Genomic DNA, 57671 nt, shown 5'->3' on the forward strand with positions numbered 1-57671 from the left:
GCCTCGGGGGGGGCGGGATCGGGGTCGGGGTCGGGATCGGGTGGGTCTGGATCGTCGCCGTCGCCGGGGGCCGGGGGGGCGGGTTCTTCACCGAGGGAGAAGTCGGCGGGATCCCCCGGTGGGGGCGGGGATGGAGGGGCGTCGGGGTCTGGCTCCTCGACCACCGCCTCGTCGGGCGGGGGAGGTGGTGCCGCCGTGGATGGGGTGGGGGCGAGCGCGATCCATAGCAGCAGCGCCAGCAGGCAGGTGAGGCTGGGGTGGTCGATCGAACAGGCTATTCTTGGCGGCCCCTTCGGGAGCGTCGCCTGGCGGCGCCGCAGGGCCTTGCCGGCAGGCTGCGCCTGCCTACGGTTAGCGCAAGCTCGGAATCTCGAAGTCAACGCGAAACTCGACGGTGGTCTGCTGCAGCGGGTCGAAGATGATGCGGTTGTTCAGGTAGGACCGAATGTCGCGCGAGACCTCGAAGATGAGCATGTCGATCGCCTCGAGCTCGAAGGTGAGCTCTCGGCTCTGCTGCAGCAGGAAGCCCGGGTAGCCCCGAGTGTAGTCGAGCCCGGCGGTTCCGTGGGCCCAGTCGAAGTCCAGCCACTCCTGGGGGGTGGTGACCTCCAGCTCGGGCCCGATCTGCCCCAGGCGAAGCTTGATGTCGGGCACGTAGGGGGACAGCCGGGGCGCGGCCTCTTCGATCCGCTTGCCAAAGTCGAACTCGGTCACGTGGCCGACCACCTGCAGCGGCTTGCGGGCGTTGGCCAGACCCCCGCCGCCCGTGCGCTGCACGGCCAGGGTCGAGCTCTGGACGTCGCCCGCACCCAGCACCAGGTAGTCCAGGCAGCCGCGCTGCGTCTCGACCGCACCGCTGGTGTCGCCCTCGGCGATGCACTGCCAGGTGATCGCCTCGGCCGTGCCCCCCAGCAGCAGGTACACCTGGCGCGGCTGGTCGTCGATGTAGACCAGCTCGCGGCGCAGCGCCAGCACGTCGACCTCGGCGTCGGCCAGCTCGCGCAGCAGCGTGACCCGACCACGCTGGATCTCGTAGGTGCCGGTCAAGAACGGAATGTCCACCGTCCCGCCGGGCTCCACGTCGACGCGACCGGTGAACTCGGGCGTGTCGTAGGTGCCGGTCACCTCCACCACGGCATCGGCCTCGACTCCGTGAGCCACGTTGTTCTCGACCCGCAGCGGAGAGCGCGTCTGCACCCGCAGATCGAATTGGAGGTCGCGGATCATCTCGGGCGGCGGCGCCGAGGGCAGCTCCACGTCGTCGGTGAAGCGCAGCATCTCCACCCCCTGCACCGCATCCTGGACGTAGCGCGCTCGATCGACGTCGACCGCCCCCGAGACCACCAGCGGGGTGCCACCCTGGAACGAGATCGCGGGGCTGGTCAGCTCGGCCTCGTACACCGGGCGTCCGCGCTGATCGTAGCCGCGATAGGGGACGTCCTCGAGCTCGAGGAACACGCGGGTCTCCTCCAGGTGGGAGAAATCCGGGGCGAGGTAGGCGGTGCCCCACGCAAAGGCGGTGCCGCGCGGGCCGATCTTGGCGCGCAGCGCATCGCCCTGGCGCTGCTCGGAGCGCGCGCCCTGGATCCCGCCCACGTAGAGGGCCAGCGAGCCGTCGGGCACGGCCGAGGGGCAGTTGCCGCCCCGGCAGCGCGCGACGTCGAGGTGCCCCGCCGTGAGCTCGACGGTGGGCAGCCCGTCGTCGAGCTCGAGCTCCAGCGACGTGCGACCAAAGCGAATCGAGCCCTCGGCGTACTCGAGCGGATCCTCGGCGTCGATCTGCCCGCGAGCCACCACCCGCGACAGCTCCACCCCGCCTCGCTGCGCGATGGTCTCGCCGACCAGCTCGTTGAGGATGCTCGACCCCAGCGTGCCGTCGACGGCCACGCCCCAGTGGCCCTCGCAGGCGCCCCCAAAGGCAAATCCCGTGTGATCGCTGCCCACCGTGCCAAAGCGCAGCGGCTCGCCCATCACCTGGATCTGGCCGTTGGCCAGCAGCCAGTAGTCGTCGATGCGAAGATCGAGATCGCTGACCTCCACGGGAATGCCCCGATCGCCCAGGTCGAGCACCAGACCCTCGCTGCCGCCGCTGCCGTCGTCGGGCAGCGTGACGCGGCCCGACAGGGTGGCCTGAGCCGCCGGGCCCAGCAGGGTGAGATCGACGTCGATCCGCCCCCGAGCGCGGCGCAGCGCATCGGCACCGAGCAGCTCGGCGAGCACCGCCAGATCCACGGCCCCATGGACCTGAGCGCGCGCGGCATCGGGATCCCCGTGTGGATGTCGGGGCCCGTCGGGTCGGGGCCCGTCGGGTCGGGGCCCGTCGGGTCGGGGCCCCACGCGAGGCCCTCGCGGGGCTGGCGGAGGCGTGCAGTCGTTGCGGGCGGTCCGGGTCGGGGCCGGCTCGGAGGGCGACGACAGATCGAGCTGACCGCTGAGCTCGAGCTGAGCGGGATCGGGTCCACCCGTCTGCCAGCGCCATGGGCGATCGAGCACGATGCGGGGCCAGTCGATGGTGGCCTGCAGGCGGTTGTCGAGGTCCCCGATCCGCTCGGGCGCGCACAGGATGGTGGCATCCTGGCAAGGGTCGGTCGTGGTCGGCTCGCGTCCGCCAACCCACGCACGGCCCATCTGCAGCGAGATCTCGAGGCTCTGCTCGTCGCGCGACCCGGGCCGGCAGGCCGAGATCATCGAAGCGTGGGGGTCGCAGGTGATCACGTGGGCACGGAGCTGATCGAGCCGTCCCGTGATCGTGGGCGTGTCGCCGGTCCCGCGCGTGAGCCCCCGCAGCAGGGTCGTCAGCGAGATCCGGTTGAAGCGCACCTCGACCTCGGCGTCGAACGGCGGCACCGAGGCGGACCTGCCCCGGACCCGCGGCACCTCGCCCAGCGCAACCACGGCGTCCACGGTCCACGCGATTCCGCCATCGCCGGTCTCGGGCGTGGCCAGCTCGCCGCCCACGCGTAGCTCGCGGTGGGCAGCCAGGGGACCCTCGGCCGGCATGTCCTCGCTGGTCACCTCGAGCTGTCCGCTGCCGAGCGCAATGCCCTCGGCCGACAGCCCCTGGAGCTGGACCGTACCCGCCACGCTGGGACGGCGCAGCGATCCACGGACGGAGAGCTGGGTGCCGTCGTCGATCCGTCCGCGCACGGGAACGTCGGCGTCGAGCAGGCGTGCCACCAGCCGCAGCGGCACCCCGCGCGCCTCCACGTCGAGATCCAGCTCTGGATCGTCTTGCAGGCCCACCGAGCCGCGCGCCACGATCTCGCCGATCTGCATGGTCTCGTTCGGGGCATGGAACGGGCTCAACGAGCGGTGCACGGGCAGCACCAGCTCGTCGATCACGACCGCCTCGGGTCCCAGCGAGAACTTCACGGTGGCGTTGCGGTAGCGCGTGCCCCCAAAGCGCAGGTCGGGAACGGTGGCCTGCCCTCGGACCTGCAAGCGCGACAGCGGCGTCGCCTCCCCGTCGGCGGTGCCCAGCGAGATCGTGGCGTGGGCCTTGCCGGAGAGACCCTCGCCCACCAAGCTGGCCAGCTCCACCCCATGCAGCTCGATCGTGGCCCGCAGGCGCGGATCGTCGGTCGGACGACCACCCTCGAACAGGGCCACGTCGGCGTCGATCGAGCCGGTGCCCCCGAACAGGTTGGCCGAGGGGGCGTGCACGTGCAGCACGCCGCGGCTCATCGACATCGTGGCGTGGGTGGGCTTGCCCCCCTGCGCACCCACCCCGGCCACGGTGAGGTCGCCCCCCGTGCCGTTGGGCGCCCCGGTCGAGCCCTGCACCGTCATCGCGGCGGTCAGCGAGTCGAAGTAGGGCGGAAGATCGAAGGCGCGAGCGAACGCCTTGCCGTCGTCGACGTGAAGGCGCAGCTGGGTCGAAGCGAGCACCCGCAGCTCGCCGTCGATGCCGCCGGTGACGTCGAGCTCGGTGCCGTCGGTGCGTAGCTCGAGGTCGTCGAGGTCGATGGCGCCGTCGGGCCCGATCGTCACCGTGCCGTCGGCGCGCAGCCGGCGGGGGTAGCCATCGACCGCGGGCCCGCGATCGCGAACCACCCGCACGTCGGCCAGACGCAGCTCGGCCAGCAACAGCGACGTCTCGTCCTCGGTCGGCGCGACCGGTGCATCGGCGGTGGGCTCGGGCCGCAGCTCGGGGGGCAGGGGACCGAGCACCAGCTGGTGCAGATCGACGCGCCCGGTGGCCTGCCCCGCGAGCGTGGCCGCCAGCTCCGGATCGTCGGGGCTGAGCTGCGCGGGGTCGATGCCATCGAGGGCCAGCGGCGCGGCGATGAGGAAGGGCTCGCCCTCCTCGGGGAACACGACCAGGGCGCCATCGTCGTCTCCACCGGGCCCTTGGTTGTCGAGCGCAAAGTCGCCGTCGAGGGCCGCGCCGCGAAAGGTATCGAAGTGCGCCACCAGCCGGCGGCTGTCGTCGGGGAAGCGATCGATCCAGCGCTCGGGCACCGGGCCGTTCTCGATCGTCACCGAGAGCTGCACGTCGTCGAACGTCCATGCGGGCTCGCCCAGCAGATCGAGCGAGAGCCCCTCGGCGGCGAGGTGGTAGCGCGGCTCGGACATCGGCCCCTCCACGCGGGCCCACACCACGCCGTCCTCGGCCGCGATCGTCCCCGATGCCAGCCCCAGCTGCAGCTCGAGGTGCCCGGCCAGCTCGTGCGGCTCGGTGGATCCGGCCTGCAGCTGGACGGTGGCGGCCTCGCCCCAGGTCACACTGGCATCGAGCGGCAGCGGCTCGATCGCGCCGGGCAGCCGGGTGAACGCGTCGGCCAACACGCCCTGGAGCTGCAGCGGCGAGCCCGCGGCGATGCCCTCGCCCGCGAACCGCACGTCGCCCAGCGGGGCGTCGTCGGTGCCGCAGGCGAGCTGGGTCAGCTGCATGTCCGTGAACGGCACCTCGATGTCGTCGAGCGTGAAGGACCCGTGGGACGCCAGCGCGTCCATGTCGAAGCGCAGCGGCAGCTTCAGCCCCTGCCCCTGCGCCGGGGTGGGGGCGTCGAAGCGCAGCGTGAAAGTGAGATCGCGAAGCTCGGTGGCCACCCGCCAGCCCTCGATGCCGTGCAGGAAGTCCACGTCGAGGGTGCTGCGCGCGAGGTGGGCCTGGTCGATGCGAAAGCTGATCCCACGCTGATCGGGATCGGAGGGCTCGACGGGTACGAAGGCATCGAGCAGGCTCATCAGGGTCTTGGTGGTGCCGTCGTCGTTGGTGTCGTCGTACTCGCGCACCACGAACCACGAGTCGTCGTCCGAGCGCACGTCGGTGAAGTGCAGCACCCAGGGGATCTCGATGGGCTCGGGCACCCCCAGACGATTCCAGGGGATCACCTCGTGCAGCACGAGCTCGGCCTCGAGGTGGCGCGCCCACGCCGTGCGCCGCTTGGGCTCGCCTCCGTAGCTCTTGTAGGCCTCCCACACCGAGACGTCCTCGACCACCACGTGGGTGGGCTGCCCCGTCACCAGATCGAGGATGAGCGGCAGCTCCCAGTGGATCTTGGCCATCCGCAGGTCGCCCTCGACCAGGCCGCTGACGTTGTCGCTGACGAACTCGCCGAGGCGCTCGTCGTTGAAGAACAGGTACGCGCCCAAGTAGGTGGCGCACAGCAGGGTGACCACCATGGAGAGCAAGCGCAGCGGCAGCTTGACCAGGAAGAAGGTGGCCAGCGGATAGCGCCGCACCTGGGGCAGCGCCGAGGCGGCGAACAGCAGGAACTGCGGGTGCAGGGCGGTGAGCAGCCGCGGGTGAGCGAGCGCCTCGTTGACGAGGGCCTCGCGGAATTGATCGAGGCCTCGCTGCTCCTTGATCGCCTCGCCGACCAGCGACGATCCCGGATCGGGCAGCGCCCAGTCGCCGTCGAGGCGAGCCTGGACCAGGCGGCGGGCGTCGGGATCCACCCGCGACAACGCGCGCTGGACCAGCACCGGGCGCACGTGCGGCGGTCGGACGCGCGGCGGAGGATAGCGCCACCGCAGGCGACGGTCGCGGGCCAGCGCATCGCGCTGGGCCAGGGTTCGGACCAGGCGTCGCAGCGCCCGACGCAGCACCCGCGGCCGCTCGCGCACGCGACCGAGCACGCGCTTGCGATCGAGCTCCTGGTAGGCCTCGAACACGATCGCGAGGTTGGGCCCCTCCGGATAGAGGAAGCGGTGCCGCGGCGATGCGCACCACCGCTCGACCACGTCGCGCCCATCGGCGAGGAGATCGAGCTCGAGCTGGGCGTCGCCGACGCCGGTGGGGGCGCGTTCGGGCACGTTTCACCGCGAGGGTAGCAGGGGCCGGTCGACCGGCCCACGCATTCCAGGGCGGGCCAGGGCCCGCTGGTCACAAGGTGGCACGCGTGCCGATGCAGCCCTGGTCCCCCCACTGGATCGTCACCGCGCCCGCCTGGTCGCGCGCGGTGGCCAGGGCCTGCGCCGACTCGGCAAGCCCACCCTCGCAATCGATCACGGTGGCCTCGAGGGGCTTCGGGCCGTGGATCTCGAGGTCGAGGATCCACCCGTGCGCGGGCAGCCCGAACACCATCACGCGGCCCATGGGGCCGCTGGCGGTGGCGAGCGGTCGTCCCTCGACCCATACCCCCGCCAGCCGCTCGGGAGGCAGGAGCACCACCGCTTGGTCGGCCCCTCGGGACGACCGCAGGCGCGCGCGGACCCGCCGGATCTCGCCCGCGGCTCCGCCCTCGATCCCACGATCCACCAAGTCGAGACGAGGGGGCGGTGCGGTGCCCGGAGCTGCGGGTCCCGCATGCACGCGTCGGCCGGTCCAGGGCAGCGCGGCCGTGGGCTCCTCGGCCAATGATCCTGCCTCGCGGATGGCGGTGGGCAGCCCGTCCAGGGCCAGCGCGGCCACCATGGCCGAGCCGGTGGCGCGGTCGTCGTAGTGGACCAGGGCGATGCGTCGGGGGTGATCCTCGTCGTGGATCGGAACCAGGCATGCGACGACGGTGGCGATCGCTGCGGTAGCGAAGGCCGCACGCGCCCATCCCCGGGCCTCGCGGGCGGGCACCAGCGCCGGGAGCAGGGCGGTGGTGCTCACTGCGATCGGAGCGGCCACCACCGCGGCCACGCCCAGGCCGAACACGTCCTCGAGCGCCAGCGCCAGCGTGGCCCACATCGCCGTCATGAGGACGCCGGCCAGCTGCAGCCCGGTCGGCTCGTGGCGCGGCCCTCCGAGCACGGCAACCGCCATGCCGGCCACCGCGGGCACGAGCGGCAGGCAGAGCACCACCGACGCACCCGGCACCTGCACGGCCAGTCCGATCGCGGCCAGAGCCCACGTCAGCCAGACTCCGAATCCGAGCTCGAGGGCGCTGGCCCAGCGCGACAGTCCCTTGGCCAGCCAGAGCGCCACCCCCACCGCGATCGACCAGAGCGCCACGCGAAGGGCCAAGGGAGACGCGTAGGCGGGCACGGGCTCGCCCACGATCCCGCTCACCAACCGCGCCAGCCCGAACGCGAGCGCCACCGTCAGCACCACCGTGCCGAGCACCGCCACCATCCCCAGGACCGCGCGCCGCGGCGCGAGGCGACCGCGCTGCCTCGCGACCACGCCGAGCCCCAGCAGCAGCACCACGGGGAGCACCGCCATGGGGATCGCCCCCCCCTCGGGCCAGCGCACCACGCAAAGGCCCAGCACGTCGGCATAGATCGCATCGCTCGCCGCGGGACGGGGCAGGGGAGCGCTGGCCAGCGCTCGCGTGGCCGCGAGCACGTTGTCGCCCTGGTGCTGCACGCTGCCCGGGTTCAGGTGCGCGAGATCGTCGAGCGGCGTGTGGTAGTGCGCCACGCCGCCCACGAAGCCGAAGTTCAGCCCGCCGTGGCCCGCCGCCTTGAACACCGTCAGGTCGGTGTCGTTGGGCATGCGGCGATAGACCTCGTAGGCCAGCGAGGTCGCCTGGGGACGGGGGGCGTGCGAGAGGTAGGCGCCCACCAGCTCGGCATTGCCCTCGCTGGTCTCGAACATCGACGAGAGCCCCGAGCTACCGCGGGCCTCGATGTTGATCACGACCGCGACGTCGTGCACCGCGGGGTGCTGCTCCACGAACGCGGTCGCGCCCAGCAGCCCGACCTCCTCACCCTCGTCGAACAACAGCCACACCGGGTGCTCGAGCGCGGCGCTCGCTCCGAGCGCGCGCGCCACCTCGAGCATCACCGCGGCGCCATGGAGGTCGTCGCCGACCCCGGGCCCGGCGTGCACCGAGTCGTAGTGGCTGACCAGCAGCACCGCCGGCCCTCCCTCGTGAGCACCGGGAACCCGGGCGAGGAGGTTGACCACCGGCGCGCACACGATCCTTCGGCACGAGATCGCGGTCTGTCGCTCCACCGGAAGGCCCAGCGCGCGCAGCTCGGTCTCGATGCGATCTCGCACCGCGGCGTTGGCCGTGGTCCCCACCCCGTGCGGGGCACCATCGCCCACGATCCGCTCGAGCATCGCGTGGGCGCGCATCGCCGAGAACTCGGTGGCCGGGGCATCGGTGGGGGCGGGGTCGGGAGGCCGCTGGCGCAGCGCCGCGAAGCCGACCACGAGCACCAGCAGCAGCAGGGTCCACCCGGGCGAGCCCGCGCGAGCGGGGGGAGCAGAGGCGTCCATCGCCACGCCACGGTACACCCGCGGTGCGGGATCGGCGAATGTCGAAAGCCTCGTGATTCCAATGGGTTGATCGGGGCCGATCGAAAACGTCAACCCAAGCCCGATCGAGCGGGATAGTAGGCCCTCGGAAGAGAGCCACCCCCGTGTCCGAGCCCACGACCCATGCCGATGCCACGGCCCCCAACGGGTGGCCCTGGGCCTTGCTTCGCGGGTTTCGCGAGGGGCGCCGCGAGGCGCTCTCGGAGGTCTACCACCGGCATGCCGACGAGGTCACCAAGCAGCTGCGCTACGGCTTTGCGTTCCAGGCGGCGGGCCGGCACCACCGGTTCGTGGGCTGCCGCTCCGCGTTCGAGCTGCACGACGCCTTGCACGAGACCTTCCGCCGCGCATTCGAGCCGGTGGCGCGCGAGCGCTACGACGGGCTGCGCCCCTATGGACCCTACCTTCGGGCCATCGCGCGCAACGTGGTGCTGCGCGGCTTTCGGGCGCGCGAGGTGCAATTCCCCGAGGTTCGGGCCGACGGGGAGAGCACGGCCGGTCCCATCGAGATCGTCGACGAGGGCAGCGCGACCCCCGAGCAGCACGTGGGCCGGGCGGAGGTCCGCGCGGTGGTCGGGCGCTTCTTGCAGACCCTGCCCCCCGACGATCGCCGCCTGCTCGAGGTGCGCTTCGTCGAGGGCAAGTCGCAGCGCGACGCGGCCGAGGTCCTGGGCCTGGGTCGCCAGCAGATCCGCGGACGCGAGGCCAAGCTGCGCCAGCAGATGCTCCGATTCCTGCGGGCCGAGGGCGAGGAAGGGCTGGTCGCCGCGGGGCTGTCGCTGCCGCTGCCGTTGCTGGGACCCTCGTTGCTCGAGCTGCTCGGGGAGGTGATGCGATGAAGTGGAGCGATGCCCGCCTCGATCGCCTCATCGAGCGCGAGCTGTGCGAGGGGCTGCCGCCTCGCACGCGGGCGCGGCTGCACGAGCGGCTGCGCCGCGATGCTCGGGCGCGTGCGCGCTACGATCGCGCCGTCGATGCGGTGCGGGTGTTCGAGGGCGACGTGGACGTGGCGCCGACCGAGCTGGCCGTGGTGCAGCGGTGGCTCGACGACGGATGGATGCAGGGCGACGCGACCGCCGAGCGGACCCTTGCGCGGCGTGCCTGGCCCGCGCTCATGACCGCGCTCGCGGCCGCGCTGGTGGTGCTGCTCGTGCGACCGCTGGGTGACTCGGCCGCGCTGCGTCCCTGGACCGACGACGACGGCTGGCAGGCGCGTGGCCCCGGAGCCCGTCGCGGGCTCGCGCTCGAGGTGCTGTGCACGGCCGACGACGCCGCGGCCGACGCGGCCCCGGTACGCGCGCGCGCGTGCGAGCTGTCCGACCTGATGGGGCTGGCGTATCGCATGCCCGAGGGGATGCCCGGCGAGCTGTCCGTGTTCGGCATCGATGCCCAGGGCGACGTGATGTTCTACCTGCCCACGCCCGTCGACCCGTCGGGGATCACCGTCGATCCCGGTCGCTGGCGTGCGTCGTCGGTGAGCGTGCGGCTGGCCGTCAACCACGCCGCCGGCCCGCTGCGGATCTACGGGGTGGTCGCTCCCCGTGTTGCCACGGTCGACGAGATCCGGGCCTTCGCCGCAGCGCTCGCGTCTCGAGCTCCGGCGGAGCCTGGCGATCCGTCCTGGATCGATCGCGTCTCGTCTGGATCCGGACCCGGATCCGGACCCGAGGCCCTCGCCGGGCTCTGCCCCGAGCCCTCGTCCTGCCACGCCGCCGAGCTGGTGCTCACCCTTCGTTCATCCCGAGGCACGCCATGACCCCGCGTCACCGTCGTCGTTCCCGACTCGCTCGAGCCCTTGCCGCGTGTTCGCTCCTCGTGGGGCTCGGTGGGGCTGCGGCTGCACCGTTGGCCCATGCGGCCCCGCCGTCCTCCTCTGCATCGCCGGCGGCCGAGGCCAGGGCCGAGCCGCAGCGCTTCGGCCTGGTCGTGGGCAGCAACCACTCCCTCGATCCCAGCCAGGCCGCGCTGCGCTTTGCCGACGACGACGCCGCGCGCATGGCCGAGCTGCTCACCGAGGTGGGCGTGGACGTGGAGCTCGTCACGCACCTCGATCGCGACAGCCAGGCGATGTTCCCCACGCTGGTCGGCCGTGCCCACCGCCCCGACGGCGCCGGCCTCGACGACGCCTACGCCGATCTGCTCGAGCGCATGCGCAAGGCCAAGCAGGCCGGACGGCGGGTGGAGCTGCTCATCTACTACTCGGGCCACGGCGACGTGGGGCCCGACGGGCAGGGCTACCTCACCCTCGACGGAGACAAGCTCACGCGCGCGCGGCTGTTCGGCGATCTGCTGTCGCGATCGCCGGCCGACCACAACCACGTGGTGATCGACGCCTGCCGCAGCGAGCAGTTCGTGCTCTCGCGTGGGGGCGAGACCAAAGCCGGCTCCGAGGCGTCGGCGAGCAAGGAGTGGAAGCCCGATCGCGCCGAGGTGGATCTCGGCCGCTCGGTCCAGGAGTACCTCGACCGGCACCACCTCGGCGGGTTCCCCAACACCGGGGTCGTGCTCGCGCACTCGGCCGATCAGCAGACCCACGAGTGGGATCGCTATCGCGGTGGGATCTTCACCCACGAGCTGCTCAGCGGCTTGCGTGGCGGTGCCGATCTGAACGGCGACGGTCACATCGAGTACAGCGAGCTCGGGGCGTTCGTGTCGGCGGCCAACCATGGCGTCGAGGATCCGCGGGCGCGGCTCGAGGTGGTGGTGCGACCTCCGGCCGACGACGAGCGCCACCCCGTGCTGTCCCACGGGGATCTCGACGATCAGCGCGTGCTGCTGTTCGGGCCCGGCGATCGGCACCACTACACGGTGGAGGACGCTCGCGGCGTTCGCCTGGCCGACGTCCGCCGCAGCGGCGAGCAGCCCGGCTACCTGCGCCTGCCGCCCGGCGACGTGTTCGTGGGCCGCAGCACCTCGCCGCAGGATCGTCAGGAGGCCCAGATCCCCGCGGGCCAGCAAGGCGTGATGGTGGCCTATGGGCTGTCCTACGTCGACGCGCCGTCGGCTGCTCGCGGCTCGCTCGATCAGGCGTTTCGGCGCGGGCTGTTCTCCACGCCGTTCGGGCCCGGCTACTACCACGGCTACACCTCGCGCAATGGGCTGCTGGCGGTGGCCGATGCCTCGTGGCAGGGACCGGCCGAGGGCACGGCCACCACGCCCGTGGCCAGGCCGCTCGAAGGGCCCGAGGGCACCGCGCCGGGAACGACCGATGGCAAGTCGCGCGTGGTGATCGACGAGGCCACCGGGACCATCACCACCGACGATGGGACGGTCGTGATCGCGCGGTCCGAGGACGACGAGGATGACGAGGACGACGACGGGCCCGGGCGGTGGAGGGGCTCGCGTCCGTGGGGTGGCGTGTTCCTCGGGGTGCCGATCACCCCGTTCTCGCCGCGCGGTGGCTTCTCTCCCAGCAAGGAACGGCTCACCGCCAACGACATGGAGGCCTGCCTGGTGCCGCGGTCGGGGGAGGCGTGCCAGCAGGTGCGGGGCCTGGATCTGCGCTGGCAGTTGTTCGACGTGCGTCACAAGGCCCGGTTCCCTCGCACGCTCGGGTTCTTCCGCAGCGGCTACGAAGCGGGGCGGACCACGTTCGAGCGCAGCGATGGGTTCACGTCTGGCGATGCGACTCGGCTGACCTACGTGGCGGTGCCATTGTGGGTGGGCGGCAACCTCTATCTGTTCGACTCGTTCCCGCTGCGGCCGTACGCGGGGCTGGGCTTCGGGCTCGATGTGATCCGGCTCGACTATGATCGCTTCGATGCATCGCGCCTGGTCGACACCGTGGTGCGCCCGGGGTTCGAACTCCACGCCGGCCTCGAGCTGCGGATCACCAACTACGTGTCGCTGACCGGGGAGATCAAGCAGCAGTGGAGCGCGCGCAAGAAGATCGCCGGCGTGCCCGACCTGGCGAACGAAGGGGTGACGATCATCACCGGCGTGGCGATCGGGTTTCCGCTGCGGCCGGGAGATCGGTGAGGGGGGCGGGGGCTCGCAGGGTGGGGGGACTCGCCAACCCCGTGCTCAGTCGCATGGGGTTGGATCTTCGCCCTCGCAGTAGTCGATCTCGACGGTCCATACGGGCTCGCAGCGGTTGACCCAGCAGGCGCGGCCGGGGCGGAAGGTCTCGTAGGTCGAGAGGTGGCCATCGACCTCGAACTTCAGATCGCAGTCGTCGACGGTGGTCAGCCGGAGCGACTCGAGATCGTCCCATGCCTTGAAGCGCAGGGATTCCTCGCCCGGACCCGGCGAGAATTCGAGCCACGGGCCGGGCTGTGCTTCCCACCGCCACTCGACCTCGAAGGTTCCAAGCAGTTCGTTACAGGTTTCCATGGTCATGCTCGCGGTACCATCAGCAGAGATCTCGATGTTCACGAGCAGTGGGTCCCCAGGGTTGTCCACTTCCTCTCCGAGCGGAACGAAGCCATTCTCGTTGTGGAAGACGCCGATGAAGCGAGATACGTCCACGGGCTCCTCGGACGTGGACGTCGTCGATGCCTCGACCCCAATGGCGGTCACGCCGTCGCTTGCGCCCGTCTCGAGCCCAGTGCTGCTCGTGTCCCTGACCTCCGCGAGGACTGGACGGTCGGCGCACTCGCAGCCGCTGATGACCGAGCCGGCCGTGAGGAGGAGCACGGCAAGCGTGGATCCATGGTTCGTCGTCATCAGGAGCTCCTGCGTCGGCGCCGCCCGATGCATGCGAGGGGCATGAGCAGCCAGAGGGGATCGATGCGTCGATGTGCAGCCTGACACGCGCAGCCGTCGTCGCCACTGGCGCCAGGCCAAGCGCCCTCGGTCTCGGTTGCTGCAGGGGCGGTGGTCGTCGCGCTCGGGTCGTGACCGGTGCCCGCGGTCGAGTCGAGGCCCTCGGGCTGCTCGGGGTTGGTGCAGAGGCTGGCTTCGAGCTGGCAGGTGTTGGCGTCGCACTGAAGCTCGCCGCCCATGTAGTCGCCCCAGTCGCTGCACGAGGCCGCCGCCCAGTCGAGGCCGTCGCAGGTCTCGGTGCCCTCGCGGACGCCGTTGCCACAGGTCTGGCACAGGACCGGCGGATCCTCCGTGCAGTCGCGTAGGTCGTGGGCGCATGCGATCGCGTTGAAGTGGTCGTAGGCATCGGTGCCGTGGTTGCAGGCCACGTGGGTCGCCATGCCATCGACGAGCTGCTCGTAGCTCAGGGGGTTCAGGCGCAGCGAGTAGAGGAAGGCGGGGATGACGACATCGGCGGGGTCGACGTCGGAGACCCACTCGAACGACTGACAGTCGAACGGGGCGGTGGGCTCGCAGTACTGGCCATTGAGCATCTGCCAGAACGCCTGCATCACACTGTGGGTGTCGTAGCCTGGAGAGGTGTTGCACACGCCCGTGGGCACGGCACGCTGGAAGCCCGAGTCACAGTCCGTCATGGCAGCAGGGATGATGCAATCGGGCTCGACGCCCGGCTCGCAGCAGTGGAGGTTCACCTTGGGCTCGTCGGGCTTGTCGCAGTAGGGCGCCGTCTTGTCGCACGAGCCAGGACCAGGGCGCTGCAGCAGGCTGATGTCCTCCCCGACCGGGATGCAGGGGCCAGGGCCGAATGCCTTGACGTTGTGGCGGGAGAGCACGCTGATGATGTTGCAGTACTCGAAGTCGACGAGTTCGAAGGCATCGTGCAGGAGGAGCAGAGCGAACATCTGGGCGATGGTCTCGCCGAGCGGCGGGGCTTCCTGGCTGGTGTCCTCGAGGCACTCGAGCGTGCAGGGTCCGTTGCACTCGGGGGCGAGGTGCTTGGTGATGCCAGGGCCGAGGAAGAGGTCGGCGACGTGACCGAATTCGTGGGCGAGGGTGAAGACGTCGTCGCCGTTTCCGCCGGGGGGGTGGGTGGTGATGCGGCCAGTGAACTCGAACTCATCCGGAGCGGCGCTTGGTGGGTGGTGTACGATTTCGGGAAAGGCCATCGCTGCTGGGGACCCGCTCCCATAGCCAATCCAGTTCGCACAGGCAACCGCTGTCGTGGGGCAATCGCTGGACGCAGAGTTGATGAACGCCAGCATGCGAGGCATGAACGTACCCGGCGGTGTCGGGCTCTGAGCCCCGGGCTGGTACACCGGCACCGCCGAGTCCCACTGCTTGGTCCCACTGACCGGATCGGTCAGGTACTCGTCGATCAGTGCATACCAACTGTGCATCAGGTGATGGGTCAGTTGTCCGCTGAATGCAGAGCCATTCGTGGCCAGGAAGTCACCATCCGGATCCAGGATGCGCGACGCCACGATCTCCAGTTGTTGTCGCGAGCCGCCGTTGAGATCCAGCACCACCACCGCATCGGTCGCCAGTTGTACCTCTCCGCTGACGTCATCGATCGACCCGAGCAACGCACCTCCTCCCGCCAGCGTCGTCTCGACACTCGTCCCGAAGGCGGCAGGATCCGTGCTCGGGTCCGCCGTCCGTACCTGGATCGGCGCGGTCGTAACCAGGTCCTCCACCTCCAGCGTTCGGTAGCTCAGCAGTTCCAGGACCGGCCCCGGCGCATCGACATCGGCACCGACGATCACCCGCGCCAGCATCGACCCCGCGTACCTGGCGTGACCCACCCAGGCGATCCGTTGCGATTCCGGCACCGCGACCAACGCCAGGCCGTCGACCTCGATCTCTCCGATCGGATACCCGGTCCGCTCGTGCACGTGTTGCCGGATCGACCCGAGTGCAAGCCGCTCGTGGGCTTGCGCCGCCTCGTCCTCATAGTCGACCCGTCCATCCACGATCCGCCCGGTCAGCTGCACTGCGCGCGTGCCCGCGACCACCACTTGCACGAGGTCATGGGGCGGTAGTAGCGGCCACGAGCGGTGGCGTTGCACGAACCGCAGGATCGTCAGCCCGCCCATGCGCTGCACGAACCCATCCGCTGGAATCAGCTCCACGTGCGAGTCATCGAGGCCGGGTGGCAAACCGAGGTCTTGCTCGTGCTCGGTGATCCAGGTGACGAGTTCCGCCGCGATGACCTCGGCCGAGTCCTCGGGCGTAGCCAGCGACGCACTCTCGAAGAGCTGCGCCCCGATCGCAGCCAAGCCGTACACGGAGCCGTCGCCATGGCAGTAGAGTTCGAAACTGCATGTGGGCGAGCCCTCGGCACAAGGCAGCGTGCACGAGGGGCCCGTGGTCCCTGCCGCACACGGCTCGAGCGGTGAGCCGTCACAGTGCGCCGTGGTTTCGGCGGCCTGCTGCGGCGTACGAGGCGACGACTCGATCTCGCTCGCTACGACGGCGTCATGACCACTGCCTTCTTCAACGCCGATCGGTGGAGATCGATCGCATGCGCTCCCGAGCAGCCACGACGACCCAAGCACCAACCGGCCCACCAGACGAAGGAATCGAATCGAACGGTCCATCCATCGGGTGGCCTAGCCACCCGAATCGCACGCACCACAAGAACCCGTCGATTGATCGAAGAAGAATTCGTTGGTCGAAGAGGTCGGCCGGCCGTCTCGAGGAGACATCAGGCCCGCCGACTCGTGTGAGGCCGATGCATCCTTCTGCTCCGACACTCAGTCGCACGGCGTCGAGTCTTCGCCTTCGCAGTAGTCGATCTCGACCACCCACGTGGGTTCGCAGCGGTTCACCCAGCAGGCGCGGCCAGGGCGGAAGGTCTCGTAGGGCACGAAATCACCATCGACCTCGAACTGGAGATCGCAGTCGTTCACGGGAGTTAGTCGGAGCGACTCGAGGTCGTCACGAGCCATGAAGCGCAGCGACTCCTCACCGGGACCGGGTGAGAACACGAGCCAGGGGCCTGGCTGTGCCTCCCATCGCCAAGCATATTCGCGTGTGCCAAGGAGTTGACTGCAAGTCTCTAGCGTCATGCTTGCGGTGCCGTCGGCACGGATCTCGAGGTTCATCAGGGTCGGCTCCCCAGGGTTGTCCACCTCCTCCCCAAGCGGGACGAAGCCATTCTCGTTGTGGAAGACGCCGATGAAGCGAGAGACGTCCACGGGCTCCTCGGCCGCGTCGGCCGTCGAGGAATCTCCCGCCGTGGCGGTCACGCCGTCGCTCGCGCTCGTCTCGAGCCCGGTGCTGCTCGTACCTTCGCCTTGCTCGAACACTGGCCGGTCGGCGCACTGGCAGCCGCTGGCGGACGAACTGCCGATCGAGACGAGCACGGCGAACGTGGATCTACGGATCATCGTCATCATGATCTCCAGCGCCGGCGTTCCCACCGCCCGGCGCGGGCGGCATCGGCCGCGACGTGAGAGCCGCGAGCGAGGCCCAGCCTGACACGTGCTTGCATCGTCGCCAGCGACGCCCGAGGATCATCGAGACCGGTGCTCACGCGCACGGCGTCGGGTCTTCGCCTTCGCAGTAGTCGATCTCGACCACCCACTTGGGCTCGCACCGGTTCACCCAGCAGGCGCGACCGGGGCGGAAGGTCTCGTAGGGCACGAAGTTTCCGTCGACCTCGAACTGGAGATCACAATCATCGACGGTGGTCAGCCGAAGGGACTCGAGATCGTCGTAGGCCATGAAGCGCAGCGACTCCTCACCGGGACCGGGTGAGAACACGAGCCAGGGGCCTGGCTGTGCCTCCCATTGCCAAGCATATTGGCGAGTCCCAAGGAGTTGGCTGCAGGTCTCCAGCGTCATGCTTGCGGTGCCGTCGGCGCGGATCTCGAGGTTCATCAGGGTCGGCTCCCCGATACTGTCCACTTCCTCCCCGAGCGGGACGAGACCATTCTCGTTGTGGAACACGCCGATGAAGCGAGAGACGTCCACGGGCTCCTCGGCCGCGTCGGCCGTCGATGCCTCGACCCCAGTGGCGGTCACGCCGTCGCTCGCGCTCGCCTCGAGCCCGGTGCTGCTCGTACCCTCGTCTTGCTCGAACACTGGCCGGTCGGCGCACTGGCAGCCGCTGGCAGACGAACTGCCGAGCAGAACGAGCGCGGCGAACGTGGATCCATGGCTCGTCGTCATCATGAGCTCCAGCACCGGCGTTCCCACCGCCCGGCGCGGGCGGCAGAGGCCGCGACGTGAGAGTCGCGAGCGAGGCCCAGCCTGACACGTGCTTGCATCGTCGCCAGCGACGCCCGAGGATCATCGAGACCGGTGCTCAGTCGCACGGCGTCGGGTCTTCGCCTTCGCAGTAGTCGATCTCGACCACCCACGTGGGCTCGCAGCGGTTCACCCAGCAAGCGCGGCCGGGGCGGGGCGGATGGGCTCGTACGACTGCTGATGGTCCGAACCGGGTCGCGGGGTCGCACCGAGCCGAGTTGGACTGGTCGATCGCGGTCGATCGGAAATGGCGAGCGTTTGCAGCTCGTTCGGCGCGGTCTAGGACGTGGGCTCGGATGGTGCGTTTCATCGAGTGGGCCGCGGTGCTCGCCGTGGGAGCGGTGCTGGGCGGGTGTGTCGACCCGGACACGGGCGTTGGCCAGGGCAGCTCGACGGGGTGGACCGGCACGGCCTCCTCTGGCGGAGGGGACGGGCTCGAGGGCTCGCTGGACGGCGTCGGGGTGGACGAGACCGGGGTGGATCCGCCCGCGGAGCGCTCGTTCTTCATCGCCGAGTCGATGGACTTTACCAATAACGGCTGCATCGGAACCGACGTCAATGACGTGACGAGCACGTTCCGCGACGCTCTCATCGACGACGGCTGGGTGGGAACGCACGCGGTCGAAGGGCAGACCGCGCCGTCGCACTTCATCGATCCGATGAAGAAGCCCTTCGGCCTCGACGCGTGGGCGGGAGACTCGACGCCGCTGGCGGTCTACGCCGGGCATGGGTGGATGGACTTCATTCATTGGGGAACGGCCGACGACAGCCCAGGGGTGCCCCGAAACAAGCGATGCAAGGTGAAGTTCTCCGATGACGTGCGCCTGGGAGCCATGGCAGGTGGCTGGGCCAAGGCCGTGGTGTTGATGACGAGCTGTACGGGCCGCCTGGCCTGCTACGAGAGCTCGCTGGCCACCAGCGACACCACCCAGACCTTCGCCTTCAACAACAGCCCGAGGATTTGGGGCAACGCCGCCCGGTGGTTCTATCGCAAGAGCAAGCACATGGCGAATCGCTACGCTTGGCTCGAGGCGATGGATGATCGTCCCGGGCTCGGCAAGAACTCCCCGGTCGTCTATACACGGGCCATGAACCGCCCAGACGCTCTCGCCATCCACCGCGCGGCGCGTCTGGCCGATATCGAGCTGATTCCCAGCGCAAACGGCACCACGTGGTACGCGTACACGTGGGTAGACCACGGCCTTCGCGGCAAGTGTTCGCCTGTTCCAGAGGAGTGCGAGGGGGTCGATGACTAGGACTAGCAAGATGATGGAGGCCGCGTTGCGGCCGACGGCTCTGCTGCTCGCAATGAGCTGGCCCCCGAGTGGGTGCTCCGTTCCGGATCGAGCAGACCCCAGGGACCTGGATCTCGAGGGCATCGACACCAGCCCCACGCTCGTGCCCCGAGACTCGCTGACGCAGTTGGCTCGTGAGAGCTACGACGGTGCCGCCTTGGCGGCTCCACTCCCGCCCGTCGGTCGGACCGCTCCGCTCTTGCGGCTCTCGAGACCTCAACGGTCGGCCGACGAGCTCGCGCATCGTCTAGTCGTCGTGCTCCCGACCATGGGGCTTTCTCTCTCGACGCACGACGCGCTAGATTGGGCCGAGACGGTCGCGGGCGCGGCAGACACCGAACAGCCCCATATCTCCGAGCCATTGCCTGGCATCGTGGTCGTCTACGACGCAGGGCTCGATGATCTGAGGATCACGAACACGACTCTTCTCGACATGCGCACGCGTGTCGACTCCGATGAGGTGCCCTGGGATGACGCACGGCGCGTCGCTCGCACGCTGGTGGCTCGAGGCATCGTCGACGTGAGCCCGACGCTCGAAGGGGCAGAGGTCGCGTTCGTCAGGAGCGGGGTCAAAGGACCCAACGGTTCGGAGGAGCGATGGGTTGACGAGATCCTGTTCGAGACCACCCCGCGCGTGGACGGGCTCGCAGTGGTCGACGCTGGGCTTCGCATCGGTGTGACACCGACGCGCGAGGTTTCGTCGGTGCGGCTGACCGGAATCGTGACCGAGCCCGTGGGCACGGTCACCCTCGACGCCACCGCCGAGGCGCTTCGAGCCGCGTTCGCCGCATACCTCGTGGAGTCGTCTCCGCCGTTCGAGTCCATACAGGTGGAGATGCGACGACCCGTGTACATGCTGGACCCGGGCGCGAACTCGCAGCTCGTGGCCCCGCGCTACCTGATTTCGTACTCGATCATCCTACGTGACGGTGACACGCTCGTCTCGTCTCGTAACGAGGCGACGCTATGGAGCATGACGTCGTCCGAGCCGATGGTCGAGGTCGTTCTCCCACCCGGATGAGCAGCACGTAGCAATCGAGGAACTCCATGATGAGGCAACTACTCGTGGTCTTCGGCCTCTTCGTCTCTGTGGGGGTCGTTGCCTGCAATCGTGGCGGCCACTGTGAGGAGGCATCGCGCAGATTGGTCACCAACCCGCACGAGCCGCTGTTCATCGGCGGCACGCTGGCCGACGTGCGCGCCACCGTCGAGGGTACGCGCTCGGGGCCGATGCAGTGGCACGAGAATGAGCATCATGTGAGAGGGTTTCCGCGGCCAGGGCCGACGGAGATCACAGTGACGATCGTCGGGCCGCAGAGCGGTTGGGACTTGGACTACGAGGCAGTGAACCAAGCACGGAACGAGCGATTCATCTGCCCCCAATATTTCGAGACCGAACTCGAGATTCATCTACAGAGCGCGGATGGGGTGCTCGACGCGAGCATTCTCGCGCCCGTGACGTTCGGGGATCCGGACGGGGTGACGATCGTCGCCGACCTCAGCGACGAGGACCTCGGGGCGCTGCCATGGGATCCGGTCGACGAGGGCGCGGAGCTGTCGCTCTGGCTGACCTACGGGAGCCTCGACGGCCCATATGGATCGCTGCGGTATCGGCGGTTGGAGCGGGATGACTCCGGGCAGAGCGGCGTCGGCATGTCGGTGGACCTCGCGACATGGGTGTTGGAGTAGCGTTGGCGAGACGCGACCTGGCCAGTCGCGGGCGAGGCTCCGGCCGGTGGGAGATCGCCGCGGTGACCGCTACCTACGCGTCGAGGCCGTCGGCGGGCTCGCTCGCGTCCGCGTCGTCGGTTTCGCTCGTACCACCGCCCCCGGAGGCTGCGCGGGCGCGGAAGTTGTCGATGGGTTGCAGCAGCATGCGCGTCCGCTCCACGCTGGCCGAGTCGTCGTCGTCGAGCTCGCCGAGCACGCGACTGGCGTGCTGCACGATGGTGGTCTGCATCTCGATCACCACCGAGCGTTGGTCCACGGCTTGCTCGACCGTGCGGCCCATGGCCTTGACCATCTCGGCGTAGTCCTTGGCCGCCTTCTTGAATGCCTTGATGAAGCTCGGACCGACCAGCTCGTCGAGCGAGGCGGCGAGCTCGGGGTCCTTCAGCTCGCCCACGATGCGTCGCATCTCCGCGTCCTGAATGGCGAAGGAGGCCTGGGTGAAGCGCAAGCCCTTGGGGAAGAGCAGTCGCAGGTGCGCGCTGGCACGCTGGGCCGGCTCGCCGTCGTCGTGCAGCGGCCAGGCCTCGAGGCGGAGCTTGATGGCCTTGCTGCAGCGATCGGCACGGCGGTCGAGCTCGAGGTCTCCTGCTGCGGTCGAGGCCGCATTGGCCCGTGCTCCGGCTGCGTCGACGCTGCGTGCCTTGGCGAGGACCTTGCGCAGCTTCTTGAGGCTCGCGGCGATCGCCGTGGAGTCGTCGCCCTTGGCGACGTCGACGAGCTGCTCGAGCAAGGTGGCACCATTGCCGATGCCGATGCGAGGGGCGACGGCATAGACCGCACGATCGATGGTGAGGGGCATTGGGGCGGGTATGAGGGGATGGATCGGAGGTGGCAACACCGAAATCGAGAGGATCGTGACGATGGCAGTGCAAGGATGATTGGCGGCAGGATCGGGAGGCAGTGATCGGAAGACGAGGAGCAGTCCGTAGGTCGCGCATCATGGCCGGCCTGGAACGAGTGGACCAAATACGGACGCAGCGGAGGTGATGGCATGCCCGAGATCGGGATCGGGTGGGAGTGGGGGAGGAGGCGACCTTGGGCGATGCGATGGATGGTGGGTGGCGATGTGGCGACGACCTGCGCGCGATCGGGTCCGGGTGTGTCGAGGCGAGGCGATGACCTGCACGCGATCGGGTCCGGGTGTGTCGCGGCGAGGCGATGACCTGCGCGTGGCTGGGTCGAGGTATGTTGTGGTGAGGCAATGACCTGCCTGCGAGCGGGCGCAGGTGGGTTGGGGCAAGGCGATGACCGGCGGGGGAGTGAGTCCAGGTGGGTTGCACCGAGGGCGGTCCATCCCCGCGTGCGCGGGGGAGCCAGCGTCGCCCACGGCTCATGCAGGGTGGTCACCGGTCCATCCCCGCGTGCGCGGGGGAGCCCCTCGCAGCTGCCCTCGGCCGTGCGAGCGCTGGGGTCCATCCCCCGCGTGCGCGGGGGAGCCGGGCGACTCCGGCGGCTGCGGATAGAGCAGCGGGGTCCATCCCCGCGTGCGCGGGGGAGCCTCTACGGAGCGGCGCGGGCTATCGGGGTGCCGGGGTCCATCCCCGCGTGCGCGGGGGAGCCCCGACCTCGAGGTGAACGCCAATGATCCGGATGGGTCCATCCCCGCGTGCGCGGGGGAGCCGCCACCCGCTGCTGCAGTGGGGCCGGGTAGACCGGTCCATCCCCGCGTGCGCGGGGGAGCCAGCTTCTGCTTCGCCGCTGCGTCGCCGAACATCGGTCCATCCCCGCGTGCGCGGGGGAGCCTGGGTGCGACCGTCGAGAGTGCGCCCGGCGATCGGTCCATCCCCGCGTGCGCGGGGGAGCCTAGCGCTGCTCGTACGCCTCGGCGCCCGCTTCGGGTCCATCCCCGCGTGCGCGGGGGAGCCGTCGGCTCGGCTCACCATTCCACCCACCTCCCCGGTCCATCCCCGCGTGCGCGGGGGAGCCCGGAACATCACTCGCATGGTGCCCGCGGTCGCGGGTCCATCCCCGCGTGCGCGGGGGAGCCCCGATCTCGTCGGTCTTGACGACGCCGGCTCGGGGTCCATCCCCGCGTGCGCGGGGGAGCCTTTGGGCTTGACCATGGCTATGCCTCGGCCTCTGGTCCATCCCCGCGTGCGCGGGGGAGCCGCGTAGCCCGGGAGGCGCTCCTCCATGCGCCGGGGTCCATCCCCGCGTGCGCGGGGGAGCCCTGACCTCCCACCCCGCGCGGTACTCGAGCTCCGGTCCATCCCCGCGTGCGCGGGGGAGCCGCTCGCGCATGCGGTGCAGGCCTCGATCGGGCGGGTCCATCCCCGCGTGCGCGGGGGAGCCGCCCGGAGCTCGGCCTCCTCGGCCACGAGGGCGGGTCCATCCCCGCGTGCGCGGGGGAGCCGCGTAGCCCGGGAGGCGCTCCTCCATGCGCCGGGGTCCATCCCCGCGTGCGCGGGGGAGCCCTGACCTCCCACCCCGCGCGGTACTCGAGCTCCGGTCCATCCCCGCGTGCGCGGGGGAGCCGCTCGCGCATGCGGTGCAGGCCTCGATCGGGCGGGTCCATCCCCGCGTGCGCGGGGGAGCCTGCTTGGCGAGCACGGATCACCGACTCCCAGACGGTCCATCCCCGCGTGCGCGGGGGAGCCACCCCATGAAGGGCGTGGGCGTGGGAGGGCGAGGGTCCATCCCCGCGTGCGCGGGGGAGCCCGCTCCATCTCCGCCTCGATGCGGTCCGCTTCAGGTCCATCCCCGCGTGCGCGGGGGAGCCGCTCGGGCGGACGGGCGCAACGTGGTGCAGAACGGTCCATCCCCGCGTGCGCGGGGGAGCCCCGACCTCGTCAGCCCTCGGGTGACCGAGGAGCGGTCCATCCCCGCGTGCGCGGGGGAGCCTCCTCGCGACGCCACTCGGCCACCTCTCGATCGGGTCCATCCCCGCGTGCGCGGGGGAGCCTCTGCGTGGTGGCCGCAACCTACCACGCAAACCCATGTTCCTCACCCAAATTATCAGGAATCTCCCCAGCCCGCCCTTCACGCCCTGCGCCCGCGCCCCCCAACCATCCGCTCCACCTTCCTCCGCCCGAGCTCCGTCCCCCATGCCGCCAGTACGATCCGCGCACACGCCAGCGCATCGGACCCTGGTTCATGGTGCTGCAGTGGGATCCCCAGCCTCCGGCACACATCGGGCAGTCTCGTCGGTCGTAGCTCCCAGACCGCCCGCGCCAGAGCCATCGTGCACACGAATGGCAGCCGTGGGGTTGGCCGCTCGGCCTTCTCGCAGCATGCCATCAGCACCTCGCGGTCGAACTCGGCGTTGTGAGCCGCGATGAACCTGGCTCCATCGACCCACCGACCGATCCTGCTCCACACCTCACCAAATTCATCCGCGTCAATGACATCGAGCGGTCCGATGCCATGCACGCTCGTGTTCTCGAACCGCTTGGTCGTCGGCCGGATGAACTCCACGACCTCCGCTGCCACCTCGCCGCGATCCACCCGCACCAGACCCACCGCCACGGCCGAGCGCGGCGACCGGTTGGCCGTCTCGAAGTCGATCGCCACGAAGCTCGGCGGCCCTTCGCTCATGGTGGATTCCGCACCAGCACGAGCCCGTCGTGCGCCACCAGCTCTCGCTTGGGTAGCCCCAACGTCAGCAATCCCTGGCCTCCTGGCTCGTGCTTGCTCGGCCACGTCATCACGATCGAGCCGCTCTCGAAGTGCAGGAACCACTCCGACAGCACGCTCCACACCCGCCTTCGCACGGCCTCGTTCATGTTGGGCGAGGTGAACACTCCCGGTGCCACCTCGCACATGCACGACGACAAGAACCCACGAAAGCGATCAGGAAGCGCCGTGGTCACCACCACCGTCATCGGCATCGAACAGCTCCTTGATCTTGTCGAGCATCTGCACGACCAGCTTGTCCTGTCGAAAGCGCTTGCCACATGCTCGCCGAACCGTGCGCTCGAGCGGCTCGTCGCGGACCCCGCTCCGCAGGCGCTCCTTGACCGCCGCGAACGCCACGGGGACCGTCGCGCCGTCGCGGAACAGATCCGCCACGTCCAGCGCGAATGCGAAGCCCGAGTCCTCGTGGATGAAGCCGAGCTGCGGGATCGCCCCGCTGATCGCCACCGCCAGCTCGGCCATGGCCAGCACCGCCGTCGATGCATGGTTGATCGCCTGGTTGGCCTCGTCCGCAGCCTCTGGCGCGGCCCGATCGTAGCGCCGCCCGTGCCAGGGGATCCCGTGCTGCGACGCGAGCAGCTTGTAGAGCGCCTTGACCCGTGCCCCCTCGATGCCTCGCAGCACCGTGATGTCGTCTTCGGGCAGCACCTCGCCCAGCCGCCACGCATACATCCGCCGCGCCACCGCGATCCGTCGCTGGGGATCCGCCCACGCCCGTGCCTGCGCCCGCGCGCGTGCCGACTGGTCGGGCTGCGGGGGTAGGCTGGCGTAGAGCCGCACCCCGCCGTGCCCGATCATGGCCAGCCCCGTCTGATGGCGCGCGAGGATCCGCGCGGCGTCGTGGCTGAGCATGCTGCCCGGCCCCAGCAGGATGAACGAGACCGTCTGGTGCGGGATCCCATAGGTTCCCGCCGGCAGATCGTCGAAGCCGGCGGTCTTGAAGCACACCGTACCGTCGTCGGCCACGAGGTGACCACGCTCGAGCCACACGAGCCCGTGCCGATCCACCTGAGGGATCCGGGCCGTCTCGAGCCCCAGGCGACCCTTCAGCACGGTGCACCTCGGTGCGGTCGCAGGAGCAGCATGCCGAAGCCGAACGCCCGATGCCGCCCGACTCCACGCCGAAGCAGCATGCCGAACGCCTCGGGCTCCACGACCTCGAGCACGCCCCGGAAGGTCACGTCGGGCTTGCGCAGCCGCTGCTTCGCCCGGCGCTCGGGGCCTTGCGTCCGGCGCAGCAGCGTCTGGAGTTCGAAACGATCGACCACCGCCTCCTGCACGCGTGCGCCTTCGGTGCGCGCGAGCGCGGACGACAGCCAACCGCGGTAGACGGCCTCCCGGTCGGGCTTGGGGCCTTCGGGCTCCTTCCATGCCGCGGCCAGGAATGCGTCGACTTCTGCTCCTGCTCGCACATGTGGGCCCGCCTTGGCCACCCGCACCGTCGGGCACGCACGCACCTGGAAGCCCAAGCGCTGCCCCGGTCGCCATGCAGCCGGCATCGGCTTGTCGGCCGCACGCTCCCAGTCGACCAACCGAAACGCCTCCGGATCGGCATAGGTCTCGGCCTGCGCCCGGAGCTCGGACAACGAGCGCGAGGAGTAGGCCAACAGCTCGAGCATTCGCTCTTGCCCCGGGCGACGCGGTGACGTTGGTCCCCCGTGCGTGACCGCGAACAACGACGGCGCATCGTCGCCGAACGCCGCCGCGAGTCCGCAGTGGATCGCATAACCGAGGTCCTCCACCGGGGGCAGTCGCTGGCGCTGGCACAGCGAGAACAGGCGCGGCAGGTCGAGGTCGAGGCGCAGCAAGTGCAGGGCATCGGTGCTCATGGTCGTGCCTCCTCGCCGCCCTCGTGCAGACCCTCGAGCATGGTGTAGTTGCCCACGTGGATCTGGTTGTGCCAGTCCCGCTCGTCGGTGTGTTCGATACGATGGGCGCCCGCCTCGTGCTCGTGGTCGTCTCCCAGCGGCCACCACAGCCGCATGCGCTCGTCGGCCGCACGGTGCCGCGGCCCCTCGGCGGAGATCACCGCCGCGCGCAAGCTCGACGCCTGGGCTCGGCCGAGCAGGATCGGCGCGGCTGGCAGGCAGCACTTGCGGCCCAGGAACAACGGCCGTGCCGGTCGAGCCAGCGCAGCCTCGAGTTGGTCGAGGGTCGGCGTCTCGTCGGCAGGGCTCAGCGTGAGGGCGATCGTGAACACGCTGTCGACGAGGTAGAAGCGATGGCGGATGTGCGTGCCCGTGTTGGCCGTGCCCGTGCCTCGGGGATCGAGCGTCCCCCGCGTCGTCCAGGCCACTTCGTCCAGCAGCGAAGGATGGCTGAGATCCACCGTCTGGTAGTCCTCGCGCTGCTCGCCCCCATGGTCGCGACGTACGGCATGGCGCAGCCGTCCCTGCAATGCCATGAGCGCGTCCTGATCGCGGTGGTCGTAGCCGAGCGCATTGCCCAACAGTCCCGTCAGCAGCGAGCGCCCCGGGAAGGCACCGGTCCTCCCCAGGCTGTCCACCGCCGTGGTCCCAAAGCTCATCATCGGCGCATCGAAGCGCAACAACAGCACGTCGAGCATGAGCCTCATCCTTCCGCGGCTGCACTCGCAGCCCAGTCGGCCACCTCGGCGAGGTTGCCCCGGTGCTCCTGCCCGAGCGCGGGCCCCAGCGCCTCCACCGGGCCCATCCCCGCGAAGCGCCGCTCCGGTCCCCGTCCGAACATCTGGTCGAGATCCTCGAGGTGCTTGGCGAGCGCCACGTAGGTACCCTTGACGATGTCTCCCTCGCGATCGGGTCGCACGGGCTTGAGGAACGCGTTGGCCAGCGAGCGCGGCTGCTCGGCCCCGCGCTCCACCAGCACGAGCTGTGCGTAGCTGTGCGGGGCCGTGGAGCCCAGCTTTGCGCCTGGCGACACGGTGGCGATCAGGCGAATGATCCGGCGGATCACCTCGGCCGCCAGCGGCCCGCGGTGCTTGGTCCAGTCCTTGCGGTCCACCCCGCCTTCGAGATTGGAGATGAGCAACGGAAGGTCCACGGCCACGTATCCATAATAGAGGCCCGTCGTCAGCTCTGCGCTTCCGATGTGGCCGCTGCCCATGGCCGAGTCGTCCCGCTCGCGCTCGAGGTCGTCCACGGCCGAGAAGAAGTCCGACTCGGTCATCTCCTCGTGCACCGTGAATGCGTGCGCCACGTGGATCGCCGCATCGGTACGGGCCAGCATGTCGCTGGTCACCATGCGACCGAACAGGGCGGCGTCGAGCCCCGCGCCCATGCGCAGGCCCTTGAGGTTCTTCTGCCGCTCGCGATCGAAGTGCGACTTGGCGGCCGCTTGAACCTTCTTCACGAGGTCCTTGCCGTCGGCCTCCTTGGCGGCCGTGGCAATCGCCAAGGCCTCCGCGAGCAGGAAGTCGACCTCCGGGCGACCGAGCACCGTGATCTGACTGGTCTTGCAGGAGTCGTCGGCTTCCTCGGCGTCGGCCCCCTTGCTCTTCTTCTTTTCCTTGGCCTTGGCGCTCTCGCCGAGCACCAGCTTCATGACCTCCTCGGTCGCGGCCACCGCCAACGGTTGCTCGATGCCCTCGGCCACCATTCGGTCGCGCACGAACTGCTGGAACGTCACGCGGGAGCGCACCGACATCGCCACCGGTCCCTCGCCCAGGTCGATGCTCGACAGCGCATGCGGCCCCTCGGCCCGCCGCCAGTGTCGCTTGAGGCACTGCGACGACACGCGCACGCGGGTGGCCCCGCCGAAGGGGATCCGCTTGGCGAAGCCCACGTCGTCGCGGTTGAGCAGCGACGCCGGATAGGAGGTGAGGGTGTGGATCTGCAAGAACGGCTGGTCGGTCATGGCGGTCAGGACTCCTGGGAGGTGGTCTGGCGTGAAACGGCGGAGTAGTAGCTGCGAGCGAGGTTGCGACGGACGCGATCCTCGCCGGATCGACCGTCGCTGAGCACCAGCTCGGCGACGTCGGCCCAGTCGACGGGCACACCCTTGGAGACGAGCTGATGGGCGAGCGGTCGAACGAGGGCCAAGAGCGCGTCACCATGAGCCCTCAGGAGCTTGAGCACGCGCATCTCGTGCAGCTTGGCCTCAGCCGCGGCCTCGCCCAGCCTTCGCTTCGGCACGTGCAAGCCTGCGCCGGCGACCTCGGCCAGGCCGCCGAGGATCGCCGCCCAGCGGCGCTCGTGCTCCTCGCGGTAGGGAGGCGCCTCGGGCAAGACTGCTCGCAGCTCCCCCACGACGATCCTCCAGAACGCAGGAGCGTCGGGGGCCTCGAACGCGATCCGCCGCAGCGTAGCGCGGTCGCCGATCGCTCCCTCATCGGCCAACCTAGCGGCGACCCTCGAGATGATGGTCCGAGTCGAAGTAGTCTCGTCTTGCGCAACGTCAGGCATGGGCTTGCTCCTCGGTCGTGGTCTGTGGGGCGGCAGTGGCTTCGGGGAAGGACCTCCGCAGCGCGGCATGGAAGCGACCCTCCGCAGCCGCTCGGGTGCGGTAGCGGTGGACATCGGGTATCGGCGTCTCGCCGAGCGCCTCCAAGAAGGTACGGCGGAGGAGCGCCACGAGGACCCGATCCCAGCGGACGCGTGCGGCGTCAGTGTCGAGTGACGCGGTGTCGAACAGCTCGGCGAAGAAGCGGTCGTCGATGCGTGCATCGAGTCGGTCTAGCCACGGCTGGACGCGCTTGTCGGTGTAGTCGAGATCACCTGCGCCTTGCAGCAAGGTACACACGGCCGGTTTGAGCACACTACGGCCGGCCTCGGAGGCACGGTCGAGCTGGGTCTTGGAGCGTATGCCGAGGTGCTCGCCGCCGTCGGGCTGGGCGAGCATGCGCCGAGTCTTGGCAGGGATGGGGATCCAGCGCTCGTGATAGCCGTCGGTCTTGCCCTGTCCTCGGACCAACGCCATCGCAACGACGACGGGCGCGTCGCCGTCCGAAGGGCGCAGCCTGAGCGCTGCGGGCCGCTGCCAGTCGCCGAACAGGATCTCGTGGAGCTTGCGGTAGTTGAAGCCGGCAGATGCGATGGTCAGCGCGGCGAGCCCTTCCTTCTTGGACGACGCCTGAACCGGAGTCCAGATGTCCCCCGTGTCGCCAGCGCTGTCGCTCGAGTCGATGCGTGGCTTGGCCGATGTGCCCGTGTGGGCCACCAAGCCATGCTCGATGGACTGCAGGCGGATCCGGCGGCACGACTCGATGAAGAACGGGTGGAGACCACGCGATGATCGGCACGCCTTGCCGTCCCACGGCAGGGTCCACAGCAGCGCGGGGCCTTCGGGGTCGTAGCCGTAGTCGTCCACGAGTCGGCCGCATTGCTCGAGCCACACGGCCACGTCTCGGCGGAAGCGATCGCTCCAGCGAGAACTCGGGGCGAAGGCCATGCACGGGCGATTTCCAAAGCCGCCATTCATCCGCAGCACGCCGTAGTTGCCGGCTCCTCCGAAGCCCTCGAAGGTCTGCTTGGCCACCAGCGCCAGCAGCCAGTGCTCGGCCGCACCAGCAACCGCCCGCTGGCCCTTGACGTCGAAGTTGCGGGTGGTCAGCAGGATGTCGAGCGCATCCGGGGTCGCCACCAGGTTCTTGAGCACGCCGATCTTCTTCTCGGGCACCGGTGGTTGCAGCAACGCCGGCTGGTCGAGCGCCTCGACCACGAGACACCAGGGCTCGCGAGCGCCGTCGGTCAACCCGAGCAGCAGCTCTTCCCACGCGCTGGCCTCGGTGGGCAGCTCGTCCTGTCCGGCTCGCTCGAGTGCGATCGCACCGAGCTGCACGAGGAATGCATGCCAGGGGTGGCGTTGATGAGGCTGGAGGGCCGCGAAGGAGATCGTGCGATCCGCCGAGAGCCACGCCAGCACCTCGCACAGGGTGGCGTGTCGACGCTCGTCTCCGTCGTCGAACAGCACGGTGATCAATCGTTCTCGCAGGACGTCGTGGTCGGTGCTCATGGCTCTCCCTCTCGATCCAGCCCCGGATCGGATGCCGGCCGCAGGCCCAGGCGGTCATAGACGTACTCGGCATCACCGTAGGTGAAGCGCAGGATCCCCCCGGACTCCACGCTCGCGCCCACGGGTGCGAGCGGATCCGCGGGCGTTCCCCGGAGCAGGAAGTGGGGCAGGGTGATGCGCTGCACCGGTTCTCCGAAGGGTCCCGTCACGCGCGGCTCGAAGGTGACCAGGCGATCGTCCTCGCCGAGCCGCGTGGTCACCTTGCCGAGTTCTTCGGCCGAGGGGAACCTCGCGCCTCGGCCGTCCTCGTCGTCGAAGGCCGACTCGCGATCGATGACGTAGAGCCTGGCCAGGCGGCGCTGCGTCAGCGAGCCACCCAGGACGCGGTCGCCGTGCCGGGCCCACGCATCGCCCAGCTCGTCGACGATGGCCTTCAAGGCATGGGGATGCGTCGCGCCTTCGACCAGCGCTCGGTTGTCCTGCGGGATCTCGAACATGCGCCCGCGCTCGCATAGCCGCAGGGTGGCCTCCAAGACCCGGAGATCGGGATAGACCGTACCGTAGCCGTGCGGGCCGATCGCCGTGCCGTCGTCGCGGATGTACTCGACGAGCGAGCGCTCCTCCGGCACGAGCACCTGCACCCGCGCTCGCTCGAAGCCCGCGGGGCGAGGCCGGTCGTGGCGGTGCAGACGTCCCACCCGTTGGAGCAGCACGTCCATCGGGCACAGGTCGGTGAGCAGCAGATCCGCGTCGAGGTCCAGGCTCTGCTCGACGGTCTGCGTGGCAACCAAGACCTTGCCGCTCCCGCTGGGTCGCTGCTTGCCAAAGAGCGCCTCGACGGCTGCATCGAGCCGGCGCCGATCCTCGCGCGCGTAGCGTGAGTGGTGCGGTGCGATCACCTCGCCCACCGCAAAGAGCAGCTCATGCGCCCCTCGGGTCGGCGCCAGGGCTTCGAGCGCCTGCTGGGTGGCCACGCAGTCGCGCACGAGGTTGCGGACCACGAGCACACGGGCGCCCGACTGTGCGGCATCGAGTGCGGCGGTCGCAATCGCCTCGGGGTCTTCGGCCACCCGCAGCAGCTGTGGGTCCACCTTCTTTCCGGCTCCGGTATGCGCGACCGCGTGGCGGTTCGGCGGCTCGCCTCGAGCCGCATGGGAGATCAGCGGATACGGCTCGCCCACCGCGTCATCGAACGCGGGCAGCTCGGGTCGACGCCCAGCCGTGGCGAGCAGGCGTCCGCGGGCGCCCGAGCCCAGCGTGGCCGACATCAGGAACGCATGACCTCCGGCCGCGATGTGGAAGCGCAGGACCGCCTCGAGCAGCGCGATCATGTAGTCGTCGGAGGCGTGCACCTCATCGATCACCAGCAAGTGCCGTGCGGCGCAGGTGGCTCGCATGTGCGCGTGCGAGACCATGAGTGTGGAGAGCAGCACCTGGTCGATCGTCCCCACGACCACCGCCCCGGCGAGATAGCGCTTGGGGTGCTCGGCGGCCCATCCACGATGCCGCCATCGGTCCTTGCCGTCGTCGTTCCACAACACCTCGAAGCCGGGCAGTCGTCGTCCCTCGCGATCGTCCACGCGCAGGTAGCCGGGTACGGCCAGGACCACGGGCGGACGCTCGTCCTCGCGAGGGAAGGCTCGCGCGACCGCGTCGCCCACCCGTCGATGCAGCTGGGTGGCGGCGGTGCGGGTGGGGAGGGCGAAGTACAGCCCGTCGACCTCACCCGCGTGGAACAGGCGCATGAAGCGAGCGAGCGCAGCCTCGGTCTTGCCCGAGCCCGTCTCGGCTTCGAGGACGGTGAGACTGCCCCGGGGATCCACGGGGAGCTCGAGGCTTGCCTGCTGAGCCGGGCGCGGATCGAAGTCGCTGATCGACTCGAAGGACGGGGCCGTGGTTCCGAGCGCACCGCGGCATGCGGTCACGTCGACCCCAATGGCGTGAGCCGCCGCAGCGGCTCGCTGGCGTGCCAGCGGCATGCGGTCCGCCTCGTCTTCCTCGCTGTAGGGGAAGTAGGTCGTGTCCGAGCCCAGCCAGTCGGCCAGCATGACCAGCCCCGCAAAGCCGTGCTGGAAGGCGGGGGTGCTGGGCAGCGGCGATGCTCCGGTCTCGTATGCAGCCGGGAACCATCGGCGCGTCGCCTGGTGGAGGTTGGAGATCGCGTCGAAGGGATCCCCCCAAGACCCTGGCGCCCAGGCCCGCGGGTCCAGGCGCATCATGGAGAACGAGCCGGGCCGCCCATGATGGCCGATGGCGGCTACCAGCAGCTTGCACGCGACGTCGTTCGGTGCCCAGCGGTCGAGATCGTCGAACGGTAGCGCGCGCACCAAGCGTTGCTGGAGGTCGAGGTAGTGATCGCCGAAGAGTGCGAGCGCTTCGTCGACGTGCCCGTGTACGAAGGGGGCACCCGCCGTGGCCTTGTTCTGGAAGCCGTAGTTGAACTTCCCCAGGTCGTGGAACGCGGAGAGCACCGCCAGTCGAGCGATCTGGGAGTCGTCGAGGTCGTTGCGCTCGCCCCATGCGGCGAGGCGTCGCCGGAGCACCGTGGTCTGGAGTAGCCGCTCGCAGCAAGCCGCCACGTCCGCGCAGTGCGACGACAAGGGGTGCCACCGGGGCTCACCGTCTCGCGAGAGCTTGCCCCAAAAGCCCGACGGACTCCCCCGCATCGGCGGATGATGACCGCTCCCATGTCCGCCGTCGCCCCTTGCGTCCCGGACTGGGACGGAGAAACCACGGTTTTCCGACGGGACATGGCGTGAGGTCGAGTGGCACGAAAGTGCCATTCGACGCGAGGTCCCTGGCCTCGAGCAGAACGTGGCGACCGACCGGAGGAAAACGAGGGCTTGATGATGCGGATGAGCCTCGAGCCTTCGCGTAGCTCGAAGCCTTCGAGCAGCACGGCTTCGTCGGCCGTCCGCGAGCACACGGTCTCCGTGGTGCCTCCGATCCGACCCTTGTCCTCAGTTCGACTCCGCAGCCCGGCCGCCGAAAGAGCGAAGAGCCGCTCGGACATCTCCGAGCGGCTCTTCGTAGTAGCGGGGACAGGATTTGAACCTATGACCTCCGGGTTATGAGCCCGGCGAGCTACCTGGCTGCTCCACCCCGCATCAGGGACTTCGGCGCCGAAGTGCGGGGGGTTTTAGTCCGAGCCGAGCGGGTCGTCAAATACTTTGTTCGGGGGTGGCCCCGCGGAATCGACTCTCGGGCCCGGCCGTGGGACGCCAACCCTGCGGGGAGCCCGCGGAACCCGCGCGATTTTCCACCCGAAAGGGCCGAGCCTCGGAGATCCGTGCCGTCGCGCTTGACCCCGCGCGACGCGCTCCGTAGTTTTCTCGCCCCATGGACGCCGACATGAGCGCCGCGCTGGCGCCCGAGGCCCTCGCGCCTCCCATCGCCCGTGATCTCGGCCTTCCGGAGGCCGTGGTGACGGGGGTGCTTCGCCTGCTCGCTGCGGGAGCTCAGCCGGCGTTCCTCGCCCGCTTCCGGCCCGAGCGGATCGGGTCGCTCGAGCTCCGCGATCTCGAGCACGTGCAGGCACGAGCCGCCCAGGCCGTGGCCTTCGAGCTGCGTCGCGAGCAGTTGCGGCAGGAGCTCTCCGCTCGCAGTCCGATCGACGACGAGGTCGCACAGCTCCTGCGTACGGCACGAAATCCTGCCGAGCTCGAGGACGTTCGCCTCGGCGGTCGCAAGCGCAAGCGAGGTCCCGCCGCCAAGGCGCGGGCGCGAGGGCTCGGCGTGCTGGCAGCCAAGCTGTGGGCATGTGGCAGCGAGGGAACCCTGCGCGGCGACGCGTCGGGTCCGGCCGATGCCGATCCTCTGGATCTCGCGACCCAGCACCCATCGCGCCCGCTCCCCAGGGGCCAGGGCAAGGGCCCGCGCAAGGGCGAGGCAAAGGCGGTCGCCGAAGCCGAGGCGCAGGCCGAGAGCGCAGACCAGGCCGAGGGCATCGAGGCGAGCGCAGACCAGGCCGACGGCATCGAGGCGAGCGCAGACCAGGCCGACGGCATCGAGGCGAGCGCAGACCAGGCCGACGGCATCGAGGCGAGCGCAGACCAGGCCGACGGCATCGAGGCGAGCGAAGGATCGACCGAGGAATCGGTCGAAGGATCGCCCGAGCCGAGTGCACCAGCCGACGCAGCCGACGAGGCCGATCCGGGAGTCGAGTCCGCCGCAGCGAGCGACGACGCGGCCGAGGCTGCTCCGAACGAAGCCGCCGAGGCCGACCCCGAGACCGAAGCCGACGAGGACGAGCCCCAGACCCCGTCGCCCGAGCGCGATCTGGCCGGAGCCCGGGTGATCGTGGCCGACGAGGCGTTCCACGTGCCGTCGCTCATCCGTCGGCTGCGGGATCTGGTGCTCACCGATGGCCGGCTGCGGGCCACGATGGTGCCGGGCAAGAAGGACAAGGGGGGCCGCTACGCCAAGCTGGCCGAGCGCATCGAGCCGGTGGCCAAGCTGGCGCCCACGCACTTCCTGGGGCTGTGCCGCGGCGAGCGCGACGGCGTGCTCGAGCTGCACCTCGAGGTCGAGGTCGAGCCCTTCGATGCGGTGTGCGACGAGGTGCTGGGCATCGACGCATCACGCCCGTGCGGCGCCCAGCTCCGCCAGGCCCTGCACGAGGGCTGGATGGGCGCACCCGGTCGCGCGGTGCGGGCCAGCGCGCGCAAGGTCCTCAAGGCACGCATCGATCGCCAGGCGATCGCGGAGATCTGCGAGGCCTACCGCCCGCTGCTGCTGGCTCCGGCGCTCGGACCCCGGCCGGTGCTGGCCATCGAGCCTGGCTTCGAGCCTGGCTGCCGCCTGGCCGTGCTCGACCCCGACGGCCGCGTGGTCGCCCACGACACCGTCTATCCTCTACAGCCCAAGCTGCAGGCGCCGCAGGCCAAGGCGCGCATCGTGGAGCTGTGTCGCGAGCACGGCGTGACCGCGATCGCGGTGACCAATGCCAACGGGGGGCGCGACGTGGAGCGGCTGTGTCGCGACGCGATCCGCGAGGCCGATGCTCCGGGGTCGCAGGTCGGCGAGGGGGCTGCGGCGCCGGCCGAGGGCGCGGCGCCGGTCGAGGGCGCGGTGCCGACCGAGAGCGCGGCGCCGACCGAGGCCGAGCCCGGATCGAGCGAAGCGCCGGGTCTGCAGGAGGTGATCGTGGTGTCGGCCGATGCCGATGCCGCCGCGTTGTTCGCCAGCAGCCGGGCGGCCAAGCAAGAGCTGCCCGACATGGATGCTCCGCTTCGCCGCGCGGTGTCGGCCGGACGCCGGCTTCAGGATCCCCTGACCGAGCTGGCCAAGATCGATCCCCGCAAGCTCGGCCTGGGTCAGCATCAACACGAGGTCGAGCAAGAGGAGCTGCGCTCGGCGCTCGAGCAGGTCCTGGTATCGAGCTTCAACGAGGTGGGGGTCGACCCCAATCGAGCCTCCGCCGACGTGCTGGCGCGGATTTCGGGCATCAGCCACGCGCTGGCCAAGGCCATCGTCAGCCACCGCGAGCAGCACGGACCGCTGCGCAGCCGTCAGGCCCTGCTCGACATCCCGGGGGTGGCGGGCAAGGCGTTCGAGCAGGCGGCGGGCTTTCTGCGGATCGAGGATGGCGAGCATGCACTCGATCGCACCGCGATCCATCCCGAGCGCTACGGTCAGGTGATCGAGATGGCGCGCGAGGCCGGAGTGACGGTGGACGATCTGGTCGGCAACCCCGAGCTGGTCGCCAGGCTCGAGCCGGAGCGATTCCTCGAGCGCCCGGGTGCCAGCGGCGAGCCGCTGGGGCGGGCCACCCTCGATGCGATCCTCGAGCAGCTTCGCCAGCCGGGGACCGATCCGCGCCCGCCGTTCGAGCCCATCGAGTTCGAGCACCAGCTGCAGAGCTTCGAGGATCTCGCGGTGGGCATGGAGCTGACCGGCGTGGTGACCCACCTCGCGACCTTTGGTGCGTTCGTCAACGTGGGCCTGCCCCAGGAGGGCTTGGTGCACGTCAGCGAGCTGACCCACGGGTTCATCAACAGCCCGTTCGAGGCGGTGCACGTGGGGCAGCGCGTACGCGGGCGCGTGATCGAGGTGACGCCCGAGCGCAAGCGCTTCTCGATGAGCCTGCGCGCGCTGCAGCCCAGGCCCGAGGGCAAGGGCAAGCCCGGCGGCAAGCGCCGGCGCAAGCCCGATGGCGAGCGAGGGCCCCGAGGTGATCGCGATCGCGATCGCGGCGGCGACAAGGATCGCGGGCCTCGTGGCGACCGCGATGATCGTGGGCCCCGCGGTCCCGGCAAGGGTCGCAAGGGTGATCGCGGCGGTCCGCGTCCGCAGCAGGACAAGGGCCGGGGGAGCGATCGCGTGCTCGGGTTTCGGCTCGATCTCAGCGAGCTGGCGGAGCGGTTGGGCAAGGAATAGGGTCCCGAAGGGACCCGCAAGGCCCTGCGGCGCCGCCGGGCGACGCTCCCGAAGGGGCCGCCAAAGACAGGAATAGGGTCCCGAAGGGACCCGCCAAGGCCCTGCGGCGCCCGCTTCACGCGTCGTCGAGCACGTCGTCGGCCGCCGCCAGATCGCTGAGCGCCACGCGGTGGCCCTCGCCGTCCCACATCCTCGCCATGACCGACAGCGGGGCATTGACGGCCGACAGATCGAGCACGCTTTGCGCGGGCGGATCCTCGGTGGTGAAGTTCAGCGGGCAGCCCTGGAGGCCCTCGCCCGGGACGCGCGTCGGCAGGCCGTGGCCGCGGCAGATGAGCGGTCGCTCCTCGTAGATCGTGCAGCGGTCGTCGACCAGCAGCGCGCAGTGGTGCGCCGCGCCGGGATCGCCGGCCTGTCGCCGCACGCGCTCGCGAAGGGCCGGATCGGCACGGGCCAGACGGGCCAGCGCCACCCGGACGCGATGGGCCTCGATCTCGAACACGCCGAAGCGCTGGTGGCAGCAAGCGGCGCAGCCGGTGCGGCACTGCATGGCGCCGGGGCTGCGCGCCTTCGCGGCCGTGAAGTGATCGTCGACGCGGCGCCGCAAGATCAGCAGCGCGGCACCGGCGTGATCGCGTGCATGAGGCTCGGTCATCGCCCGGTCAGCGTTCGATCGCGCGGGGCGTGCGAACGTCGATGGAGAGCACGCCCTCGCCCACGCGCTCGCCGCCTTGCATGGGGGCTTGCACGGGGGCCTGCGGCGTGTGCAGCAGGAGATTGGTGCGCGGACCGGAGGTGGCGCTGCCGGTCACGCGAAAGCGGGCCGGGCCGGCATCGGGGGCCGGCTCGAAGGAGAGCAGCGCGCCGCCGTGGTGCGCCATGGCAAAGGTACGACCGTCGCTCACCATCACGTTGTGCGGAGGCTCGACCCCCAGCTCGTCGACCGCGGCCTGGAGCGCCTGGCGAATGATCTCGGGTGGCGAGTAGGTCTTGCGCAGACCACCCATGTCGTGGAGCTTGGCGAGGAACGACAAGAACACCAGCTCGCCATCGCTGCGATCGACCTGGTGACGCTCGAGGAACCCGGGAAGCGCCTGGCGCAGCCCGGATGCGCGGTTGGCCGGCAGCGGCGTACCGACGCGAACCCCCAGCCAGCGACGATAGCGGGAGAGGGCAGGGGTGGGGGTCGCGACCAGCCCCTCGCGCGCGGCCGAGTGCACCGAGAACGCTGCCACCACGCAAGAGGCCGGGGTGCGCAGTAGATCGTCGATGGGATCGACATCGCGATTGCGTACGATGGGGCGCGACTGAACCAGGGTCTCGTTGCCCCACGCCGCACCCACGCTCCATCCTCGCAGGGTGAGATCGCCGAGGGCGTCGTCGTAACCCGGGAGGTTGGCACGCAAGGTCTGCGTGAGCCATGGTCGGGCCCACGCCGCACCGTCGGGATGGGCGTCGAGCAGGGCGAGGAGCACGGCCGCCACGTCGCCCAGCATGCCGCATACCGCCGCCCAAGCAAGCCACGAATCATCGAAGGGAGGCTCGATGGCGCCCCCGATTCCTCGCCGGGTTTTTGGGAAGGGCCGCGCAACGGGGCTATGGTCCGACCATGCCCGGCACGTCCCGAGCTCGCGTTCACCTTGCGGTTCGTGCGCTGTCGCTCGCCCTCGTGGTTGGGAGCGTAGCAAGCGCACCGGGTTGCGCCTCGCGCCGCAATGCCGAGACCGACGATCCGGCCGCGCCAGACGCCAGCCCCGCCGACAAGCACTACGACGTGGCGGTGGGCTCGTTCCACAACGGCATGTTCGAGGACGCCAAGCTCCAGCTCGATCGGGCGCTGCGAGCCGATCCCGATCACGCCGACTCGTACTACCTCCAGGGGGTGCTGCTGCTCAACGAGGCGCGGACCCTGGTGGACGCAGTGGAGAGCCAGCAGTGCCTCCAGGACGACGCGGCGGAGCTCCAGCGGCAGCGAGCCCAGCAGCTGCACTCCCAGGCCCGCGAGTCGTTTGCCACGGCGGCCACGCGCTATCCCGAGGGGGCCGCTGGACGCGGGCGAGCCAACAATTCCCTGGCGGTGGTTTCGTTGTTCTTCCAGGAGAACGAGGCGGCCATCGAACACTCTCGTGCCGCGCTGGAGCAGCAGTTCTATGCGGATCGGTACTCGGCGCTCGCGAACCTGGGGTGGGCCTACTACAACCTGGGCGATCTCGTCAGCGCCACCAACGAGCTGCGCCAGTCCGTGCTGCTCAACCCCGACTTCTGCGTGGGACGCTATCGCTTGGCCCAGGTCTACCTCGACAGCGGGCTGATCGAGCAAGCGGTCGAGCAGGCGATGGCCGTGGTCGATGATCCGCGCTGCCCCATTCAGGATGCGCACCGAATCCTGGGGGTGGCCAGCCTCCGCCTGGGGGACGAACTCGCGGCCCGTGACGCCTTTGGGAGCTGTGTGACCATGGCCCCTCGAAGCTGTCTGGCCCAGGACTGTCGCCGATTCCTGGGCTCCGAGCCCAGCGCAGCCGACGCAATCGCTCAGGCGCCGCCGTAGGCCGAGATCGCACATGGGCGTCGGGTTCCGGGCGGCCCGTTCCATCGCATGGGGATGGATCGGCCCAACCCATTGAAAACACCGAATAAACGGTGCCGAGGCGGACGGCCGGGCGCCGACCGTGGACCTCCGGCCGGCGTTCGGGGGCGAGGCTGCCCCCTTGCCCCGCAGCGGGGCTTCGCGACACACTCGCGGCGATGCAAGCCGAGATGAGCCGTCTGCGCGTCGTCGCGTCCGACGCTCCCCCGTCGGTGGAGCACGACGCCTCGATCGAAGAGGACGTCTTGCCGACGCCGGGCGGCTACATTCGCGAGCAGCGTCTGCGTCGGGGCCTGAGCGTGGAGCAGCTCGCCGTGGCCACCAAGATCCCGGCCTCGAGCCTGCGATTGCTCGAGGCCGACGAGTTCGGTGCGCTGCCGGGCCCGGTGTTCGTCAAGGGCTTCTTGCGGTGCTGCACCCGCGCGCTGGGGCTGCCGTCGGAGACGGTGATGGAGCTGCTGTACGAGCGAGAGCGCGCCGCCCTGCAGGCGCGGCGTCAGCAGCAGCGACCGTCGTACTCCGAGACCGAGGTCGTTCCCTCGCCCAAGCTGCCGCCGCGGGTGAAGGTCAAGGAGCGGCCGGCGCCCGACGGTGGCGTGGTGCGGCAGGCCCTCGTTGGCCTGCCGCGCGCCAATACCCTGATCTGGCTGGTCGTGCTGGCCTTCATCGCGGTGCTGGTGATGGCCGCGTTCGGGTTGGCCGGCGACGGGTCCCTGGTGACCAACTCCTAGCCTGCGCTGCGGGGAGATCCCGACGCGATGACGCGTGGCGGGGTTGCGGGCTCGGACGTATCATCCGCGCGCGATGGTGGCCTCCCGCACGCGCAAGCTGGCGATTCTCCACACGCTGCTGCGTACGGGAGATCTGCGCCGGCTACGGCGGACCCTGAGCCGCCAGGACGACGTCCAGATCGCCCAGGAGCTCGACAACCTCGACGTCGCCGACCAGCGCCGCGTGCTGCAGCTGCTGCCCACCGAGCGGCGGCCGCAGGTGATCGAGTCGATGCGCTACGAGGCCGCCGCCGAGCTGGTGGCTGCGCTCGCGCCCGAGGAGGCGGCGCACCTGCTCGACGATCTCGAGGTCGACGACGTGGTCGACATCCTCGGGCGCCTGGACGCCGAGCAGCTGCAGCTCATCCTCAAGCGGCTCGACAAGGACGACGCCAACGAGCTCGAGGAGCTGCTCGCCTACGACGAGAACACGGCGGGCGGCCTGATGTCGCCGCAGTACTTCCGCGTGTCGCCCGACGCCACCGTGGGCGACGCCCTGGTGATGATCCAGGAGGAGGAAGAGCCGCCGGAGACCGCGTTCTACGTGTACGTGGTCGACTCGGTCGACGAGCGCCTGGTGGGGGTGATCTCGCTGCGGATGCTGGTGATCAGCCGACCCAACCAGACGATCCGCGACATCATGGAGCGGGAGGTGGTCAAGGTGACCGCCGACACCGACCAGGAAGACGTGGCCGAGCTGGTCAGCCGCTACGACCTGGTGTCGGTGCCCGTGGTCGACGAGCACGACGTGATGCTGGGGGTGGTCGAGGTCGACGACGTGGTCGACGTGATCCGCGAGGAGGCCACCGAGGACATCCTCAAGATGGCGGGCGCGGGCGAGGAGCTGGCCGAGGTCCGGACCTTCGTGGGCAGCTTTCGGGTGCGCTGGCGGTGGCTGTTGGCCGCGGCCGCGGGGGGCACGGCGGCCGCGCTGTCGCTGTCGGGCTTCGACACGGCGCTGGCCAGCGTGCCCGCGCTGGCGTTCTTCATGCCGGTGGTCGCGGGGATGGGCGGCAACGTGGGCATGCAGAGCTCGACGATCGTGGTCCGCGGCCTGGCGGTGGGGTTCGTCGAGGCCTCCCGCGTGCGTCGCCTGGTGTTTCGCGAGGTCTCGCTGGGGGCCAGCCTGGGGCTGCTGTACGGAGCGCTCATCGCCGCCGCCTCGATGGCCGTGGGCAACGCCGACGTCGACGCCTGGCGGCTGGGGCTGGTGGTGATGCTGGGCACGGCGGGCTCGATGACGATTGCGGCGGCGGTGGGCACCTGCACGCCGCTGGTGCTGGATCGCTTCGGAGTGGACCCCGCGGTGGCAACCGGGCCGTTCGTGACGACCTCGGTCGACGTCATGGGGCTCATCTTCTACTTTTGGCTGGCGACGGTGCTCATCGGCATCTAGACGGCCGGCACCCGGTGGCACCGATGCGGGGCGGAGGATGGACCAGTGGCTCGGAGCGGACGCCCGCGGTGATCCTGGCCACACGGGGGCTGGGCGAGGCGGATCTGCTGGTCGTGCTGCTCACCCCGGGGCAGGGCAAGGTGCGGGCGGCGGCTCGGCACGCGCGCAAGAGCAGGCGGCGGTTCCCCGGGGGGCTTTCGGGGGGGGCGGTGGGCGAGGCGACGGTGGCGATGCGAGGCGGTGGATCGAGCGGCGGTGGGCTGGCGCGGCTGGAGGCGTTCACCCCGGTCCGGGACCACGGCGCGCTCGGGCGCGATCTCTCGCGCTTTGCCCATGTGGCGTACCTGTGCGAGCTGACCGACGGCCTGCTGTACGAGCCCCAGCCCGACCCGGCGGTGTTCTCGGCGCTGTGCGAGGCGATCGGGCGCACGATGGAGCACGGCGCCGACGCGGGGACGCTGCGGCGCTACGAGCTGTGGCTGCTGCGTGCGCTGGGGCTGTTGCCCGCGCTCGACGGGTGCGCGGTGTGTGGGGACGAGCTGGCACCCGGCCCGACGGTGCTGTTCGACGAAGCGCACGGCGGGGCGCTGTGCCCGTTGCATGGCCGGGGTGCACGCCGGATTCCGGTCGAGGTGCTCGCGGCCGCGGTGGCGCTGCTGGTGGCGACCACGGAGCCCGAGGTGGATCAGGCGCTGCGGTCGGTGGCCGCTCGACCGGCCGGTGATCGGCGGGGCCTGCGAGATCTGGTGCTGGGCTGGCTGCGCCCCCACCTGCGACACCCGCTGCGCTCGCGGGAGTTCTTCGTGAAGCTGGGCCCGAGTGCCCCCGAGGATGGATAGTCGGCGGCCGGCCGCGTGATCGGGGTCACTGCCACCGAGGACCACCGGGCCGGCGGCCCTCGACCCCCGGTGTCGGTGCGGTGAAGGGTCCCGGCGGCGTGGGGCCGGTCGTGGCCCTGTGATAGCGTGCCGCCGATGCGAGCCCCCCTCGGGACCGCTGCGGCCCTGGTGCCGCTGCTCACGTTGGCAATGCCGGGCTGCCGCGAGTCCGGCTCGTCCGCCAACAACCTCGGCGTGCCTCCACCCGAAGGGATCCTGTTCTTTCCCAGCGGGCTGCTGCTCGATCCGGTGGTGCGCGACCCCGCGGCCGAGGGTGAGCAACCGGCGGCCCGCTATCTCTTCGTCGCCAACGGCAACAACGATCGCACCTACAACGCGGGCACGGTGGTGGCGATCGACCTGCGCGAGTTCTGGGATGCCTGGTACGACCCTGCCATCGGCGGGCTCGATCCCTACTGCGGGCCCGAACGCTGCGTGCTGCCTCCGGGCAGCGTCATCGACGAGAACGTGGACGAGGACGAGCTGCCCCTCGACCGTCCCTGTCGCCGGCTCCAGCTCGCGCCCCACGTGGTGGAGTGCGACGAGCGCTCGTTCGTCGCGGCGTCGGCGAGGGTGGGGGACTTTGCCACCACGCTGTCCCACTCGATCGAGGCCGACGGCAGCCTGCGGCTCTGGCTGCCCGTGCGCGGCGATCCGAGCATCACCTTCATCGACGTCGACCCGGACGGGGACGGCATCGAGATGAAGTGTGATCAGGGCGGCGATCTGGTCGACCCCAAGAAGTGCGGGCCCGCCCACCGTCTCGACCAGCTGCGCAACGACGACACGCTCGACCCGCTCGATCGCGAGCCGTTCAACGTGGTGGTGTGGAGCGAGACCACGGCCGACCCCGTGGCGGATCCACCCGAGCGCCTCGGCTTCGTCGCCCATGCGGCGGGGGCCGAGATGAGCCTCATCGATCTCGACGGCGTGCCGGGCGACTCCACGCCCGCGCTGGTCGACTTCGCCTCGCTCTACCAGACCCCCGGCGGGGGCACGGGTGGGTTCGGCCTCGCCGTGCGGCCCTGCTTCGCGGCCGGGCAGGGGCCGCTGGGCGCCGCCGATCCGGTCGACAACGTCCCCGTGCTCACCGAGGGCTGCACGCGGCCGCTGGTGTACACGAGCTTTCGCTACGTGGGTCGGGTGGCCAGCGTCACCGCCAGCGGACTCGAGGTCACGGGCGAGTACGACGACGTGGTCGCCCCCGCCGATCGCGAGGATTGCATGGTGCAGGTGGGGGGTCGCGAGGTCTACGCCGGCCCCTACTGCGCCGAGCCCTCGCAGCTCGACCAGCCGTGTGCGGTGTCCTGCGAGCCGCGCATCCGCTCGCCGCGGCAGTTCTTCCCCTCGCTCATCATCGGCGACAGCGCGTCGTCGGGTCCCGTGCTCGGCCACATCGCGTTCGCCGATCCGCGGGGCGACCAGCTGCTGGTGCTGCAGACCAACCCGGGGGGGCTCTTGTCGCTCGACACGTCGATCGGCCCCGACGGCGAGCCGCTCGACATTCCCTCGGCGCCGCCGGTCGAGATCTGTGCCGAGCCCTCGGTGATGCGGCTCTACACCGAGACCGACGGCAGCGGGCTGCCCGCGCAGCGCTACGCCCTCATCAGCTGCTTTCGGGCCGCGCTCGTCTACATCGTCGACATCGAGGCGCTGCGGGTGGTCGACTCGGTGGTGGTGGGGACCGGACCCCACGACATCGCGATCGACCAGGCTCGCGAGGTCGCCTACGTCATCAACAACCTCGAGTCCTCGGTCAGCGTGATCGATCTTTCGCGCACCCGAGGCACGCGCTTCCAAGAGCTGGCCCGCCTGGGTCTGCAGGATCCCTTCTCCCAATGAGCGCCCGTCGCGTCCCCGTCGATCCGTGTGCCGTCGCCCTCTTGGCGGCGGCGCTGTCCGGATGCCAGAACCAGCAGAGCATCGTGGTGCCCAACCGCGTGCTCGATCGCCCGCTCGACGTCGTGCTGGCGTGCGTGCAGTGGAGCGGCACCGCGGTCGAGGTGCTGTCGTTGAACCAGTGCAAGGACGAGGACGCCGGCAGCTGCAACGTGGTCGGCACGACGCCCCAGCTCATCGGGTTCGTGGCCAACTCCGAGCGCAACGAGCTGGCGATGTTCCGGCGCTGCGATCGGGAGGCGGCGCTGGTCGACCTCGATCCGCAGTCGCCCGGCTACAACCTGATCCCGGCCGGGATCCTGCCCTCGGCGCTCAGCATCACCGAGGACTCCTGCCGGGTGGTCGGCGCCAATGCGGGCAGCTGCGACTTCACGCTGGTCGACGTGCCAGGCATGGCGATCTATGCGCTGGACACCGATCTCTCGTCCAGCCAGGACGCCTCGCATGCCCCCGACGAGCCGCCCAGCGGCCTGCTGTCGACCCTGGTCCCGCGCACCTCCGAGGGCGTGCCGCTGGCCTCGTCGCCGGCCGCCATCGTCACCGTGCCCTCGTCGCTGAGCCTGGCGGGCCCGATCGACGACGAGGGCGAGGGCGGGGTCGTGGGCGACACCGACGCGGCGCCCGAGGGCACGATCTGCAGCGGGATCCGCCCCGCCAGCGTGTACGTGGCGTTTCCCTCGTGCCAGCTGGTGGCCGAGATCAGCCTGAGCACCTCGACCGTGCTCCAGAGCCGCCAGCTGGTCACCACCGAGACGGGGGAGGTCGAGATCGTCGACAGCGGCAGCACGCCGATCTGCCCCGTGGACTGCCCGGCCCAGCTCGAGGGCGGCGCGCCCGATGCATTCGAGCTGGTCGATCCCAACGGCGTGTTCCCCAGCACGCTGGCCCTGGTGATGACGCCCAGCCCCGATCTCGCCGACGATCCGGCCGAGAGCGCGGTGACCCACCCCTCGCTGTTCGTGGGAGGGCCGGGCTCGGACTTCGTGTTCGAGATCCCGATCGAGGACGACGGCACGTTCGCCCCGGTGGCCAACACGCTGCGGCTCGACGACCCGCAGGGGGTGCAGAAGATCCGGGTTACCCCGCCGTTCCTGCCCCCCGAGGACGCGGTACCGGGCGAGGCGAACGAGCCTCGGCAGTTCGTCTACGTGATCGCGGGCGATGGCTCGACTCACGTGGTCGACCGAGACTTCGACCCCGGCGTACTGGGCATCGAGTGTGACACGCAGATCGACCCCACGCTCGAGCCGCCGACCTTCTGCTCCCCGATCACCGTCGGGCAGAACGTCAACGCCATCGCGCGCCGGCCGTTTGCGGTGGGCCCGGGGATCCGGGCGCCGCTGGGCGCGACGATCAACGACTGGGTGTTCCACAAGCTCACCGCCGCGGACCTCGGCGCCGAAGAGGGGCAGGACGTCGACCAGAGCGACTGCAATCCCCGCACGCCGTTTTGCGTCCCCGGGATGGTGGGGGTGGGGGTGACCTCCCTGGGGACGGTGGTCTACTCGAGCTTTGGGCAGTACTCCGCCAGCGACACGGTCGCGGCCGGCATCGATCCGGTCGGCGTGATGCAGATCCAGGTGCGCCCGCACTCGCTGTGGCCGGCCATCGATCCGTTTGCGATCAACCCGCCCCCCGAGGCGCTGCCCCTGGTGTCCGACGAGGAGCCCGGGCGTGCGATCCCCGGCGGGGGGGTCGATGCACAGACCCTGTCGCCGTCGCTGCGGCGCATCGATCTGGCGTACTCGGCCGAGGGCAACGTGACGGCCGCACAGGAGGCCATCGCGAGTGCGCTGGGCGGAGTGACCAACGTGGATCAGCTCGGCAGCCGCGAGGGCGAGGGGCTCTACGAGGACCCGGTGGTACGCGCCGCCGTCCGCGACTTCCAGCAGTGGGGCACGCAGACCTGGACGTTCGAGTGGGAGCCCACCGTGCCGGGCACCACCAGCAGCACCGGCCTGCTCGAGTGCGACAACCACGGATCGGTCGACGGCAGCGGCAACGAGATCCCCGGGGGCACGTGCCGCAACGTCGAGCCCGACACCTCGCGCCTGCGGGACGAGAGCGCCAACTTCTGCGAGGACGGGGTGCTCGCGGGCGACAAGCTGGCGCTGCTCGGCTGCCTCGACGACGACAGCTGCGGGCTGGGGCAGCGCTGCCTGCGAGACCCCACCTCGCCCACCACCGCCTCGGGGATCTGCGTGTCGGCGCAGGCCTACGAGGATCCGGCCGAGCGCGAGGCGCTGCGGGACGCGTGCGCGCCGTTCATTCGCGACGCATGTGGATCGGCCCAGCGCGAGTATCGGATCACCCGCGCCACCAACGACGAGCTGTGGCTCCAGCCGCTCGAGCGACGGAGGCGCTCGGTGGTCCGTGACATGGCGGGCGAGGACGAGCCCGTGACCCTGCGCGAGTACACGGCCCGCTTCACCTGCGACGCGCCCGTGCGCCACGTGGTGGCGCAGACCTGCGTCGACGATGCGGACTGCCTGGCCGACCCGTACGACCCCGACAACCAGCGCGGGGACTTCTTTTGCGACAAGTCGGGGCTGCCGCCGCAGCAGCAGGCGTCGGGCGAGGGGCGCTGCATGGGTCAGCAGCCCGATGGCGGGTGCGCCGACGACGAGGACTGCCTGGGCCTGGGGGCGCAGTACCTGTGCGTCGACTCGACGTGCCGGGCGCCCTGTGATCTGTGCGCGCCGCCGGCCCAGCCCCCGCAGCCCTGCGACACCACGGTCATCGACGGCAGCGGCGAGGAGCAGCGCCAGGCGTGCCTGGGCGAGGACGAGGTCTGCATCGCGGGCATCTGCCACCAGCCCTGCGACGACGGCAACCCGGGCTGCCTGCTGAGCCCCTTGCCCGGGCCGCGCTGCTTTCCCGAGCTCAATCGCTACTCGATTCGGCTGAACGAGTCGTTCTCGTTCACCGGCAGCAGCACCTCGTTCCTGACCGACCGCGTGATCACCGACCCGAACACCGGGGAGTGCGTGGAGGATCCCGAGGTCTCGAGCCTGCTGACCAGCCGCATCCGGCTGGGGGCCGATGCCGCATCGACCTTTGGGACCGGGACCTGGCAGATCGCCGATTGCGTCAATCCCGAGGAGGCCCAGCCCAGCGATCCCAATCCGTGTCGGATCGCCACCGATCGCCTCACCGAGCCCGACAGCCTGTTCCACGGCTTCCGCTACGCCAACGAGCCGATCGCCGCGATCCGGTTCTCCAATCCGGTCATGTCGGTGACGATCGACCTGGTGAGCCTCTTGGGGATCACCGCCGATCCGCCAGAGTACGCGGGCGAGGCCTGGCCAGCGCAGTTCGCCGAGTTCCTGCGCGCGAGGATCCCCAGCGGGTACCGCGAGGAATTCTCCACCACCAACGGCTTCATTCCGTACAACGAGCCCGTGGTGGTGGGAGCCAGGACACCGATGGTCTATCCGGTCACCATCATCGCCGCCCCGGAAGCGCGTGCCGACTTCATCGTGGATGCGGGCGGTCGTGGTGGAGTGGCCGGGATCCGCGGGCAGGTCATCCGGATCACCCACGGCACGGGGCAGGTCCTCGCCGACGGCCAGTTCCTGGTACGCTAGTGCGCCAGCCGGCCCCCATGCGCTGAGCCAGTACGCAAGCCAGTACACGAGAGTAGCGCGCTGGGGGCGATCTCGGACCAGGGCCGGTTCCGGCTCGTTCCCCCGCCGTCATGGGTGCGAGGTCGACCGGATCTGCGGTATGGTCGAGTCCGGGTGCCGCAATTCAAGCTCAGGCTGGGCGGAAGCACCATGGTCTTGCCCGAGGGCGTCCACGAGGTGGGGCGCAGCTCCGATTGCTGGTTGACGCTCGAGGACGAGATCAGCTCGCGGGTGCATGCCCGCTTCCACGTGGACGGGAGCAGCTGCGAGATCGAGGACCTGAGCAGCCGCAACGGAACGTTCGTCAACGGCGATCGGATCGTGGGCAGGCGGCGGCTCGTCGATGGCGATCGGATCCGCATCGGGCGCGAGCTCATCACCGTGCTCGAGTCGGACACGGTGGATCTGGGAGACGCGGTCAAGATGCGGCAGACGCTGGCGCCCGGCGAGCAGGCGGGGCTGCCCGAGCTGATGGGGCAGCTCATCGACAAGGCGATCAAGGTCGGCAAGGCGCGTGACGCCGAGCGCTATGCCACCGCGCTCTACGGGCAGATCGACACGCTCAAGATGGCCGTCGATCACCCGTCGGCGCGGATCTCGATCGACTGCTTGATCCGCGTGGCCGAGCACACGGGCAATGGCGCGTGGCTCGACAAGGTGTTTCACATGCACGCCAACAAGCGCTGGGTGCTGGAGAGCGAGACGCTCGACAAGGTCCGAGGGGCGCTGGATCGGATCCCGCGGATCCCGGGGAACGGGATGCGCACGTACGAGGCCAAGCTCCGCGAGCTGGCGCGGGAGGGCGTGGAGCTGCCGCCGCGGCTGGTGGCGGTGATCGGCGAGCTCGTCGACGCGTACGGCGGGCGGTAGCGGGCCGCCCGGACCGGCTACCCGCCGAACTCCTTGACCGAGATCGTCGTGCGGTTGTTCTTCGCCCGCCCGGCGGCCGTCAGGTTCACGGCGACCGGCTTGCTGTCGCCGTAGCCCTTGGCCACCACGCGATCGGGGGAGACGCCGCGGGTGACCAGGAACGCCTTGACGGCGTCGGCCCGGTCCTGCGAGCGCTTGCCCGGGCTGCCGCGATCGTCGGTGTGCACGTTGATCTGGATGACCTTGTACTCGGGGTGCGCCTTGAGGAACGTGGCGAGCTGGGTCAGGCCCTCCTCGCTGCGCGAGCTGACCGAGTCACCGTCGTAGCCGATCCCTCCCTTGATGCGGATGCCCTTGCGGCTGGCCTTGATCTTGGAGGTGTCGGGCGGGGTCTCGGGCTCGAGCGTCTCGTTGATCTGGATCTCGCCGCCCTCGGCCACGGTGAAGCGCACCTGCTTGGCCTTGAAGCCGGGGGCGGTGATCGTGCCGGAGTAGTCGCCCACGTAGAGCTCGAGCGCGATCAGGTTGCCCGTGGAGCCGAAGCTCTGGTCGACGCCCTGACCGGTGACCTGCATGTTGAACTCCACCGGGGCGCCCGAGGCATCGGTGACGGCTCCGCGCACGACGCCGGTGGGCGGGGCCGGAGCCTGCTCGAGCTGGATGGTGAGGTTGGTGTCCTGACCGTTGGCGACCTCGGCCGTGGTCTCCGCGAGCACCTGCCCGTTGACGACCACCTGCACGGGGACCTGGCCGGCAGGGAAGCGGAAGCTGGTGAAGCCGCCGCTGCCGTCCGTCAGCAGGGCGGTGGAGGTCAGGCCCGGGAACACGATCTTCGCGTCGGGGATCGGCGTGCCGGCGGGATCGATCACCTGGCCGATGATGCGGCCCTCGATCGGCGCGGGCTCGGGCGGCGGAGGCGGAGCATCCACGGGGACCTCGACCTCCTTGACCGTCGGGTTGGGATCGAACGACCAGCCCAGGCCCAGCATCATCTGCCACGGCGGCACGGGGGGGCCGAACTCGAAGTTGGGCGAGACCATGCCGATGTCGGCGGCCGCCTCGACGTGCAGGCCGCTGACCACGTTGGCGCGCAGGCCCAGCGTGAGCCACTGGCTCGAGCGGGGCAGGGGCGAGGGCAGGGCGTCGGCGCGGGCGAACGCATCGCTCTCCTCCTGCGTGCTCACGTCCCAGGCCCACTCGATGATGGGATCGATCCCGAACTGCCGCTCCTTGCCCAGGCGCACGGGGAAGTCGACCGCGTACTTCATGCGCACGCGGCTGTGGTTTCCGCCCAGCGAGAACCGCAGCACCTCGCGGCTGATGTCGTCCGACACCCGCCCGAACGGCGCGATGCCCAGCGAGCTGTCGTAGATCCAGCCGATGTTGGTGGTGAAGCGAAACGGGAACGCCTTCTTGGTCATGTAGCGGACGTCGACCGCGAACATGCCGTCGAACCACACGTTGACCCCCGAGGTCAGCAGCCGCTCGCTGCCCGACAGCAGGCCCACGCCCACCTGGCCGCCGACACCGATGCCCTTGGCCTTCTTCTTGAGGCGGTAGGCCCCCTTGATGCCGAAGTCGATGTCACCGAGCGCGAAGATGGCCTCGGCGTCCTGACGGTCGCGCTGCTCGCGAGAGTTGCGGTTGGCCTGGCTGTTGACCGACATGAACACCTCGCCCCATTCGAACGGCGAGAACGCCATGGCCACGCCGCCGCGAACGCGCGCGTGCTGGTCGGGGCCGGCCGAGCCCTCGTAGATGAAGCCCTCCTTGCGGAAGAAGTCGGTGTGCAGCTTGAAGCGGAACGTGTACTTGCCGCCCACGTCGGGCAGGGTGGTGGTGAACAGACCCGCCGCACCGCGGTTGGTGTTCATCATCGGCTCGCGACGTCCGCGAACCATGCCGGGATCGCTGCCGTCGGCCTCGCCGCTCGCATCCTTGCTCTTGTCGTTCTTCTTGCCTCGACGGCCGCGCTTGCTCTCGCCTTCGGCATCGGAGCTGCCGGAGAGGCCCGCGTCACCGATCTCGGCGCCGAGGTCGATGCTGCCCGAGGCGGATCCGTCGACGCCCGCGGAGGCGGGCTCGGGCTCGGCCGGTGCGGTCGCGGTCGCTCCCGGATCGGCCGCGGGCTCGGCCGGCGCGGGCTCGGCCGGCGCCGCATCGCCGTCGGGCAACGCAGGCGGCCCGGCCCACGCCGCGGGGGAGAGCAGGAGGCCGAGGCTCGAAGCAACCAGCGGAGGGATGCGACCCATGCCCCGAAGCGTCCAACGAAGGGGCGCCAACTGTCAAACCTCACACGAGTTTTCATGGCGCCCCGGGGATGGCTCCACGATGGATCGCGCCCGATCGCGCCCGATCGCATGAGCGCGCAATCGCGGGCGATCGTGACGCCTGCCCATTCGCTCAGCCCACGCGCGAGAGGGTCGTCGGTTGACGACCCACGACCCCGAGGTCTTTCGCCGTTGGGGGTTGATACCGCAAGATCGCCGCTCTCGTGTTGCTTCGTCAAGGTCAGGGCCGCAGACGCCTCCGGCGTGGGGCCTTGGGGGCGTGGCATCGGCGGCCGCGACCGGTCGCGCTCGGGGCCGTGATCGCGGCGGTGCTGTGGTCGGTGCTGTGGTCCGATTTGGCGCGAACGGCCAAGGGGGCGCCGCCGTTGGCCCCTGCGGCGGCGGCTCCTGCCGTGCCGGAGGCTCGTGTGAGCGAGGCCCGGGTGTCGCTGACGATCTACCGAGGCGGCGAGCTTCGGCCCAACGGCGAGCCCGTCGATCGCAACGGAGCCTGGGTCGAGGGCGTGGTCGAGTACGTGCTGGCCGAGCCCGCACGAGCGGGCCAGCGGCTGTGGCTGCTGAACTTCGCCGAGGCGATCGATCGCGATCCCGTGGAACTCGACGAGGTCGAGCTGGCCACCATCGACAGCGGTCCGTTCGATCGAGGCCAGCTGCACCTTACGGGGCTCTGGGGGGTGGAGCACCGCGAGCGAGAGGGAGCGCGACGTGACGTGGTGCTCACGCTGCGCCCGGGGACCCGCGTGGTCACGCTGCGCTACACCGTGGACGTGCCGCACCGCTACTGGCCGTTCGGCTGCGTGCGGCGCCGCTGCAGCCTGGGCGGGGCGGTGGCGCCGCTGCCCAGCGAGCCCGCCCGCGGAGGGCGTTGGCTCCCGGCGGGGCGGGTGGTGACGCCGGTCCGCTGGCGGGTGGAGCGAGCCGAGCTGGCCACGCCGGGGACGCGACGGGTGGGGGTGGGGCGGCGCGAGGTCGAGCGGGCGCAGCCCGAGGACGACGCGCTGCTCGGACGTCCCGACGAGCTCGTCGTGATCGGCGACGACGACCAGCCGCGCCAGTACCCCTCGCTCTTCTGGGGCCCGCAGTGGTATCGCCTGTCGACGATCCATCGCGGGGTGACGGTGGAGGTGCTGCACATGCGTCCGCGCCCGCTGGGACGCGCCCCTCGCGAGTCGTTCGTGCAGCTGCGGCGCGACGTGGCCGGTCAGGCGCAGCAGATCGGGGTGGAGGCGGTCGAGCTGCTCGCGGCGCTCGGGCACTCGCTGCCGCCGGACTCGACCCTGCGGATCGTGCACGGCCCCCTGCGCACGAGCGTGGCCCAGGCGCACCCCGACGTGGTGCTGCTGTCGGATCAGGCGCTCGAGATCGTGCCCGTGGAGCGCTTCTCCAAGTTCCATCAGACCTCGATCGCGCGCGCGGTGTTCGACATGCTGATGGAGCGGCGCTTTCGTGGAACCCACGACGCTTCCACCGACCTGTGGCTGCCGAGCATGCTGGCGCTGTCGGTCACCCAGCTGTGGCAGAGCACGCGCGAGCAGGCCGACGAGTTCGCGGCCGACATCCTGCACAACTTCACGTTCGTGCCGGCGGTCGACCGGTTCCTCTACACGCAGCAGGCCAGCTTCTCGCAGTCGTACTTTCGCGGGGTCGAGGACCACCTCACGCTGCGCAACCACCCGCTGTGGTTCTCGCACGAGCTGCCCACGGGGCGGAGGCTCCACGAGAAGCTGCTCGATACCGCGGGGCCGCTGGCGGTCGAGAGCCTGTACCGGGCGCTGGCCCGCGACCCCTCGCTCGATCCGGTGGCCCTCGTCGAGTCCGCCTATGGCCACACGATGGAGTGGTTCTTCGATCAGTGGCTGGGGCCCTATCCGAGCGTGAGCTACTCGGTGAGACGGGTGGAGAGCGAGCGGGTCGACGACGGGGGGCGGCGACGGTGGTCCCATCGCATCGCGATCACCCAGGAGGGAGAGCACGCGGTGATCGAGCCCGTGCAGGTGCTGGTCGAGGAGCGCGGCGGCAAGCAGCACCACCTGGTCTGGAACGGAGAGCTCGAGGCGCCCAACGCGGACCTCGGCGGCGATCCGGCCCGAGGCGAGCACGTCTTCACGCTGGAGACCGAGCGACCGATCCGGCTGGTGTGGCTCGATCCACGCGCGCGCCTGGTCCAGGACCCCCAGCCGCCCCATGACGACGTCGACCCGCGCTTCGACGATCGCAGGCCGCCCTCGTTTCGGTTCCTCTACACCGGCTTCGGGTTCACGGTGGCCGCATCCGAGGCGGCCAATGCCACCACCGCGGCCGCTCGCCTCAACGCGCTGGCGGGCTTTGCCGCGTTCGAGGCCAGCCTGCGCCGTGATCTGCGGCGCACGGGCCACCTGCGGGTCTCCAAGGACCGCGAGGCGCGGATCGGGATGGGGACCGCGGTCAACCTGTGGTTCGGGGACAAGGTCAACAACCAGCGCCGGCGCTCGCGGGTGCGGCTGACGGCCACGGGCTCGTGGTTGAACCAGAGCTCGCTCGATCCGCGGGGTGGGGTGAGGGTGGCCGAGGGAGTCTCGCTCATCGACGACACGCGGCGCTTCGGCTGGTGGCCGGAGCTCGGGCACTCGCTGTGGCTCACGACCCTGGCCCGCCACACCGTGCGCACCGAGGGGCTCACCGCCGACGTGCACGACGTGTCGGTGTCGGGCGGCTGGATCCAGCTATGGCGCCTGGCCCACGACCACGTGCTGGCCACGGCGATCTCGGGCGAGGTGGTGCTGCCGATCTCCGGGCGCAGCGAGTTCCGCAACCTGGCGCGGGCGGGGGGAATCGGGGGGCTGTCGGGCTACCTGGCCGACGAGATCTTCGGGCTGGGGATGTTCCTCGTGCAGGCCGAGTACCGCCACGTCTACGTCAACGACATGCACCTGAACGTGGCGCACCTGAACTACGTGCGCAGCCTCGGGGGCACGCTGTTCACGGGGGTGGCGTCGGTGTCGCCGTGCGAGGGCCTGCGCGGGTGGTTTGGGCGGGACAGCTACTACGGGCACGTGGGGTATGCCTTCGACATGCGGCTGTCGGTCTTCGGGGTCACGCCCCAGCTGACGCGACTCGATGTCTCGGTGCCCATGGTGCGGCGCGACACCACGTGCCTGGGCGAGCGGATGCCCGATCGCCTGGGCGAGCGGCAGGGCCTGTCGCCCGAAGAGGTGCGCCGGGTGCTGCCGCGGTTCAACGTCAACCTCACGTTCCAGCAGAGCTTCTGAAGTCGGACTTGGGTCCGGGGCGGCACGGCGATGACGGGGACGGAGGCTCGAGGGTGGCTGGGGGCGACGCTGGGGTCGATGCGCGACCCGGGCCGACGCTCGCGCCTGATCGCAGGGGGCCTGCTCGCGGCGATCGTGGGGCTCTCGGCGTGGCTGCGCTGGCCCGGGTTCACGCAAGGAGGCTTTGCCTCGCACGACGTGGCGGGGATGCTCTACGAGGCGATGCTCCTGCGCGACGGAGCGCTGCCCTACGTCGACAGCATCGAGCTCAAGGCCCCGGGGACGTTCTGGCTGGCCAAGTGGCTGGCGGGCAGCAAGGGCACCGACATCGCGCGCTTCCAGGTCTGGGCGAATCTGTGGGCCCTGGCCACGCTGGGGGTGCTGGCGAGGATCGCATGGCGGCTGTGGGGACCCACGGCGGCGGTGGTGGCCGCGGGGCTCTACGCGCTCCACGACGCGCACCTCGACAGCATGGATGCCAACTACGTGACCTGGGCCCAGCTGCCGCTGGTGGCCGGGGTGGGGGCGGCGCTGTGCGTGCCTCCAGGGGGCGATGGTGCCCGATCGCGGCGGCGGACGCTGGCGTGGTGGGTGGCGGCCGGGGTGCTCACCGGGCTGGCGACGCTCTGCAAGCAACCCGCCGGCGTGGGCATGGTGGCGGTGCTGGGGATTGCGGCATGGCCCCACGAGGGTGGCGTGGTCTCGCGGCGGGCGAGGGTGCTGGCGGTGCTCGCGGGGATCGTCGCGGCGCACCTGCCGATTGCGCTGCGCTATGCGGTCGCAGGAGAGCTGCGCACGCTATGGGAGGGCTACGCATGGAACCGCTGGGGCGCGCGCTACATCAGCTACGGCGGCGAGCCATGGGGCATGGGGGCGGTGCGCGAAGGGGTGCTGGCCACCGTGCACTTCGTGGTGCTGCCGCTGTCGCTGGCGGTGACGGCGGTGTGGCCTCCTCGGGATCCCGTGCGGTGGCGGCAGTGGTGGGGGCTGTTGCTGTGGAGCCTGGGGACGCTCGCCGCCGCGTGGGTGGGGCTGCGGTTCTACAAGGGCTACTTCCTGGCCGTGTCGGCGCCGCTTTGCTTGTGGGCCGCCGCGCCGTGGGGGCTGCTGGGACGTGCGGCGCGGGTGGGACGGGTCGTGCGGTGCGTGCTGCTCGTGCCCACGTTGCTGCTCGTGCTGCGGCAAGGGGCGGTGCTCGAGCACCAGCGCGCCGATCGGGCGCGGCCGCACGACCAAGGCGGTCGCGTGATCGCCAAGCACGTGCGTCGGCACAGCGAGCCCGGCGATCGGATCTGGGTGTGGGGCTGGCACCTGTGGGACGTGTATCCGCTGACCGGTCTGCGCTCGGCGTCGCGGGTCTACAAGTCGCTGGGGCTGCTCACGCCGCCCAACGACGACACCTGGCGGCGGCCCGCGACGCGGCTGCGGTTCTCCGACGGACCGGCCGCGCAGCTGCTGCTCGAGGAGCTGCGCGCGAATCGACCGGTGTGGATCGTGCTGGGGTCCACCGTGCCGCGCGGGGAGTTCGAGGCGCTGACGCAGCTGCTGCGCGAGGACTACGTGCGCGACCGACGGGTACGACTGGGTCGGGTGCAGTTCTGGCAGCGAAGGGATCGTGCCGACGCCGAGCGGGCGAAGCGACGCGAGGAGTAGGCCGGCGAGATCGGTGCCGAGATCTGCGCCGGTCCGGCCTCGTCAGCGGACCCGTCCGAAGACCGCCTCGATCGAGTCGGCCGTGATCGCACGCTGGAACCAATGCTGCAGCCGCACTTCGTCGGTGGTCTCGAGCACGCACGCGCGAAGGGTCGACGAAACCGCGAGACCGCGCTGCGCGAGCAGCTCGAGGAGCATCTCGGCCCTCGCCGCCGCCCGGCCTTCTTTGCGGCCCTCCTCTCGCTCCTCTTGGCGTACCAGCTCGAGCACCTCCTCTTCATGCTCGGCAAGCCACTCCCGTCCGCCTTCGGCGAGCCACTTGCGCATCATCGAGTCGTGCATCCCTCGTTGCTCCTCATCGATCCCATCGAGCAGGATGCGTCGAAACCGGGATCCCGGTTCGAACGCGCTGACGACGTAGTACCACAGCGTGCAGCTGGCTTCTACGCCGAGCCCATGGTTCACCGTGCGGAACAAGGCCGTCATGGTGATGATCTGATCCTCGGTGAATCGGTCGCCGTGATGGTGGGCTGCCATGAGCCAGCGCATCAGTCGGACGAGCGCGAGCACCTCGGGACGAGCGTGCGGGTCGGGCTCGATGGCTTCGTCGACCTCGTCGATGGTGAGCGTCAGCTCCACTGGGCTGACGAAGTCCTCTGCAATTTCGTCCGGGAGATCGAAGAGTTCCGAGAGCCGAGACGGCGCGGTCCAGCCGTGCTCGCATTGTGCCAGGACCACGGGGATGATCAGCGGAAGCTTGTGTGGCCGATCCGGATGCGCAGCGAGGTAGCGCTGCCAGATCCACAGCAGGTACTGGAGCATCCGCCACGGCATCAAGGGGTCGGGCGTGGATTGGTGCTCGAGCAGCACATAGATCAGGGCCCGTCGATCGCTGCCCCGGAAGGCGATCGAGTAGAGGATGTCCGAGCGCCCCTCCTTGAGGCGTGGATCGATGAAGCTCTCGGGCTCGATGCGCACGTCACCGAAGTCGAGCTGCCGGGCAAGCCGCTCGGGCAGCACGTGGCGCAGCTCCACTCCCGCGGCTTCGGGATTGGAGAGGATCCGCCGCGCCAACCGATCATGCGGGTTGCGGGGCTTTTCGTCCTCGGCATCGGCCATCGAAACGGCCGACCGCTCTGCGATTTCCGTTCCGGTGACCTGGTTCAAGGATCACGCGATGTTGGAACGTCGATGCATCGAACGTGGCCCACCCGTTGGCCGGGCTTTGGCCAACCGGTGGGCCACCGAGGCCCGAAGGTGACGAAATCAGGGGTCATGTGACTTTGCGCGGCGGGTCGTCAGGGTAGGCTCTGGTCCGCCATGGAACGCATCGTCATCGCCTGCTATCGACCCAGGCCCGGCAAGCAAGAGGAGCTGCGGGCGCTCATGTCCACGCACCTGTCGACGCTGCGCGAGCAGGGGCTGGTCAGCGATCGCGAGTCGATCATGATGGAGGCCGCCGATGGCACGATCGTCGAGGTGTTCGGCTGGGCCTCGAAGGAGGCGATCGCGGCTGCCCACGAGAACCCGGCCGTGCTGGCGATGTGGGAGCGGTATGCGGCGGTCTGCGACTACGTGCCGATCCACCAAGTGCCGGAGGCGGCGCAGCTGTTCTCGGAGTTCTCGCCGCTGCGCGCGGGGTGAGGGGCGGACGTGGCGGGTACTGGGCAGAGCGATGTCTTGCCCGGTAGGATCCAGCGCGTGGGGACCTCCGAGGACGACGACGGGCGTGCGAGGATCGATCGCGAAGCCATCCTGGCCCGGCGCCGACGCTTCGTGGCGGCCACGCTCACCGGGCTGACGACGAGCACGCTGGCGACGGCGTGTCCGTG

38 protein-coding genes, 1 tRNA gene and 1 CRISPR repeat array (1 of these 40 running past the window's edge) are annotated in these 57671 nt (G+C 70.2%); of the genes, 18 read left to right on the plus strand and 21 right to left on the minus strand.

The genetic code is table 11. The features are described from left to right. Positions 1 to 351: 351 nt before the first annotated feature. Both OEB96_RS27445 and OEB96_RS27450 read right to left on the minus strand, forming a co-directional pair. Positions 352 to 6261, minus strand: a complete 5910-nt coding sequence (locus OEB96_RS27445; protein WP_266219720.1) for a translocation/assembly module TamB domain-containing protein — start codon at positions 6259 to 6261, stop codon at positions 352 to 354. Positions 6262 to 6331: 70 nt separating this feature from the next. Next, entirely contained in the window at positions 6332 to 8599 is a 2268-nt protein-coding gene (locus OEB96_RS27450; RefSeq protein WP_266219721.1) for a M28 family peptidase, read from the minus strand. A 143-nt stretch (positions 8600 to 8742) separates the two neighbouring features. Between OEB96_RS27450 and OEB96_RS27455 the strand changes: the two genes are divergently transcribed. The 3 genes from OEB96_RS27455 to OEB96_RS27465 all read left to right on the plus strand — a co-directional run bounded on the left by OEB96_RS27455 (position 8743) and on the right by OEB96_RS27465 (position 12616). Beyond that, complete coding sequence (locus OEB96_RS27455) at positions 8743 to 9477, plus strand: RNA polymerase sigma factor (RefSeq protein ID WP_266219722.1); 735 nt, start codon at positions 8743 to 8745, stop codon at positions 9475 to 9477. Then, positions 9474 to 10394, plus strand: coding sequence for a hypothetical protein (locus tag OEB96_RS27460; RefSeq protein ID WP_266219723.1), 921 nt, complete (start codon positions 9474 to 9476; stop codon positions 10392 to 10394). The genes OEB96_RS27455 and OEB96_RS27460 overlap by 4 nt, the downstream gene beginning before the upstream one ends. An 89-nt stretch (positions 10395 to 10483) precedes the next feature. Beyond that, complete coding sequence (locus tag OEB96_RS27465) at positions 10484 to 12616, plus strand: caspase family protein (RefSeq protein WP_266219724.1); 2133 nt, start codon at positions 10484 to 10486, stop codon at positions 12614 to 12616. A gap of 45 nt (positions 12617 to 12661) precedes the next feature. Here the strand turns inward: OEB96_RS27465 and OEB96_RS27470 are convergent, their stop codons facing one another. The 4 genes from OEB96_RS27470 to OEB96_RS27485 all read right to left on the minus strand — a co-directional run bounded on the left by OEB96_RS27470 (position 12662) and on the right by OEB96_RS27485 (position 17578). Beyond that, a complete protein-coding gene (locus OEB96_RS27470) occupies positions 12662 to 13273 on the minus strand; it encodes a hypothetical protein (RefSeq protein WP_266219725.1) in 612 nt (203 codons plus the stop codon). A 29-nt stretch (positions 13274 to 13302) separates the two neighbouring features. Continuing rightward, positions 13303 to 15687, minus strand: a complete 2385-nt coding sequence (locus OEB96_RS27475; RefSeq protein ID WP_266219726.1) for a hypothetical protein — start codon at positions 15685 to 15687, stop codon at positions 13303 to 13305. Between the two features lie 468 nt (positions 15688 to 16155). Continuing rightward, a complete protein-coding gene (locus OEB96_RS27480) occupies positions 16156 to 16791 on the minus strand; it encodes a hypothetical protein (protein ID WP_266219727.1) in 636 nt (211 codons plus the stop codon). Positions 16792 to 16933: 142 nt separating this feature from the next. Next, a complete protein-coding gene (locus OEB96_RS27485; RefSeq protein WP_266219728.1) occupies positions 16934 to 17578 on the minus strand; it encodes a hypothetical protein in 645 nt (214 codons plus the stop codon). A gap of 371 nt (positions 17579 to 17949) precedes the next feature. Here OEB96_RS27485 and OEB96_RS27490 point away from each other — a divergent pair, with 371 nt between their 5' ends. The 3 genes from OEB96_RS27490 to OEB96_RS27500 all read left to right on the plus strand — a co-directional run bounded on the left by OEB96_RS27490 (position 17950) and on the right by OEB96_RS27500 (position 20637). After that, entirely contained in the window at positions 17950 to 18909 is a 960-nt protein-coding gene (locus OEB96_RS27490; protein ID WP_266219729.1) for a hypothetical protein, read from the plus strand. Positions 18910 to 19381: 472 nt separating this feature from the next. Next, the gene (locus tag OEB96_RS27495; protein WP_266219730.1) at positions 19382 to 19969 is read left to right on the plus strand and encodes a hypothetical protein; all 588 of its coding nucleotides are present in this window, start codon (positions 19382 to 19384) and stop codon (positions 19967 to 19969) included. Between the two features lie 26 nt (positions 19970 to 19995). After that, positions 19996 to 20637, plus strand: coding sequence for a hypothetical protein (locus OEB96_RS27500; protein ID WP_266219731.1), 642 nt, complete (start codon positions 19996 to 19998; stop codon positions 20635 to 20637). Positions 20638 to 20710: 73 nt separating this feature from the next. On the opposite strand, the gene OEB96_RS27505 is transcribed toward OEB96_RS27500, so the two are convergent. The 11 genes from OEB96_RS27505 to OEB96_RS27555 form a co-directional block, all read right to left on the minus strand. Further along, positions 20711 to 21478: a hypothetical protein gene (locus tag OEB96_RS27505; RefSeq protein WP_266219732.1), complete on the minus strand. Its 768-nt coding sequence runs from the start codon at positions 21476 to 21478 to the stop codon at positions 20711 to 20713. Between the two features lie 488 nt (positions 21479 to 21966). Then, positions 21967 to 23581: a CRISPR direct-repeat array (repeat unit 28 nt; unit sequence GGTCCATCCCCGCGTGCGCGGGGGAGCC). 77 nt (positions 23582 to 23658) lie between these two features. After that, positions 23659 to 24213: a 3'-5' exonuclease gene (locus OEB96_RS27510; RefSeq protein WP_266219733.1), complete on the minus strand. Its 555-nt coding sequence runs from the start codon at positions 24211 to 24213 to the stop codon at positions 23659 to 23661. Continuing rightward, complete coding sequence (cas2e, locus tag OEB96_RS27515; protein ID WP_266219734.1) at positions 24210 to 24506, minus strand: type I-E CRISPR-associated endoribonuclease Cas2e; 297 nt, start codon at positions 24504 to 24506, stop codon at positions 24210 to 24212. The genes OEB96_RS27510 and cas2e overlap by 4 nt, the downstream gene beginning before the upstream one ends. Then, positions 24469 to 25365: a type I-E CRISPR-associated endonuclease Cas1e gene (cas1e, locus tag OEB96_RS27520; RefSeq protein WP_266219735.1), complete on the minus strand. Its 897-nt coding sequence runs from the start codon at positions 25363 to 25365 to the stop codon at positions 24469 to 24471. The genes cas2e and cas1e overlap by 38 nt, the downstream gene beginning before the upstream one ends. Beyond that, positions 25359 to 26141 carry a type I-E CRISPR-associated protein Cas6/Cse3/CasE gene (locus tag OEB96_RS27525; protein ID WP_266219736.1) on the minus strand — a complete coding sequence of 261 codons (783 nt, stop codon included), beginning with the start codon at positions 26139 to 26141 and terminating at the stop codon, positions 25359 to 25361. The genes cas1e and OEB96_RS27525 overlap by 7 nt, the downstream gene beginning before the upstream one ends. Continuing rightward, positions 26138 to 26878 carry a type I-E CRISPR-associated protein Cas5/CasD gene (gene cas5e, locus OEB96_RS27530; RefSeq protein ID WP_266219737.1) on the minus strand — a complete coding sequence of 247 codons (741 nt, stop codon included), beginning with the start codon at positions 26876 to 26878 and terminating at the stop codon, positions 26138 to 26140. Before cas5e ends, OEB96_RS27525 begins: the two co-directional genes overlap by 4 nt. A 5-nt stretch (positions 26879 to 26883) precedes the next feature. Then, a complete protein-coding gene (gene cas7e / locus OEB96_RS27535; protein ID WP_266219738.1) occupies positions 26884 to 28146 on the minus strand; it encodes a type I-E CRISPR-associated protein Cas7/Cse4/CasC in 1263 nt (420 codons plus the stop codon). 5 nt (positions 28147 to 28151) lie between these two features. Continuing rightward, on the minus strand, positions 28152 to 28763 hold the full coding sequence (casB, locus tag OEB96_RS27540; protein WP_407674683.1) for a type I-E CRISPR-associated protein Cse2/CasB: 612 nt from the start codon (positions 28761 to 28763) through the stop codon (positions 28152 to 28154). After that, positions 28687 to 30243, minus strand: a complete 1557-nt coding sequence (locus OEB96_RS27545) for a type I-E CRISPR-associated protein Cse1/CasA (protein WP_266219740.1) — start codon at positions 30241 to 30243, stop codon at positions 28687 to 28689. The genes casB and OEB96_RS27545 overlap by 77 nt, the downstream gene beginning before the upstream one ends. Further along, entirely contained in the window at positions 30240 to 32909 is a 2670-nt protein-coding gene (gene cas3, locus OEB96_RS27550) for a CRISPR-associated helicase Cas3' (protein ID WP_266219741.1), read from the minus strand. The genes OEB96_RS27545 and cas3 overlap by 4 nt, the downstream gene beginning before the upstream one ends. Positions 32910 to 33276: 367 nt before the next feature. After that, positions 33277 to 33350, minus strand: a tRNA-Met gene (locus tag OEB96_RS27555). A gap of 232 nt (positions 33351 to 33582) precedes the next feature. Here OEB96_RS27555 and OEB96_RS27560 point away from each other — a divergent pair. Beyond that, positions 33583 to 36621, plus strand: coding sequence for a helix-hairpin-helix domain-containing protein (locus OEB96_RS27560; protein WP_266219742.1), 3039 nt, complete (start codon positions 33583 to 33585; stop codon positions 36619 to 36621). A 115-nt stretch (positions 36622 to 36736) separates the two neighbouring features. On the opposite strand, the gene OEB96_RS27565 is transcribed toward OEB96_RS27560, so the two are convergent. Next, entirely contained in the window at positions 36737 to 37276 is a 540-nt protein-coding gene (locus OEB96_RS27565; protein WP_266219743.1) for a YkgJ family cysteine cluster protein, read from the minus strand. Between the two features lie 7 nt (positions 37277 to 37283). Continuing rightward, entirely contained in the window at positions 37284 to 38105 is an 822-nt protein-coding gene (locus tag OEB96_RS27570; RefSeq protein WP_266219744.1) for a hypothetical protein, read from the minus strand. A 125-nt stretch (positions 38106 to 38230) separates the two neighbouring features. Here OEB96_RS27570 and OEB96_RS27575 point away from each other — a divergent pair, with 125 nt between their 5' ends. From OEB96_RS27575 to OEB96_RS27605, 7 genes are all read left to right on the plus strand, one after another. Beyond that, complete coding sequence (locus OEB96_RS27575; protein WP_266219745.1) at positions 38231 to 39169, plus strand: tetratricopeptide repeat protein; 939 nt, start codon at positions 38231 to 38233, stop codon at positions 39167 to 39169. Between the two features lie 209 nt (positions 39170 to 39378). Beyond that, positions 39379 to 39939, plus strand: a complete 561-nt coding sequence (locus tag OEB96_RS27580) for a helix-turn-helix domain-containing protein (RefSeq protein WP_266219746.1) — start codon at positions 39379 to 39381, stop codon at positions 39937 to 39939. A 73-nt stretch (positions 39940 to 40012) separates the two neighbouring features. Then, positions 40013 to 41374: a magnesium transporter gene (mgtE, locus tag OEB96_RS27585; protein WP_266219747.1), complete on the plus strand. Its 1362-nt coding sequence runs from the start codon at positions 40013 to 40015 to the stop codon at positions 41372 to 41374. A 68-nt stretch (positions 41375 to 41442) separates the two neighbouring features. After that, positions 41443 to 42213, plus strand: a complete 771-nt coding sequence (gene recO / locus OEB96_RS27590) for a DNA repair protein RecO (protein ID WP_266219748.1) — start codon at positions 41443 to 41445, stop codon at positions 42211 to 42213. A 135-nt stretch (positions 42214 to 42348) separates the two neighbouring features. Continuing rightward, entirely contained in the window at positions 42349 to 44094 is a 1746-nt protein-coding gene (locus tag OEB96_RS27595) for a YncE family protein (RefSeq protein ID WP_266219749.1), read from the plus strand. Beyond that, complete coding sequence (locus OEB96_RS27600) at positions 44091 to 47738, plus strand: hypothetical protein (RefSeq protein WP_266219750.1); 3648 nt, start codon at positions 44091 to 44093, stop codon at positions 47736 to 47738. The genes OEB96_RS27595 and OEB96_RS27600 overlap by 4 nt, the downstream gene beginning before the upstream one ends. A gap of 153 nt (positions 47739 to 47891) precedes the next feature. Further along, the gene (locus tag OEB96_RS27605) at positions 47892 to 48647 is read left to right on the plus strand and encodes an FHA domain-containing protein (RefSeq protein WP_266219751.1); all 756 of its coding nucleotides are present in this window, start codon (positions 47892 to 47894) and stop codon (positions 48645 to 48647) included. A 17-nt stretch (positions 48648 to 48664) separates the two neighbouring features. Here the strand turns inward: OEB96_RS27605 and OEB96_RS27610 are convergent, their stop codons facing one another. Continuing rightward, a complete protein-coding gene (locus OEB96_RS27610; protein WP_266219752.1) occupies positions 48665 to 50899 on the minus strand; it encodes an OmpA family protein in 2235 nt (744 codons plus the stop codon). A 335-nt stretch (positions 50900 to 51234) separates the two neighbouring features. Between OEB96_RS27610 and OEB96_RS27615 the strand changes: the two genes are divergently transcribed. Both OEB96_RS27615 and OEB96_RS27620 read left to right on the plus strand, forming a co-directional pair. Continuing rightward, on the plus strand, positions 51235 to 54186 hold the full coding sequence (locus OEB96_RS27615; protein WP_266219753.1) for a hypothetical protein: 2952 nt from the start codon (positions 51235 to 51237) through the stop codon (positions 54184 to 54186). A 78-nt stretch (positions 54187 to 54264) separates the two neighbouring features. Beyond that, positions 54265 to 55839: an ArnT family glycosyltransferase gene (locus OEB96_RS27620; protein ID WP_266219754.1), complete on the plus strand. Its 1575-nt coding sequence runs from the start codon at positions 54265 to 54267 to the stop codon at positions 55837 to 55839. Between the two features lie 42 nt (positions 55840 to 55881). Here OEB96_RS27620 and OEB96_RS27625 read toward each other — a convergent pair whose 3' ends face one another. Next, entirely contained in the window at positions 55882 to 56958 is a 1077-nt protein-coding gene (locus OEB96_RS27625; protein ID WP_266219755.1) for an Rpn family recombination-promoting nuclease/putative transposase, read from the minus strand. Positions 56959 to 57159: 201 nt separating this feature from the next. Between OEB96_RS27625 and OEB96_RS27630 the strand changes: the two genes are divergently transcribed. Both OEB96_RS27630 and OEB96_RS27635 read left to right on the plus strand, forming a co-directional pair. Continuing rightward, positions 57160 to 57483: a hypothetical protein gene (locus OEB96_RS27630; RefSeq protein WP_266219756.1), complete on the plus strand. Its 324-nt coding sequence runs from the start codon at positions 57160 to 57162 to the stop codon at positions 57481 to 57483. A gap of 57 nt (positions 57484 to 57540) precedes the next feature. Continuing rightward, positions 57541 to 57671: the beginning of a hypothetical protein gene (locus tag OEB96_RS27635; protein ID WP_266219757.1), read on the plus strand. Its footprint extends 211 nt past the window's final position; the window shows 131 of its 342 coding nt (coding positions 1-131); it begins with the start codon at positions 57541 to 57543; its stop codon lies off the right edge, out of view.

Source organism: Paraliomyxa miuraensis, assembly GCF_026337845.1.
GTDB classification, from domain to species: Bacteria; Myxococcota_A; Polyangia; order Nannocystales; family Nannocystaceae; genus Paraliomyxa; species Paraliomyxa miuraensis.

Coding starts and splice junctions, on each gene's coding strand:
- cas5e (WP_266219737.1), bottom strand. CDS start 26,878: ATGCTCGACGTGCTGTTGTTGCGCTTCGATGCGCCGATGATGAGCTTT.
- OEB96_RS27580 (WP_266219746.1), top strand. CDS start 39,379: ATGAGCCGTCTGCGCGTCGTCGCGTCCGACGCTCCCCCGTCGGTGGAG.
- OEB96_RS27490 (WP_266219729.1), top strand. CDS start 17,950: ATGGTGCGTTTCATCGAGTGGGCCGCGGTGCTCGCCGTGGGAGCGGTG.
- OEB96_RS27485 (WP_266219728.1), bottom strand. CDS start 17,578: ATGATGACGACGAGCCATGGATCCACGTTCGCCGCGCTCGTTCTGCTC.
- OEB96_RS27575 (WP_266219745.1), top strand. CDS start 38,231: ATGCCCGGCACGTCCCGAGCTCGCGTTCACCTTGCGGTTCGTGCGCTG.
- mgtE (WP_266219747.1), top strand. CDS start 40,013: ATGGTGGCCTCCCGCACGCGCAAGCTGGCGATTCTCCACACGCTGCTG.
- OEB96_RS27505 (WP_266219732.1), bottom strand. CDS start 21,478: ATGCCCCTCACCATCGATCGTGCGGTCTATGCCGTCGCCCCTCGCATC.
- OEB96_RS27625 (WP_266219755.1), bottom strand. CDS start 56,958: ATGGCCGATGCCGAGGACGAAAAGCCCCGCAACCCGCATGATCGGTTG.
- cas7e (WP_266219738.1), bottom strand. CDS start 28,146: ATGACCGACCAGCCGTTCTTGCAGATCCACACCCTCACCTCCTATCCG.
- OEB96_RS27495 (WP_266219730.1), top strand. CDS start 19,382: ATGCGCACGCGTGTCGACTCCGATGAGGTGCCCTGGGATGACGCACGG.
- OEB96_RS27565 (WP_266219743.1), bottom strand. CDS start 37,276: ATGACCGAGCCTCATGCACGCGATCACGCCGGTGCCGCGCTGCTGATC.
- OEB96_RS27595 (WP_266219749.1), top strand. CDS start 42,349: ATGCGAGCCCCCCTCGGGACCGCTGCGGCCCTGGTGCCGCTGCTCACG.
- cas3 (WP_266219741.1), bottom strand. CDS start 32,909: ATGCGGGGGAGTCCGTCGGGCTTTTGGGGCAAGCTCTCGCGAGACGGT.
- OEB96_RS27610 (WP_266219752.1), bottom strand. CDS start 50,899: ATGGGTCGCATCCCTCCGCTGGTTGCTTCGAGCCTCGGCCTCCTGCTC.
- casB (WP_407674683.1), bottom strand. CDS start 28,763: ATGCCGCGCTGCGGAGGTCCTTCCCCGAAGCCACTGCCGCCCCACAGA.
- OEB96_RS27500 (WP_266219731.1), top strand. CDS start 19,996: ATGATGAGGCAACTACTCGTGGTCTTCGGCCTCTTCGTCTCTGTGGGG.
- OEB96_RS27480 (WP_266219727.1), bottom strand. CDS start 16,791: ATGATCCGTAGATCCACGTTCGCCGTGCTCGTCTCGATCGGCAGTTCG.
- OEB96_RS27510 (WP_266219733.1), bottom strand. CDS start 24,213: ATGAGCGAAGGGCCGCCGAGCTTCGTGGCGATCGACTTCGAGACGGCC.
- OEB96_RS27525 (WP_266219736.1), bottom strand. CDS start 26,141: ATGAGCACCGATGCCCTGCACTTGCTGCGCCTCGACCTCGACCTGCCG.
- OEB96_RS27630 (WP_266219756.1), top strand. CDS start 57,160: ATGGAACGCATCGTCATCGCCTGCTATCGACCCAGGCCCGGCAAGCAA.
- cas2e (WP_266219734.1), bottom strand. CDS start 24,506: ATGCCGATGACGGTGGTGGTGACCACGGCGCTTCCTGATCGCTTTCGT.
- OEB96_RS27600 (WP_266219750.1), top strand. CDS start 44,091: ATGAGCGCCCGTCGCGTCCCCGTCGATCCGTGTGCCGTCGCCCTCTTG.
- OEB96_RS27545 (WP_266219740.1), bottom strand. CDS start 30,243: ATGAGCACCGACCACGACGTCCTGCGAGAACGATTGATCACCGTGCTG.
- OEB96_RS27460 (WP_266219723.1), top strand. CDS start 9,474: ATGAAGTGGAGCGATGCCCGCCTCGATCGCCTCATCGAGCGCGAGCTG.
- OEB96_RS27560 (WP_266219742.1), top strand. CDS start 33,583: ATGGACGCCGACATGAGCGCCGCGCTGGCGCCCGAGGCCCTCGCGCCT.
- OEB96_RS27620 (WP_266219754.1), top strand. CDS start 54,265: ATGCGCGACCCGGGCCGACGCTCGCGCCTGATCGCAGGGGGCCTGCTC.
- OEB96_RS27450 (WP_266219721.1), bottom strand. CDS start 8,599: ATGGACGCCTCTGCTCCCCCCGCTCGCGCGGGCTCGCCCGGGTGGACC.